Genomic DNA, 56,933 nt, shown 5'->3' on the forward strand with positions numbered 1-56,933 from the left:
GCCGTCTCCGCCGCCTGACTGCAGCGTTGCGACAGGCGCACGTCGAGCACGACGGGCACGGGTGACCGCGCGGCGAGCGCTGAAAGCGCGGCATCCAGTCCTCGATCGTCGAGGACGGACGTGTGGATGCCACGGGCGAGCTGCCGCAGCTCGGTGATCGCCGCTTTCGTCGACGTGTGCGCTTCGGCGATGAGCGCCTTCGCCGCCTCGGGGTCGTCGTCGATCTTCTGCTGTGCCATGCCGAGCGTCATCCCCACCGAGACGAGCCGGGGCTGGACGCCGTCGTGAAGGTCGCGCTCGATACGGGTGCGCTCGACATCGGCAGCACGGACGGCTCCGGCGCGCTGCACGTTGGACGTCCGGGCACGCTCGGCCAGGAGCGCTTCGCGCGACGGGACGAGGATCGCGCGGGTGAGGACGCCGTGAAGGAGCGCGAGTCCGACGATGGCGGCAGCGGATGCCAGGGCGACGATGAGTCCCACGGGGATCGCCCACGCGGCGGGAACGCCGAAGCCGAGACGCGCGAAGCTGACGGCCTCGCCGCCCGCGAAGAGGGACGCGATGGCGCCGGTCAGGCCGCCCGTGAAGACACCGACGAAGGTCAGGACTGCCATGCCGAGGATCGTCGAGATGGCTGCGCTCGCAACGCCGCGCCACATCGGCGGGTCGATCGCCTGCTGCCAGAACGTGCGGAGCAGGCCACCGAAACCCGGGCGCCCGCTCGTGCGGATGCGCCGCGGCGGAAGCCCGAACCCGTAGAGCCCGTCGACGCGCGCCGCTTCGAGCCACGACGTCGCGAACAGGGCGTAGGCGAGGGCGACGAGGAACACGGCGCCGATGAGGAAGACGAGGAGGAGACTCACCCCGACACTGAAGAGGCCGATGAGGATCGTGAAGACGATCGGGCCCACGAGGCCGAGGGCCGCGAGCTGGAGGATCGCTCCGGCGACGACGCGAGGACGCGAGATGCTCACGGCGCGGGGCGTGCTCTCGACGGCTCCGATGTCAGCGGCGAGCGGGGCGGATGCTGTGGTCATGCCTCCACGGTAGGGCGCACCTCGCTCGCGCGCCCGGGTGCTCTCCGGACGCTTCTCTTCCGGTTATCCCCCAGGAACGTCAGCGTCCGCTGACGTTCCCGAACAGTTTGGCGATGGGGGCGAGGACGAGGGGGCGGGCGGCGACCCATCCGGCGGCGATCACGACGAGCGACGCCGTGAAGATCCAGAACCCCGCCCAGTTGTCGACGTAGGCGTTCGGATCGACCGATCCCTGCATCGCGTACATGTGGTTGAGGTTCCGCAGCGCCCCCGTCGCGAAGACGAGCGCGACGTGGACGATGATGAAGAACACGAAGTACAGCATCACGGGGAAGTGCACCTTGCGCGCCCACTCGACAGGGTAGATCCGGTTGAGGGTCGCGGCCTTCTTGGGCCACACGCCGCTCATGCGGACGCCCGTGATGATCGCGAGAGGTGCCGCGACGAACACGGTAGTGAAGTACGCGAGTTGCTGGAGCGCGTTGTAGTTGACCCAGCCGTTCTCGGTCGGCCAGTCGAGCGAGACATACTGCAGCGCGGCCGAGACGGCGTTGGGGAAGACCTCCCACGACGTCGGCACGATCCGCATCCACTGCCCCGTGACGAACAGCAGCACGACGAAGATGAGCCCGTTGATGATCCACAGCAGGTCGAGCGACTGGTGGAACCACAGCGTGAGGCTGATCTTGCCCTTGGGCTTGTTGCGGGGCGTCCAGAACGCGGTCGGGCGTTTCTCGGAGCGCACGCGGAGTCCCGAGCGGATGATCAGGACGATGAGGAAGACGTTGAAGAAGTGCTGCCACCCGAGCCAGGCCGGGAAGCCGACCGGCGCGCCCTCGGGCAGGTGGTACTCGCCCGGGTAGGTCTGCACGAAGCTCGAGAGCGGCTCGATCGACAGCAGCCATCGCACGGCGAAGACCGCCATGGCGGCCGCGACGAGGAGGCCGCCCCCTCCGACGATCGCGGCGCCGACCCACTGGAGCCGCGTGAACGGACCGATGCGCTTCGGCTCAGGAGTCGTCAGGGGTTTGCCGGCGAGGCGATCACGCTCGAACGCGAGGGCAGCGGCACCCTGGCGGACGGTCGGCGTGAAGGGGAGCGGAACGGAAACGTCGATGGGAGTGGGCGCAAGTGCCACGACGGCCGCCTCGGTGCTGTCGGGCGTCGTCGCCTCGACCACGATGTCGCGCGCGGGCGCCTCCGGCTCGACCAGGGTCGGTCGCGCGCTCGGGGCGTAGTCCGCGGGCGGCCAGGGCTCTCCCCCCGGCGTACGCGGAAGCCCGCGTCGCACGCTGAGTGCTCCCGCGACGGCTGCGGCGGGCACGAGGCCTGCGGATTGACTCTGGGCTGCGGCATCCGGCTGCGGCGCCTCCGCCTCACGGCTCTCCGGCACGTCGGCCGCCACTGCTCCGGCTGCGACGACATCCTCCTGAGCAGGCGCCTCCGCTTGACGGGGCCCGGAGTTCGCGACGGCGGATGCCGGGGGCCAAGGCTCCCCGCCCGGCACGCGCGGCAACCCGCGTCGCACCGCGCGCGTCGCGGCTCCCCCACCCGCAGCTTCACTTGTCGCAAACGGCGACCCCGCGGCATCCGCACCCGCCATTTGAGACAAGTGAGCGGAAGAAGGCGCCGCGGCAGAGCCCGCGGGTTCACTTGTCGCAAATGGCGACTCCGCGGCATCCGTACCCGCACTTTGAGACAAGTGAGCAGGAGGAGAACCAGCTTCACTTGTCACAGATGGCGACTTCGCGGCATCCGTACCCGCACTTTGGGACAAGTGAGCGGATGCCGCGGGAGCATCGCCGGGAGGGGGCCACGGCTCGCCGCCGGGTCGCCGGGGGAGGCCGCGGCGGAGAGTCGGCCCGAAGGTCGCCATGCGCCTACGCCTTCTTCGCCTCGAGGGCGGCGATGAGCTGCGGCACGACCGTGAAGAGGTCGCCCACAACCCCGAAGTCCGCGATGTCGAAGATGGGGGCGTCGGCGTCTTTGTTGATCGCGACGATCGTCTTCGCGGTCTGCATCCCGGCCTTGTGCTGGATGGCGCCCGAGATCCCGAGCGCGACGTACAGCTGCGGCGAGACCGAGACACCCGTCTGCCCGACCTGGTACGAGTAGGGGACGTAGCCCGCGTCGACGGCCGCACGCGACGCGCCGACGGCGGCGCCCAGCGCATCCGCGAGCTGGTCGACGAGCGCGAAGCCCTCACTCGACCCGAGACCGCGGCCTCCCGAAACGACCTTGCCGGCACCGCGCAGTTCAGGACGCGTCGAGGTGGATGCCGCGGCTTCGACGGCACCGAAGGTCGCCGCCTTGCGCCCCGATGCCTCGACGGCGAGCGTCTCGACGGTCGGCGAGGCGACCGCCTCGGCACGGGCGTCGATCGATCCCTGACGCACCGTGATGACCGGCGCACCGAACGTCGCCGCGGCGTCGACGTTGTAAGCACCGCCGTAGACGGAGTGGTGGGCGACGACACCCTCATCGTCGCGCGAGACACCGACGACATCGACGGCGAGCGCCGAGCGCGTGCGGGCGGCGAACCGCGCCGCCGTCTCGCGGCCTTCGATCGAGTGCGACGCCAGCACGGCGTCGGGCTGCACGAGCGCGGCCGCGGCGGAGAGGGCATCGACGCGGTCGCCGCTCGCGACGAGGACGGTCGGCGCTCCGAGAGCGGCCGCGTCGGCCGCGAGCTTCTCGTCGCCGACGATGAGCGCGACGGGAGTGCCGACACCGGATGCCGCGCCGAGAAGCCCCGCGCTGGACTTGGCGAGCGCGCCCTCCGTCGTGACGTCGAGCAGGACGAGGATCGAATCCGCAGCGAAAGCCATGTCCGTCATTCCTTACGCGAGTCGGTTCTGGATGAGGAACTCCGCGAGCTTCTCGCCCGCGTCGCCCTCGTCGACGATCTTGACGCCCGCTTCTCGCGGCGGCTTCTCGACGAGGCCGATGACGATCGAGCGCGCGGCGTCGGCGGGGAGCGCCTCAACGCCGAGGTCTGCCAGCGACAGCGTCTCGAACGGCTTCTTCTTCGCGGCCATGATGCCCTTGAAGTTGGGGAAGCGCGCGTCGGGGAGAGCATCGGTGATCGAGATGATCGCCGGGAGTTCCGCGGACACCTCGACCGTGCCGTCATCCGTCGCCCGCACGCCCTTGACGGAGGCCTCGGCGATCTCGACGGATGCGAGGTTGAGGGCCGCGGGAACGTCGAGGAGTTCGGAGAGCATGGCCGGCATGACGCCGCCCGTGCCGTCGGTGGAGAGGTTGCCCGTGATCGCGAGGTCGAACCCGACGTGGCGCAGAGTCGCAGCGAGCACCTCGGCGGTCAGCCCGAGATCCGCCCCGGCAAGCTCGTCGTCGATGACCTGCACGGCCGACGCGGCACCCATCGCGAGACCCTTGCGAACGGTCGACTGCGCCGACTCGGGAGCCATCGAGACCACGACGACCTCGGTGCCGGGGTTCGCGTCGGCGTACGACAGCGCGACCTCGAGCGAACGCTCACCGATTTCATCGAGCACCGATTCGGAGGCGGCACGATCTGCCAGCCCCGTCTCGAGGTTCAGCTTGCGGTCCCCATAGGTATCCGGGACTTCCTTGACCAGGACGACGATCTTCACGGGTATCACTCCTCACGCCTCGTCGAGTCTATCGAGATTCCGCTGGTGGTATCCAATCACGCCGGAACATCCCAGCTTTCACCCCTTGCATCGCCGCTTTTGTATACATTCGCGACAAAGTGCCGTCGCTCGGAGCGCGTCCCGCCCGGTCCCGGATACCGTGGATCCACACGTGCAGAGGAGTCGATCATGGTCAAGCGTCGTCCCCTTCCGGTTGATCCGATCGCCGAGGCGAAGCGCCAGTGGGTCGCCCACGGCTGGACGGACGCCGCTTCGGGCATGTCGGCCGTCACGAGCATCATCCGCGCCCAGCAGATCATGCTCGCCCGCATCGACTCCGCGCTCCGACCCTTCGGCCTGTCCTTCGCGCGCTACGAGATGCTGCGCCTCCTCGCCTTCACGCGCGAGGGACGGATGCCGATGGCCAGCGCCATCGCGCGCCTCCAAGTGCACCCGACGAGCGTCACGAACACCGTGGACCGACTCGTCCGCGACGACCTGGTCGAACGCGAACCCCATCCGGAGGACGGACGCGCTGCGATGCTCGTCCTCCTCGAGCCCGGACGCGAACTCGTCGAGCGCGCGACGGCCGCCCTCAACACGACGGTCTTCGAGAACCCCGGGCTCGGCGACGACGACACGGCGGAGCTCGTGCGCATCATCGCGCGGCTGCGCAAAGCATCCGGCGACTTCACCGACCCGCGCCCGCTCCCCGAGCCGCTCTAGCCGCGACCCGCTCTCGCCTCGACTCAGGCGCCGGGATCAGGCGTTGCGGAACTCGGGCGGACGCTTCTCGCGGAACGCCGCCATCCCCTCCTTCTGGTCGGCCGTGTCGAAGAGGCTCGCGAAGACGTGCTTCTCGAGGCGCAGTCCCTCCGCGAGCGGGGTCTCGAGTGCGGCATCCAGAACAGCCTTCGCGGCGTAGACCGATGGAAGCGACTTGGCCGCGATCCCCTCGGCGAGCTTGGCCGCCTCATCGAGCAGATCGGATGCCGCGACGACGCGCGAGACGAGACCCGACCGCTCCGCCTCCTCGGCGCCCATCATGCGCCCCGAGAGGATGAGGTCGGCGGCTTTGTAGTAGCCGACGGCGCGGATGAGCCGCTGCGAGCCCCCCATGCCGGGGATGACGCCGAGGTTGATCTCGGGCTGCCCGAACTTGGCGGTGTCGGAGGCCAGGATGATGTCGCACATCATCGCCAGCTCGCATCCACCGCCGAGCGCGTATCCCGAGACGGCCGCGATGACCGGCGTCCGCACGGCCGCGAAGTCCGCCCAGCCGCCGAAGTGGTCGTCCATCAGCATGTCGAGGCCCGACTTCGCCTCCATCTCCTTGATGTCGGCACCCGCCGCGAACGCACGCTCGGACCCCGTCACGACGATCGCGCCGATCCCGGGGTCGCGGTCGAAGACGGATGCCGCGTGCACGAGATCACGGCACACCTGGCTGTTGAGGGCGTTGAGCGCCTCGGGGCGGTTGAGGGTGATCCACCCGACGCGTCCGCGCGTCTCGACCAGGATCGTCTCGTACTCGGTCATGCGTCCTCCATCGGATTGCTTCCCTCGATCATCCCGCTTCCGACCGACATGGGTAATCCTCCCCATCGTGTTCGTCGCGAGGGTCGGGTTAGCCTGATGCCCGGCCGGGGAACTCGGCCTCAACGAATCGATAGGGGTGGATCATGGCGGATTTCAAGGCGTCTTACGGCGAGATGGAGTCGATGGCGGGCAAGCTCGAGACGGGGCGCGAGGAGATCGGCGATGTTCTGCGCCGCCTCAAGAGCGACGTCGACCGCCTGCTCGGCGATGACTTCAAGACGCAGCACGCGTCGGGCAAGTTCGGCGAGGGCTACAACGAGCTCACGACGGGACTCGAGAAGGCCATCGAGGGCATCAGCGACATGGGCGACTCCCTGCGCAAGATGATGCAGGCCATCAAGGACACCGACCAGGCACTCGCCGGCAACTGACCGACCTTCCCCTTCCGCCCTCCCCTCTCTCCGCTTCCCAATCGACTTGTCGTAGATGTCGGCGACGCGGTGCGTCCCGACGACATATACGACGAGTCGATGAGGGGGACGGAGAAGGGGGGAGGCGGGGGCGGCGCGCGATGACTGGAGGGGATCATGGCGGATGACATCGATGTCGATCTCGACGACCTGCGGCTGATGACGGCGCGACTGCACCGCTTCATCACCGAGTTCGAGGAGATCGCCGCGCACACCGACGACGTCGAAGAGGCCGTCGGACGGCCGACCGGCGACGGGCGGCTGCGCAGTCGCGTCGCCGAGTTCGAGTCGGGCTGGAACGGCAACCGCGAAGTGATCCAGGAATCGCTCACCAACGTGCACGACCATCTGCGCGACTTCATCGACACGATCGAGGAACTCGACGTCAACCTGTCTCGGAGTGACGAGGAATGACTTACGGATACGGCTACGGCGGCGAGCTGCGTTCACCCGAGCGGGGATACCGACTCGAAGAGATCGCCGGCCGCCCGGGTGAGATCGAAGCAGCCGGCGAACGCTATTCGCGTCTCGGATGGCGGATGGACTGGACCGCCGAGGAGCTCGAGAAGCTCGCGGCATCCACGAAGTACAAGGCGGAGGGGCTCGACGCGATCCGCGAGTCGGCGGGAGAGCTGGCCGCGGAGCTGCGCAAACTCGCGATCCGCTACAACGGCACGGGTCCCGTGCTCGTCACCTACGCCGAGGCACTCCGCGACGCACAGCAGACGGGGGTCGACCCGCACGTCGAGCCCATTCGCACGGCTCACCAGCGGGCACAGGAGGCCGAAGCCGAGCTGCGCGCGGCCCAGTCCGCGCAGAACGACCTCGACACGACCTGGATCTGGGAGGACGAGCCGACGCAGGCCGACCGCACCGCCGCGGCATCCGATGTCCGCGACGCGCAGGGCACGCTCACCACGGCCGAAGGCTCGCTGAGCGAGCTGTGGGTCTCGTTCGAGAGCGGCTACTCCGCGTGGGACAGCGCGTACGAAGACGCCGTCACGGGCGTCCGTGACGCGTGCGACGCGTCGGGCGTCAACGACACGTGGTGGGAAGACCTGCTCGACGGTCTCGCGGCCGTCGCGACCATCGTCGGAACGATCGCCGTCATCGCGGCACTCATCGTGACGGGGCCGCTCGCCGGCATCCTGCTCGCGATCGCGGCCGTCGCGAGCATCATCGCTCTCGCCGCCCACCTCACGATGATGATCGCCGGCTCGAAACGCGTCTCGATGACCGACATCGTCTTCGACCTCATCGGCGTGCTCCCCTTCGTCGGAGCTCTCGGGAAGGGCGTGCTCGCGGGCCGCGGCTTCTTCGCGTCACTCCGCGGCGCGGCGGGACTCGGAGGAGCATCGCGCACGACGCTCCAGGCCGGCCGCAACGCCGTCTTCGCCGATGTGCGCTCGATCTCGGGAGCCGGAGGAAGCTTCGGCGGGCAGGCGAACCGCCTCATTCGAGCCTCCGGAGTCGCCGACGACTTCCTCGCGGGGGTCCGCGGCAGCTGGGCCTCAAGCACGTGGAACGCCATCCGGCACGGCGGCACGCGGCTCGACGGTCAGGCGCTCCTCATGTCGCAGCGGATGACGACGGCGTGGCCGGGTGGCCGTATCGGTCAGGCATCGCAGGCATGGCTCCAGGGTGTCGACTCCGCAGGCTCCGTCCTCCAGGTCACGAACGTGTGGAACCTCGGCTACGGCGGCTACCAGTCCGCGCAGGAGTTCGGCGTCCCGCTCCCCGACATTCCCGACTTCGTGCCGAATCCGTTCGGCGGTCGCTAGGCTGTGGGCCGCGACCCCGACCCGGAACGACGTATGACAGCCACTTCTCTCAGCATCGATTACGACCCCGACCGCTGGATCCACATCCCGCTGGACTACGTCGACTCCCCGTGGGCGGATGCCGCGGAGTGGGCCGACGATCTCGCGGACCGTGCGACGCGGGACCGCGAGCTCGGCGAGGCCTATCGCGACGCCGTGCGCGCCGAAGCGCTCGCGACGGCGCTCTTCCCCGCCGAGCACGTGTCGTTCCGGTTCTGGCACTACCCGCTCGACGGCACGCCGACGGGATTCGCGGACATCTACGTCCAGCGGCGCGACGACGACGGCGCGTCGCCGGAGGAGCTCCTTCCTCCGCTCGGCTTCACGGCGCTCGAGCCCGTTGTGGACGCTGTCGAGGCGCCCGGGATGACGCGCGGCATCCGTCGCCTCTCGCTCGGGATCGCCCTGGCGTCCGAAGACGACGAGCCGAGCCTCCTTCCGCGCGCGGAGTGGCTCGGGCTCGTGCCCGGGTGGGTCTGCTACGTCGTCTCGAACGACCACGATGCCGGCCAGCTGACGGCGCGCCTCGACGACCTCGACGCGCTGTTCGCGCACCTCGACCTCGGAGCGCTGAACCCGCGATGACGACCGTGACCCCCAAGGTGCTGAACCGCATCGACCTTCTCGTCGCGGATGCCGATTACCCCGACTCCGCGACGGCGATCGCCGATGCATCGCGCGTCGCGCTCCTGGCATCCCGTCCCGAGGCTGCGGCGGAGCGGGAACGCGTCCGCGTCGCCGCCGTGCGCGAGGCCAACGAGCGCCGTGCGCCCGGTGGAGCCGCCGTGCGCACCGCGGGAACCGTGCACCGCGTGCTGTTCGTCGCCGCCATCGTGCTCGGCGCGGTGGCGATCGGGCTCGTCGCGCTGTCCCCGCGGACGGGGAGCGCCGCCTTCACGCTGCAGGAAGGCGCGCTGCTCGCGGGCATCATCGCGCTCGTATCTGCCGCCCTGCTCGTGTGGCTCGAGCCCGTCCGTGCGAGCGGTGAACTCTGGGGCTCCCACGCCCCCGCGGGTCTCTCTCTCCTCTTCGCCGTCCTGTGGATCGGGTTCGCGGCCTCCGTCGTGATCTTCCGCGGAGACGAGATCAACTCCTACGAGCCGTGGCCCGTCATCGCGGGGCTCGTGCTCTTCGTCGCTGCCGGGATCACCGCCTTCGTGCTGTGGCTGCGGGGGCGCTCCGCCGACCTCGGCGGCGGCCGGCAGACGGGCGTCGCGCACACCCTGCGCGGCCTCTCGGACACCGCCGACGCGCCGGCCGTGTTCACGGCGCTCGATGCCTGGTGGGCGCAGGCCGGGCCGGCCGCGGAGGCCGAGGATCGCGAAGGACTCAGTTCTGCCCGCGGCGCGGTGCTGGCGCACCTGCGTGGCGCGATGATGATCGACGCCCGCGAGGAGAAGAAGGCGGCGACGGTGACGTCGTTCGGCGAGTGGAAGGAGCGCCGACGGTGACGTCGCTACGCGATGAACTCGGGGGGAACCGCGCAGCGCCCACCCCGTACACGATCCTGTGCCCGCCCGGGTGGCGGCGGGTGCCCCCGTCGGCGATCCTCGACGATGCGATGACGGAGCGGGCCGCGGCATCCTTCGAGAGCGCCGGCCGCGCGGATCTCGTGACGGGCCTCCGGGCGCTCATGTCCCGCTTCCGCGGCGCCGTGCGCGAGTCGAAGGTGTTCGAGGTGTATCTGCCACCGGCCGCGGAGGGCGTCATGCTCCCCGCGACGATGCTCGTCTCGCCCTTCGTACTGCCGAGCGGGGTCGCGTGGGAGACGGCGCTCTCGCGGCTCGGACGCGGCGCCGCCGTGGAGAGCGCCGAGTTCACGGAGGTTCCGCTGTGGCGCTGGGAGCGCGCCGAGCAGATGTCCGACGACGATGCGCGTCTCGTCGGCCGGTCGATCCACTACCTTGTTCCCGTGCCCGAAGACGACACGCGTCGCGCGCTGCACTTCCACTTGACCGTCATGACCGCCGACGACCCCGCGGCCACAGAGCTGATCGATCCGCTCGTGACGATCGGCGACCTCATGATGTCGACCTTCCGCTGGCTCGCCCCCACCCCCGCCGCCTAGCTCGCGCGGCCGCCCGCTCGCGTCGCCGCCTGCGCGCGTCGCGGCCTGCTCGCGTCGCGGCCTGCTCGCGTCGCGGCCTGCTCGCGTCGCGGCCTGTTGTCGAGACTCCGGGTTGTCGCCGAGCCACCCCGATAATGCGCGCATACAACGGGGTGTTTCGTCGACAACCCGGTTTCTCGACGAGGAAGGCGCGGGGTGGGGCGGAGGGGTCAGCGGAGGGTGGTGATGATGGCGGAGAAGTCGCGGGTTGCGCCGGGGCCGGAGGCGAAGGACGCGTAGAGCTCGCGGGCGAGGAGACCCATGCGGGCGTCGACGCCGGTCGACTCGATCGCCTGCTCCGCCAGTCCGAGGTCCTTGTTCATGAGGGCGGTGGCGAAGCCCGGCTCGTAGTCACGGTTGGCGGGGCTCGTCGGAACGGGACCCGGGACGGGACAGTTCGTCGTGAGCGCCCAGCACTGGCCCGACGCGTTCGAGGCGACGTCGAAGAGCGCCTGGTGCGTGAGCCCCAGCCGCTCACCCAGCACGAAGGCCTCGGCGACCGCGATCTGCGAGACGGCGAGGATCATGTTGTTGCACACCTTCGCCGCCTGACCGAGTCCCGGACCGCCGCAGTGGACGACCCGCCGCCCCATCGCCTCGAGGAGCGGGCGCGCTGCAGCGACGTCCGCGTCGCCACCCCCGACCATGAAGGCGAGCGTCGCGTTCTCCGCCCCCACGACGCCTCCGGAGACGGGCGCGTCGAGCGCGCGGTGGCCCGCGATCCCGGCGATGCGATGGGCCTCCCGCGACTCTTCGACCGAGATCGTGGAGCAGTCGATGAAGAGGGTGTGGGGGGATGCCACGTCGACGAGCCCGTCGACACCGTCGCCTCCGAGGTACGCGCCGACGACCTGCGCTCCGGACTGGAGCATCGTGATGACGACGTCGGCCGAGGCCGCGGCATCCGGACCCGACTCGGCAACCGCGAGCCCCGCCGCACGGGCCGCATCGAGAGCTGCGGGGAAGACGTCGAAGCCGACGACGTCGTATCCCGCCGAGGCGAGGTTCTTCGCCATCGGGAGACCCATGTGGCCGAGCCCGAGGAAGGCGACCCGCTGGCCGGTCATCGGCCCGACCCCAGCACGTCGCGGCCGATGATGATGCGCATGATCTCGTTCGTGCCCTCGAGGATTTGATGCACGCGCAAGTCGCGCACGATCTTCTCGATCCCGTAGTCCTGCAGGTAGCCGTACCCGCCGTGCAGCTGGAGCGCGCGGTTGGCGACGTCGAAGCCGGCATCCGTCGCGAACCTCTTCGCCATCGCGCACTGCGTCGCCGCGTCGGGATCCTTCGCATCGACGGCGGCCGCGGCATCCCGCACGAGAGCGCGTGCCGCGCGCAGTTCCGTCGCCATGTCGGCGAGGGTGAACACGACGCTCTGCTTCTCGGCGAGCGCCTCGCCGAACGTGAACCGCTCGTGCACGTAGCGGACGGCACGATCGAGGGCGAACTGCGCGCCACCGAGCGAGCACGCCGCAATGTTCAGCCGGCCGCCGTTGAGCGCCGACATCGCGATCTTGAACCCCTGCCCTTCGGCGCCGAGGAGGTTCGCCGCGGGGATCCGCACTTCGTCGAGGATGACCTGGCGCGTGGGCTGCGCCTTCCACCCCATCTTCTTCTCGTTCGCCCCGAATGACAGGCCCGGCGCGTCGGCGGGCACGAGGAACGCGGAGATCCCGCGCGCACCCGGCTCGCCCGTCCGCGCCATGACGATGTAGACGGATGCCGCGCCGGCACCCGAGATGAACTGCTTGACGCCCGTCAAGACGTACTCGTCACCCGAGCGGATCGCGCTCGTCGCGATCGCCGCGGCGTCCGATCCCGCACCAGGCTCCGTCAGGCAGTAGCTGCCGAGGTGCTCCATGGATGCCACGCGCGGGAGCCACTCGCGACGCTGCTCGTCGGACCCGTAGGTGTCGATCATCCACGCGACCATGTTGTGGATCGTGATGTAGGCGGCGATCGCGGGGTCGCCCTTCGCGAGCTCTTCGAAGATCGCCACCGCTTCCCTGCGACCGAGCCCCGTGCCCCCGGCATCCTCTCGCACGTAGATCCCCCCGAGGCCCAGATCGCCCGCGCGGCGGACCGTGTCGACCGGGAAGTGCGACGTCTCGTCCCACTCGAGGGCGTGGGGAGCGAGCTCGGTCTCGGCGAACTCGCGGACGGCGTCGAGGATGGCGGCGAGCTCGTCGTCGGTGACGCTCGGTTCGAGGGCGATGGTCGACATCGGTGTCTCCTTCATGCACGGCACGAGCCGCCCTCGTGAGGCGATTCGTGCTCCTGATGCGTGCCATCGTCGGCACGCTGCTCATTTTACATGGATGTCCTACTATCTCCACGGTCGTCCACGCGGGCTCCCGCATAGCCCCCGGCGCCGGGCTCAGTACACGAGCACGGGGAGGGGGAGGAAGGTCCTCGAGTCTTCGTAGTCGCCCGCGCCCGTGAACGACGTGCGGATGAGATGGATGCCACGGCCGAGCCTCGGCAGCGCGATGTCGATCTTGCCGCGATCCTTCGCCGCGAGGGTCGCTGTCGCGATCACTCGGCCGTTGTCGGTGACCGTCACGGTTCCCACGGGGGCCGACCCGTCGGCGGCCAGCACGCGACCCTTCACCGCGACGGGGGTGCCGTGCTTCGCGAGCAGGCGGTCGGGGGCGGCGAGGACCGTCGTCGCGATCGGCTCGGCGTCGACGAGCACCGCGACGGAGCGGGCGGGCACCGTGACCGTGCCGGTCGCGGCATCCCACGTCGTCGTCTTCACGACGGGGTCGGCCCCCTCCGCCTGCGCCGACGTCAGTGCGAAACCTCGGCCCGCGAGGTCGGGGATCGCCTGGGAGACGGGATCCGGCGACGCGTTGAACACGACGAGCGCGCCGTCGAGAGTCGCGTCGACGTCGGCGCCGACGAGGTCGTCGATGAGCATCGCGATGACGCCGGGAGCGGCATCCGGACCACTCCCCGGGAACGAGACCTTCTGCTGGATGAGATCGGCAGACCCGAGACGCAGGAGATCCACGTCGGACCGGACCCGCAGGAGATCGAGAGCCGACGCCTCGGCCGCCGCGATATCCGCCGGTCCGGGCTTCAGCGCGGGGTCGGCGAGGAGCGGCGCCATGATCGGCCACTTCTCCTCGTTGTCGGCCGCGGGCGGCAGACCCGACCCGAACGTCGACTCCTGTCCCGTCCAGTCGATCCGGTTGAACCAGTCGCCCGAGTTGTAGCTGTTGCGATCGAGCGACTTCGACCGCAGGAGCTCTGTCCCGGCGTGCCAGAACGACGGCGTCTGCGAGAGCGTCGCGGTCGCGAGCGACAGCGTGTTCATGCGGACCCGGTCAGCCATCGACGTGTCGGCGGGGAGCTTCAGCACCGAGAGGTCGTAGAGCGTCTCGTTGTCGTGCGCATCGACGTAGGAGATGATCTCGTCGGGCTGGTCGGCGTACCCCGCGGGCGATCCGCGGTAGTCGAGCTCGTCGCCCGCGCGCTCCGCGCCCGTGTGGTCGATGAGCCGGTAGTCGCGCAGGTTCCCCGCGAGGCCGAGCTTGACGAGATCGGTCTGGTGGGCGAGATCGGCGAGCGCCTGCTCCGGCGTGCCGTTGATCGGCGCACCGTTGGGGTCGGTGCCGAGTCCCGTACCGAAGCCCTGCTGCTGAACGGTCTCGGATGCCACGGGGCTCCCGCCGTGGACGGCGTCGCGGAGCCGGTCGCTGAACGTGCCGATCCCGGTGCCGCCGAGCTGACCCTGCGTCGCCTGCTCGAAGAGCCGGTTGTCGGCGACCTCACCGAAGTTCCATCCCTCGCCGTAGAGGGAGATCTTCGACCCGTCGACCCCGTCCTTCTTCAGCGTGAGCGCGTCGAGAGCCTCGCGGACGGCGAGCATGTTCGCCTTCGAGTGGTGCCCCATGAGGTCGAAGCGGAACCCGTCGACCTTGTAGTCGCGCGCCCACGTGACGAGGGAGTCGACCATGAGCTTCTCCGCCGCGGCGTGTTCGGTCGCGACGTTCTGGCAGCACGTCGAGGTCTCGACCGCGCCGACCGCGTTGAGCCGGTGGTAGTAGCCGGGAACGATCCGATCGAGCACCGACTTCTCGCCCTGGCCCGACTGCGCCGTGTGGTTGAACACCTCGTCGAGGACGACCTGGAGACCCATCCCGTGAAGCGCGCCGACCATCTCGCGGAACTCGGAGACGCGCGCTCCGCCCTGCGGGTCGACGGCGTAGGAACCCTCGGGAACCGTGAAGTGGTAGGGGTCGTAGCCCCAGTTGAAGCCGTCCTCATCGGCGATCGACTGGATGCAGGCCTGCTGCTCCGGCGATGCGGGTCCGAACGATGCGAGGTCGCACGGCGGCTGCGCCTGCGCTCCGCGTTCCTCCTCGATCGTCGCGATGTCGAACGACGGCAGGAGATGGACGGTGTTGATCCCGGCATCCGCCAGTTGCTTCAGCTGCGTCGTGCCGGCGCTCGTCCGCGTGAAGGCGCGGTACGTGCCGCGCTCGGCTTCGGGAACCGATGTGTCGCCGATCGAGAAGTCGCGGATGTGGAGCTCGTAGATGGCGCGGTCCACGGGGCGGTCGATGACCGGCGGCTTCGCCTTCTCCCACTTCTTCGGCCGGTACTCCTTGTCGGCGAGGTCGATGGCGACCGAGCGGGTCGAGTTGATCGTGAGCGCGACCGAGTACGGATCGGTGACGGTGTTCGTCTCGATCGCGGCCGTCGACGGGGCGTAGACGACGACCTCCCAGAGGTACTCGTCGCCCGCCAGGCGCTTCGACCCTTCGACGGAGAAGGTTCCGGATGCCGCGTCCCACACGCCTTCATGGCGCTGCGGCTCGCCGTCGGCCCCTTCGTCCCATGTCAGGAGCGTCGCCGACTGCGCGGTCGGCGCCCACACGCGGAAGGTCGGCTTGCCGGACTTCCATGCGATGCCGAGCGTCTTCTCCGCGAGCGGTTCCGCGTACAGGTCGTCGAGGACGCCGGGGAGCTGGACCCCCGTGAGCGCCGACAACTCTCCGTCGGCGTTGCGCTGCGCGACCAGGAGCTGCGTCGTGAGGAGGTCTGCCGTGTCATCGGAAGCCACCCGCAGCGCCGCGTACCCCGCGAGCGCCGGGAACCGCTCCTTCTGCTCGGCCGTGAGACCGCCGTCGATGAGCGCGAGGTCGATCGCCTCTCCCCCCGCGACGTCGCCGTCCACGACAGCGAGCGCCGCGTCGGACGACGAGTAAAGCTCCCACGTGGCATCCGTCGCGTCGCCGAGGTCAGCGGGCCACGCGATCGTGCCGGCGTCGATCCAGTGCGCCTGCAGCTGCCCCGTCCCCGGCAGCGGCGGATCGGCGAGCTCGATGGCCAGGAGGTGGGTTTCGGGATCGTACCGGAAGGCGATGAGCTTCCCCTCCGTCGCCTGGAACGCGTAGTTCGAACCGTCGGGCGCGCCCCCCACGCCGTAGTTCTCACCCCAGCTGAGGCCGTGGGCGACCTTCGTCTCGTACGCTCCCGTCGGGAGCGCGTTCGTCGCGAACTCGTATACGCCGTCGCGATCCTTGTCGAACATGAGCGTGCGGAGGCAGTCCGGTGCCCAGTCGCCGGGGCATCCCATTTCGCTCTGCCACGAGCCCGGCAGCGTCACGAGGGGGCCCTCCGCCGTCGACTGCACCGCCTTCGTGCGCGGATCGAAGTAGAACGCGATGGGACCACCCGCGTGCGTGATCGTGATGTTCGTCCCGCCCGGCACGCCGTTCGCGCCGAAGTTGACGTCCCACGACTTCTCGGTCGCGACCTTGTACTCGTACGTGCCGGCGGCGAGGTCGGCGATCTGGAGGCGCCAGACCCCGTCGACGAGCGTCATCTGCGCTTCGTCGCAGTCGGGCGCCCAGTCCGCCGCGCATCCGAACTCGGAGTTGAGGTTGCCAGGGATGCTGACGGCGCCGAACTCCGACGGACCCTCGGGTTCCTCGGGCTCTTCCGGCACGTCGGCGAGGCTCACGCGGTTGCCGACCGAGGCGTACGTCGACGACGCGGAGCGGTTGCCCGCGGCATCCGTCGACACGGCGCGGTATTCGACGAGCGTTCCCGTCGCGAGCCCGTCGATGTCGTGGAAGACCCGCGGCGTCGTGTCCTCGGCCGTGCCGAGCGGCTGCCATTCGTCGGAGCCGACGACACGCCACGAGAAGCTCGTCTCGCGCCACGACGCATCGGCCGTCGCGCTGACGGGCGTGGATCCCGTGAGCCCGGCACCCGGCTCGGGCACCGTGACGACGACGTCGGCCGCGGACTCGGGAGCCGACACGGGGCGGTCGGCCTTCCAGACGACGGTCGAGAGCGCCGGGATCGTCACGGATGCCGCCGCTCCAGCATCCGTCGTGAGCGGACCGCCGTCGCCGTAGACCGCCGTGTAGGAGGCGCCCCGCGTCAGCGTCGCGAGATCGACGGTCTGCGCCGTCGCGGCGTTGTTGAGAGCGACGACGTACTCGACCTTGTCGTCGCGGTCGACGCGCGAGAAGGCGTACACACCGGCGCCGTCCGACGCGTGCAGTTCGATCTGGGCGCCGTCGACGAGGGCCGGATGCTCCGCGCGCACGGCCGCGAGGCCGGCGATGTGCTGGTACACCGGCACATCCGTTCCGAAACGGTCGACCTGGCCGACCGTCTCCCCCGTGATGAGGGTCTGGTCCCGGTACTCGGCGACCTGCGTCGCGAACATCGACTGGCGAGCGCTCTTGTCGTTGCCCGGCGCGACACCCGTGAAGCCCTGCTCATCGCCGTAGTAGACGACCGGCTGGCCGCGGCCGAGGAACATGAGGTCGTGGGCGAGGAGATCGCGCTCGAGCGGATTCGCGGCATCCTTCACGAAGTAGCCGACGCGACCCATGTCGTGATTGCCGAGGAAGGTCGGCAGCGCCGTCGACGACGACGATGCCGTCGTGTAGTGGTCGTCGCCCGCGTACAGGTTCTGGAGGGTCTTCGCCGACCCGCCCTTCGCGAAGCTCGTCGCGGCAGACTGGAACGTGAAGTCGAGGACCGAGTTCATGTCGGTCTTGCGCACGTACGGCGAGAGCTTGACCGGATCGGCGTCGTAGACCTCGCCGAACATGAAGAAGTCGGGCTTGCCGTTCGCGTGGGCGTAGTCGAGGACGCTCGTGGACCACTGCTCCCAGAACTCGAAGTTCACGTGCTTCGCCGTGTCGATGCGGAAGCCGTCGATGCCGAGGTCGATCCAGTCCTGGTAGACCTCGACGAATCCGTTGACGACGGTCGGATGCTCCGTCATGAGGTCGTCGAGTCCGTCGAAGTCGCCGTACGTGACCGACTCGCCCTCCCACGTCGAGTTGCCGCGGTTGTGATAGAGCGTGGGGTCGTTGAGCCACGCGGGGGTCTTGACGGCTTCCTCGGCCTCGGCGATCACGGGGGTGTAGGGGAAGCTCGTCGCGGGATCGAGAGCGGGGAACGGCTCGCCGTTCGCGGCCAGTGCCGACGGATCGAAGACGGTTCCCTCGGCGTCGCGGTACGGTTCGGTCGCCTTGTCGATGTAGGAGTACTGGCCCTCGGCGTAGTCGATGACGTCGGCGGTGTGGTTCGTGATGATGTCGAAGTAGACCGAGATGCCCTGGGCGTGGGCGTCGTCGATGAACGCCTCGAGCTCGGCGTTCGTGCCGAGATGCGGATCGATCTTCGTGAAGTCGGTCACCCAATAGCCGTGGTAGCCGGCGCTCGCGTTCGCGCCCGTGCCCTGGACGGGCTTGTTCGCGAAGCTCGGAGTGAGCCAGATGGCATCCGTCCCGAGACCCGCGATGTAGTCGAGCTTCGCGTGCAGCCCCGCGATGTCGCCGCCGTTGAAGAAGCCCTTGTCTGTCGGATCGAAGCCCGTCGCGAGGCGGTCTCCCGTGTAGCCGCCCGTGTCGTTCGCAGGGTCGCCGTTGGCGAACCGATCGGTCATGACGAAGTAGAACTGCTTGCCGTCCCCGGGCTGCCGGACGGGCTCGGCCACCAGCGCGTCGTCGGCGGTCGAGTAGTCCTCGGCGAGCCCGACGACCTCGAGGCCGACGCGGTGCGTCGTGTCGTCGAACAGGAATCGGAGCGTCGCGGGGCCCGCGACGGTCAGCGGGATGTTCGCCTCGCCGCCGTCGAGGCCGTAGGACTCCGTCCAGGAGTCGTCGACGGCGACCTTGTACTCGTAGCTGCCCGCGGGGACCTCGAACTCGGCCGCGTAGACACCGTCGGCCTCGGTCGGGGCGAGCTCCGTCTCGGCGCAGTCGGGCGCCCAGTCGGCGGGACAGCCGAGTTCGGACTGGAGGCTCCCGACGATGGCGAACGAGCGGGGCTCGACCGTTTCTGCGGTCGCTGCGGGCGCCGTGACGACGACTCCCGAGAAGAGCAGGGCCGCCGCGGAAACGACGGCGAGGGATCGGCGGACACGTACGGAGGTCGTCTTCGACACGGAGACTCCAGTGTGAGGGGGCACGTCGACGTGCCCGGTGGTGCGGTGCGGCCGACGGTAGCAGGGCGGCCGGACATCCTGCAAGCGCTTACAGGATGAGAGTGTTTTCATGTCGGGCGATGTCCGCCGAATGGGGGACTCCCGCACAGAGAGGGAGGACACTCTGCGCAAGCGCTTGCATCCGCGCTTGAGAACAGGGCTGATAGCGTCGGGGGATGCCGCTCGCTCTCGTGACAGGCGCCGCGCGCGCCGACAGCATCGCCGCGGGAATCGTGCCCCGATTGACCCGTGACGGGTGGACCGTCGTGACGAGCGACCTCGCTGGCGCCGACTACCCCGCCGACCTCTCGACGCCGTCCGGACCCGATGACCTCATCGCGGCGGTCCTTCGCGACCACGGTCCGATCACGGCGCTCGTGCTGAGCCATGCGCATGATGTGGAGTCCGGCATCCTCGACACGACGGTCGAGAGCTTCGACATGCACGTCGCCGTCAATGCCCGCGCGACCCTCCTGCTCATCGCGGCATTCGCCCGGCAGGTTCCCACGGACGGCGGAGCGGTCGTCGCACTGACGAGCGACCACACGACGGGGAACCTCCCCTACGGGGCGTCGAAGGGGGCGCTGGACCGCATCGTGATCTCGGCGGCGCGGGAGCTCGGTCCGCGGGGGATCTCGGCCAACGCGCTCAATCCCGGACCCATCGACACGGGCTGGATGGACGACGGGATCCGTTCGACGCTCGAGCCGATGCATCCGCTCGGGCGACTCGGAACCCCGACCGACATCGCCGCGATCGTGTCGTTCCTCGTCTCACCCGAAGGTCGATGGGTCTCGGGGCAGCTCCTCCACACCGACGGCGGGTTCTCGGCGCGCTTCTGAGTTGCATCGAAGGCTTATCCACAAGGAACCGTGGAGTGTCGGTGGTTGGTCGTAGATTCGTTCTATGCAGCTCACCGCCACACCCTCACCCGCCGTCGCGGCGCGGCTGACGCGTGCGGCGGTTCGGGCGGCCGTCGCGTTCGGAGCGGAGCGCGTCGAGGCGATGTCCGACGATGCGCTGCTGCAGCTTCTGGCGGATGCCACCGAAGCCCGGAATGCGCTCGAGGTGATGCTTGCGTCGGCGTCTGCAGAGGTATCCCGGCGGTCGGCGCGAGAGCTCGGCTACCAGGGCCTCGCACAGCGCAAAGGGCACCGCAACAGCACCTCACTCGTGCAGAACATCACGGGGCAGTCGACCGGCGACGTGCGTCGTGCCGTGCAGGTCGGCGAGGATCTGCTCTCCCCGAGTGGGCGCGATGGCGGTGCCGGGGATGCGGCGGATGCGGCGGTTCGGGTCGATGCGCGGTGGCTGACACTGCTGCGCGACGCGCTGGCGATCGGACGACTCGGGCAAGCGCAGTTCCAGGCGATCCGGACGGGGCTGGGCGAACCTCCCGTGGAGCGGTATCCCGACCTCGACGATGACTTCCTCCCCGATGCGTGGGCCGTCGCGGTGGAGCGTCTCGTCGAGGAGGCCGCGGTCGTTCCCGTCGAGGCACTCCGCGCGGCGGCGCGCGTCGCGCGCGACCGGCTCGACCCGATCGGAGTGACGCTGCGGTTCGAAGAACGCTTCGCCGCACGGTCGTTCCGCACGTGGATCGACGAGCACGGTCAGCACCACGGGCGATTCGTGTTCGACGACGACGCCGCGGTCTGGGTCCACACGATCCTCAGCGCCGCCCTCCGCCCGCGTCGCGGGCCGCGGTTCGTGCCGAGCGATGGAGACACGGACGCGCACGTCGGCGGGACAGACGCGAACCCCGGCGCAGACGACCGGACGAACGAGCAGCTGCAGTACGACACCGTCCTGGCGATCCTCCGCACGGGCGCCAACGCCGACCCGACGCAGGCGTTCGGCGACCGGCAGCCCGGCGTGCGGATCGTCGTCGAGGCCACCGCCCTCACCGTGGGGCACGATGGCGGTCCGACACGCGTGACGGGGGTCGGTCACGACGAGGAGCTCGGAGCAGCGCTTCCGGGCGGAGTCGTCGAGACGTACCTCTGCGATGCCGGCGCGAGCGTGCTGAGCGTCGACGCGACGGGGCGACCGCTGGATCTCGGACGCGAGCAGCGCCTGTTCTCCCGCGCGCAACGCATCGCGATCGCGGTCCGCGATGGCGGATGCATCTGGCCCTCCTGCACGGCGAGCCCTTCGAGGTGCGAATACCACCACATCGATCACTGGGCGGAGCATCGCGGCAGAACGAACGTCGACGACGGTGTTCCCCTGTGCCGGAACTGCCACATGCGGCTGCACAATCAGAACTGGCGGATCACCCGCGTGCGCGAACCCGAGACGGGGATCGACACGTACTGGCTGCACCCGCCTCCTGATACGACGTCGACTGGTGGCCCCGGGGCGGGGGCAGGACTAGGTGCCGGTGCAGGTCCGGGTACAGATGTGCGTACAGGTGCGGGTGCCGTCGGCGAAGGCAGAGGCACGCCGACTCGACTCACAACGAAGTCGCCGCGACGATTCCAGACTGCGTGATGAGCGCGCGGGTTGGAGAGTGGGTTGGCGGGTGGGTTGGCGGGCGACGGGATCGCTGCTCAGTCGGACGCGTCAGAGGCCGCGACAGGAGAGCTCGAAAGTCGCGCGGCACGACGGCCGATCGCGAGCCAGGCGATGGGGCCCAGCATCGGGACGAAGATCGCGACGAGTGTCCAGGTGAGAGCCTGCGTCGAGGTCAAGAGCTTCGCGGAACGGGAGATCGATACGAGAGCCACGACCACGAGCGCCAGGATCGCGAAGCTCACCACCGACCAGACGATGTCGTAACCGGCCGGGAGGAGCGGATTCGGACCCATGCTTCGAGCCTAAGTGTCGCGTCCGAGATCACACACCCGCGATCACCCGTCCGAAGTCGTCACCGCGGGGGCGGGATCGCGGGGCTCATCAGACTCGTCTCCGAAGACGTCACAGCACCCCGATCGTCGCCGCGGCGAGATCTCCTCACGTCCGCCGCATCACAGTCGCTCGATGATCGTCGCGTTCGCAAGGCCGCCACCCTCGCACATCGTCTGCAGACCGTACCTTCCACCCGTGGCCTCGAGGTACGCCACGAGCGTGCCGAGCAGCCGAGTGCCGGACGCACCGACCGCGTGACCGAGTGCGATCGCACCACCCCACGGGTTGAGCTTCGACGGGTCGGCGTCCAGCTCCCGCTGCCACGCCAAGGGCACCGAGGCGAACGCCTCATTCACCTCATAGGCATCGAGGTCGTCCATCGACAGACCGCTGCGCTCGAGGATCCGACGCGTCGCGGGGATCGGGCCCGTGAGCATGAGGAGCGGGTCGTCACCGACCACCGAGAAGGCGTGGAAACGCGCGCGGGGGGTCAACCCCAGCGCGGCGGCACGCTCGGCGCTCATGATGAGTGCGGCCGATGCAGCATCCGTCAACGGGGAGGAGTTGCCCGCCGTGATCGACCAGACGACATCGGGGAACCTCGCCGCGAGGTCGTCCGTTCGAAAGACGGGCGACAAACCGGCCAGACCCTCCACGGTCGTCGACGAACGGATCGTCTCGTCGACGGTCACCGCGCCCGATGCCGTGGGAACAGCGATCAGCTGCGAATCGAACATCCCGCGCGACGCCGCGTCGGCGGCACGCCGATGCGACTCCGCCGCGAAGGCGTCCAACTCACCGCGCCCCACACCCCACTTCGCCGCGATCAGCTCCGCCGATACCCCCTGATTCACGAGGCCATCGGGATACCGCTCGGCGATGCCCCGCGAGAGGGAACCGCCCCGAGCCGACGACCCGAGCGGCACGCGGCTCATCGACTCGACACCGGCAGCGATCACAATGTCGTACGCCCCCGCCATGACGCCCTGCGCGGCGAAGTGCGCAGCCTGCTGACTCGACCCGCACTGGCGATCGATCGTCGTGGCCGGCACCGACTCGTCGAACCCCGCCGCGAGGACCGCCTGCCGAGCGATGTTCATCGACTGGTCGCCGATCTGGCTGACGCATCCGAGGATGACGTCGTCGATCTGCCGCGACTCCAGTCCGTTGCGCTCCAGAACCGCCGTCAACACCCCCGCGGCGAGATCCACGGGATGCACGTCGCTCAGCGCACCGCCCGGCTTCCCGCGCCCCGAAGGCGTACGGACGACATCGACGATCACGGCATCCTGCATCATGGCCTTCCCCGCTCCCCCGCCGTCGAATAGGAGCTCCGCTGCTCGATCACCGCGAGCGTGCACCGCGAGATGCACACGAGTCTGCCCTCGTCGTCCACGATCCGCACCTCCCAGACGTGGGCACGACGACCGATCGCCGCGGGCGTGGCCGTCGCCGTGACCCACCCCTTCGCGATCGGACGCACGTGATTCGCGTTGATCTCCTGGCCCACGACGTGGAAGCGCTCGCGGTCGACCGCCAGGTACCCCGCCCACGACGCGAGGGTCTCGGCGAGCGCGACCGACGCGCCGCCGTGCAGGACTCCCGCCGGCTGCACCGTACGCGCATCCACCGGCATCCGCGCGACGAGGGCGTCGTCACGGAGTTCGACCATCTCGATCCCGAGGTTCGCAATGAGGCTCTCGCCCGCCATCGCGTCCAGATCGATCCCGACGACGTCACCGAACCAGAGGCTCACTCCGCGGCCTCCTCCGCCCGGTCGACGGCGGCGAGGATCGCGGCATCCGGAACATACCCGTCGATGTGGCGCTCGTCCGGGCCGTTGTACTCGGAGAGCGGGCGGATGAGCGCGTTCGACGCGAGCTGCTCCATGATGTGCGCCGTCCACCCCGTGACGCGCGCCGCGACGAACAGCGGCGTGAAGGTCAGCGTGTCGAACCCGATGAGGTTGTACGCGGGGCCCGACGGGTAGTCGAGGTTCGGGTAGATGCCCTTGCGTCCCACGAACTCGGACTCGAGCGTGTCATAGAGCGCGAGCACATCGGGACGGTCGTAGTGCTCGACGAGGGTGTCGAGGGCCGCCTTCATCGTCGGTACGCGCGAATCCCCCCGCTTGTAGACGCGGTGCCCGAAGCCCATGATCTTGCGCTTCTCAGCGAGCGCCGTGTCGAGCCACGGCGTCACGTTCGCGGCGTCGCCGATCTCGTCGAAGATGTGCAGGACGGCCTCGTTGGCGCCTCCGTGCAGGGGCCCCTTGAGCGCGCCGATCGCTCCGACGACCGCCGAATACAGGTCGGACAGCGTCGATGCGATGACGCGACCCGTGAACGTCGAGGCGTTGAACGAGTGCTCCGCATAGAGGATCATCGAGCGGTTGAACGCGTCCACGACCACGTCGTCGGCCTCCTCGCCGAATGTCATCCAGAGGAAGTTCGCGGAGTAGTCGAGGTCGTCACGGGGCGCAACGGGCTCCTGTCCGCGGCGGCGACGCTGACCGTACGCGACGATCGCGGGGAGCGCCGAGAAGAGTCGGACGCTGCGGGCGAGGTTCTCGTCGGCCGAACCGCTCGCGTCGAGCACCGACCCCGTACCCGCGAGGTCGCGGGCACCGATGAGCGACACCGCGGTGCGCACTTCGTCCATCGGGTGGGCATCGAGCGGCACGCGGTCGATGACGGCGCGCACGTCGGGGTGGAGGGCACGGTACTCGCGTTCGACGGCACGCAGCTGCGCGAGCTCGACGTCGGTCGGCAGCTCCCCGTTCCACAGGAGGTAGGCGACGGCCTCGAACGGCTGGGTCGCGGCGAGCTCCTGCACGGGATACCCCCGGTACAGCAGCGAGTTCGTCTCGGGATTGACCTTCGAGACGGCCGTGTAGTCGACGACGACCCCGGCGAGTCCCTTCTTGATGTCTGTCATGCGGTTCTCCTAGCGAGCGATCCGGAAGTTGAAGACGGAGGTGTCGAAGTGGTTGTAGGCCTCGTAGTCCACCAGGTCGTAGAGGTCTGCGCGATGCTGCATCTCGCCGAGCCGCGACGTGAGGTGCCCTTCGTCCTCGAGGGTGTCGAGAGCACGGGACGCCGCGCCCATCGCCATCCGGAGGAGCGAGACGGGCCAGATCACGATGTTGACGCCGACGTCGCGCAGCTGATCGCTCGAGAAGAGCTCCGACTTCCCGAACTCCGTCATATTGGCGAGGATCGGCACGTCGATCGCGGCGCGGACGGCGGCGAACTCCTCGAGCGAGCGCATCGCCTCGGGGAAGATCGCATCGGCGCCCGCGTCGACGAGCGCCTTCGCGCGATCCACGGCGGCATCCAGTCCGTCTACGGCGGCGATGTCGGTGCGCGCCATGATGAGGAAGTTCGGATCGCGTCGCGCGTCGGCGGCGGCCCGGATGCGCTTGACGGCGGTGTCCTGATCGACGACCGCCTTGCCGTCGAGGTGCCCGCAGCGCTTCGGATTGATCTGGTCCTCGATGTGCGTGCCGGCAAGCCCCGCGTCTTCGAGGGTCTGGATCGTCCGGGCGACGTTCATCGGCTCACCGAAGCCCGTGTCGGCGTCGATGATCGCGGGGAGATCGGTCATGCGAGCGATCTGCTGTCCGCGACCGGCGACCTCGGTCAGCGTCGTGAGCCCGATGTCGGGGAGCCCGAGGTCGGCCGACAGCACGGCGCCCGAGATGTAGACGCCGTCGAAGCCCGTCCGTTCGATGAGCCGTGCCGACAGCGGGTTGAACGCACCCGGAAAGCGCAGGAGCTCCCCCGAGGCGAGCTGCTCGCGCAGCATCCGACGCTTCTCCGCCGGCGAGACCGTCGAGTACAGCATCAGAAGAGGCCCTTGGGGGCCGGGGCGGATGCCAGTGTGCCGGGCTTCGCGACGATCGTGAGCTGCCGCACCTCGTCGGGCGTGAGCTCGGGCAGCCGCTCCGCGAGGGCGAGGAAGCGCTCGATCTCGGCGGGCTCCAGCACGGGCTCCGCGAGCGTCCGGAACTTCCGCACGTAGTCCTCCCGGGCGAAGGGCCGCGCGCCGAGCGGGTGGGCATCCGCGACGGCGATCTCGTCCTCGATGACCGTGCCGTCGGTGAGCATGATGACGACGCGTCCGCCGAACGCCTTCTCGTTCGGGTCGTCCGAGTGATAGCGCCGCGTCCACTCGGCATCCTCTGCCGTCGTGATCTTGTGCCACAGGGCCACCGTGTCCTCGCGGCCCGCGCGCTCGGGCGTGTACGAGTCGACGTGGTGCCATCCGCCGTCCTGCAGGGCGACGGCGAAGATGTAAGGAATGGAGTGGTCGAGCGTCTCGCGCGATGCCGTCGGGTCGTACTTCTGCGGGTCGTTCGCCCCCGAGCCGATGACGTAGTGCGTGTGGTGCGACGTGTGCAGGACGATCGACACGACGTTGGCGGGGTCGATCGCCTGAGGTGCCGTGCCGTGGAGCTTCCGGGCGAGGTCGATCCACGCCTGCGCCTGGTACTCGGCGGAGTGCTCCTTCGTGTACGAGTCGAGGATGCCGCGCTTGGACTCGCCCGCGGCGGGGAGCGGCACATCGTACGACGCGTCGGGTCCGTCGAGCATCCATGCGACGACACCGTCCTCGCCTTCGTAGATCGGCGACGGCGACGTCTCGCCCCGCATGGCACGGTCGACGGCCTCGACCGCCATCTTGCCGGCGAAGGCGGGGGCGTGCGCCTTCCACGTCGAGATCTCGCCCTTGCGCGACTGGCGCGTCGCGGTCGTCGTGTGGAGCGCCTGACCGACGGCCTGGTAGATCGTCTCGACGGGAAGATCGAGGAGCGTCCCGATCCCGGCGGCGGCGGAGGGCCCGAGGTGAGCGACGTGGTCGATCTTGTGCTTGTGGAGGCAGATGGCCCGCACGAGGTCGATCTGGATCTCGTAGCCGGTCGCGATGCCGCGGACGAGCGCCGCGCCATCCGCTCCCACGTGCTGGGCGACGGCGAGGATCGGCGGGATGTTGTCGCCCGGGTGCGAGTAGTCGGCGGCGAGGAACGTGTCGTGGTAGTCGAGTTCGCGCACGGCGACGCCGTTCGCCCACGCGGCCCACTCGGGAGACGTCCGGCGCTCGAGCGTGCAGCCGAAGACCGTCGCACCGTCGCCCGAAACCGACACGGGGTGGTCGAGCGCCTGCTGCCGCGCAGCGCTCACGGGCGCGCGGGTGAGGGATGCCGCGGCGACGGCCGCGTTGTCGATGACGCGGTTGATGATCATGTCGACGACATCGGCGTCGACCTCGACGGAGTCTGCCGCGATCTCGGCGATGTGCCACGCGAGCTGTCCCTCGCGAGCGAGGTGCTCGTCGCTGCGGTGGACACGGAGGTGGTGCATGACGGTCATGGTGTGGAGCCCTTCACGGATTCGAGGATGTTGACGAGCGCGTTGTGCAGGTGCACGTGCGTCGCGTGGGCGGCGAGTTCGGCATCCCCCGCCGCGATGGCGGAGGCGATGAGCCGGTGCTCGGAGGTCGACGCGGCGAGCCGCGCGGGATTGTCCCGCGCGAGACGCCGCACACGCACGAGATGCGTGCGGACGCCCCGCAGTGCGGAGGTCAGGTAGTCGTTGGCGACTGAGGCGTCGATCGCGAGATCGAACCGCGCGATGAGCGCGTAGTAAGCGTCGATTCCGTCGGTCGTGTCGCCGCGGCGCGGGGTCGCCTCCGCGAATTCGTCGGCGAGCGCCGCGAACGTCGCGGCATCCCCGCGGACAGCTGCGAGGCGGGCAGCCGACTCTTCGAGAGCCCGGCGCACTTCGAACAGCTCGCGGATGTCGTCGGCGTCGACGTCGGTCACGACGGTGACGCGCGGCGACTGCTGCGCGACGAGCCCGTCGGCCGCGAGCCGGCCCAGCGCCTCTCGGAGCGGCGTGCGGCTGACGCCGAGGCGGGCCGCCTGCTCGACTTCTCCGAGGACCGTGCCGGGAGCGAGTTCGCCCGTCTGGATCTCGGCGAGGAGGGTGCGGTACGCTCGGTCGCTCGCTCGCATCCTGCCTCCTTCGCCGCCCCCAGTGTATACATAAGCCGCACTCGTGTCGACCCTGCCGCCTTGAGCGCGGCCCTAGGTATACATAGAGCGAATCGCCGACCGGCCGGTAACCTTGCCCGAGTGACCGACCGCTACATCGTTGCCACCGACGGCGCCTGCAAGGGCAATCCCGGACCCACGGGCTGGGCGTGGGTCGGCGAGGACGGGCACTGGGCCGCGGGGTCGATCCCCGAAGGCACCAACAACATCGGCGAGCTCATGGGGCTGCTGAAGGCCATCGAGGATCACACCGACGTCGAGCACCTCGTCGTGCAGGCCGACTCGCGCTACGCGATCGACACCTACGAGAAATGGATGGACGGACACCGCCGCCGCGGCTGGAAGACGTCGACCGGCGCGCCGACGAAGAACGTCGACCTGCTCGAGCAGCTCATCGTGGCGCGTGACGCGCGACGCGCGACGGGGCTTCCCGATGTCGTCCTGGAGCACGTCCGCGGCCACTCCGGCCACGTCCTCAACGCGTGGGCGGACGAGCGCGCGGTGCGCGCGTCGGAGCATGCCGCCAAGGGGATCGCGAGCGCGTGGTCGTCGCTCGGGGCACAGGATCGGATCGACGTGTCGTCCGCCCCCAAGAACGGGCGCTGACGGGCCGACTCGCGACCCGCCAACGCCCGTGTCGAGGCATCCGGCGTCAGGCGGCGTCCTTCCGCGACGGACGGGCGCGGGGTGCGAGCATCCCCGGTCCGCTCTCGACGAACGGAGCGAACCCCCGCGCCGCGGCATCCTTCTCGTCATGGAGTGGGAGGTAGCGCGCGAAGTGGATCTCGTCGAGCCCGTCGAGGTCGCCCCGGACGACGCCCTCGATCGCGAGCACCGGCATCGAGTGGTGCTGGACGAGATGCGCGGGGGCGGCGAGCAGCCCGAAAGCGGCACCCGTCACGACGATCCGCGCGGCGCCCGGCTGCACGCCACGGCTGATCCACTCCTCCGCGAGAAGCGGCCCGAAGGATGCCTCGACGGGCGACGTCCGCAGTTCGCCGACCTCGCGGAGAGGCCGGTGGACGTGGAAGAAGCGCGCGAGCTCGGCCGTCCGGTCGCTCGGGTCGAAGTGCAGGTTGGTCTTGGCGCCTGCCCCGAGCAGCGGAACACCCTCGACGTCGTAGGACAGCGCGACCGTCGCACGACCGGGGCCGGCGTCGATCTCCTGTCCCTTCTCGTCGAGGAGCCCCCACCGCTCGAGGACCACTCGCGGGTCGCCGTGACCGCGCTCGATGCCGGCCTTCGCGAGGATCCGCAGACCCTGCGTCGTGAGGCTCTTGGCGGCATCGGCACCGAGCACGAAGTCGAGCCCGTCACGACCGTCGATCTTCTCGACGTCGGGCCAGTGCCGGCGCTCGTCCTCATAGCGGCCGAGGCGCTCCGTGTGGCGTCCGCGGATCGCCCCACTCGCGGAGAAGACCTCGATCTGGCCGTCTTCCGCGGCGGCCAGGATGCCGTGCGGGACGGCGACGCTCGTGCGGATGCGGATGCCGAGCGCGTCCGCGAAGGCGTCGACCTTCTCGCGAGCGTCGCGCAGGCAGGGATACTCGAGCACCGCGACAGGCGCCGTGTCGGGGATCTTGGGCAGGTCGACCTCGAAGGCGAGGTCGTCGAAGGAAAGCGGCATGATGTGCTCCGTTCTCTCGCGCTCAGCAGGTGCCGCGCGCGGTCCAGTAGGTGCGGCCGGTGACGGGATCGCTCGGCTCCGATGCCCGCAGCCGCTCGTTGTACGTCGGGACGCCGGGTGACGTGGCGCGCAGATAGGCCCACTGCGCCTGGCTCCCCTCGACGATCTCGTTCGCCTCGGCCCAGGCCTCGCGGACGGGGACGTCGATCCGGACAATCCAGCTGAGGGACCAGTAGTAGAAGTACGCCGCGTAGCGCGCGAACCACACGCCGCGGTCGTTCTGCCCTCCCCCGGACCAGGAGTTGGTGTGGAATCCGAACATGTAGTGGAGCCGCTCGAAGGCGGGGATCCAGCGCCCCACGGGATTGCCCGACGTGTGCTCGAGCAGCTTGCACGCGTGCGTCGCGAAGATCTCGAGATCGTTCCGACCGAAGTCGACGGCGTCACCTGTCGTGACCGATCCGCCCCAGACGCTGAATCCGTTCGGACTTCCGTGCGACGACATCTGGAGCGCGTCGACCTGATCGGAGCGGAGCGTGGAGCCCGACGTCGGCACGAAGTCCGACGTGACGACGTTGGCGTCGCCGCGATTGACGGTCCAGTCGAATTCGGAGAGGGACCCGAGCGTCGAGGCGAAACCCTCCGCTTCGAGACGCCTCCCGTCGATGCCGTCTTTGATCCACCAGGATCCGATGGCTTTTGCCATGATCTTCCCCTTACCGCGCCACATCGGCGCATTCGGGGGAGAAGAGCGAAGGCTGCGGCCGCCTGATACGGGTGCGACGGGCGCCGCGTGATCAGCTCACGGCGTCGAGGCGGGTCTGGAGCGCGTCGATCGCGGCACGCTGACCTTTCACGAGGCGGTCGCGCGCGACATCCGGCGTGACCCACTCCACGCGGTCGACCTCGGGGAACGACTGCGTGCGTCCTGACCGCGGGGGCCACTCCATCTCGAACTCGCCGAACACGAGCCCGTCGAGCGCGAATCCCGCCGCGTCGGCGATGAACACCGTGACGCGCTTCCCCGACGAGTACGCGAACGTCCCGAGCTCGGCGTAGGGGCCGTCGGGCGCCCGGATCCCGAGCTCCTCTCGGAACTCCCGCCGCGCGGCATCCAGCGCGCTCTCGTCGGCGGGGTCGAACTCGCCTTTCGGGATCGACCAGGCCGCCGCGTCCTTCGACGCCCAGAACGGCCCGCCCATGTGCGCGATGAGCACTTCGGTCCGCGGCTGCAGCCGATAGAGCAGGATGCCGGCACTCGTCGCGACCATGTCGTGAGCCTAAGCCCGACGGCGTCGGTCGTCAGCCGAGGAGACCGTCGAGTTCCGTGTCGAGCTGCTCCTGCGATGCGCCGCCCGGCCACATGCGGACGATCCCCCCGCCCGCGTCGATGACGGCGGTCACGGGAGGCTCGGCGACGGCGTAGCGCTGGAAGATGCTCCCGTCGGGGTCGATCACGACGGGGACACCGGAGGCGTTGTCGCGGAGGAACGCCTGCAGATCGTCGGGGTCGTCCGAGTCGGAGCCGACGAAGACGACCTGCACGTCGTCGCCGTAGCGTTCCGCCGTCTCGACGACGAGGCGCGACTGCTCCTCGCACTGCGTGCACCAGCTCGCCATGAACTGCACGAGCGAGACGCGACCCGTGAAGAGCTCCTCCGACGCGACGACCGTGCCGTCCGTCAGCGCCGCCGTGAACTTCGGTGCGGGAACGGACTCCGACACGACGGCGTCGGAAGCGCCCGCGCCGTCGGAGAGCGCATCGGGGAGAGCATCGGCTCCGCCGAGCGTTCCCGTGCAGCCCGTGAGAAGGAGCCCGAGAGCGGCGGTGAGGGCGATCGTCGACAGGCGTTTCATCGGGTTCCTCCGGGGGCTGCCTCGGGAATGAGGATCGTGGGGATGCCGTCGGCATCGGGCGAGTACGTGAACGCGCCGTGGGCGCGCTCCCCCACGACGACGTCGTAGGGTCCGCCGGCGGGGAGCCCTCCGGCATCCACCGTGAAGACGCAGTAGGTCGGAACGCGCGGAGTCGCCTCGAAGTCGATGTCGGTCGCCTCGACGGCGGCCCCCGGCTCGAGCGTCCGGCGCAGCACCTCGTCGCCGGCGGCATCCGTCAGGACGACCTCGACGCCGGCGTGGATGTGGCGATAGGGTCCCGTGCCGGCGCAGTCGTCGCCGACGCTCCGCAGCGACCCGTCTCCGACGGCGATCTGGAGGGGATCGGACGGTTCTCCCGCGGCCGCGCAGCCTGCGAGGAGGAGGACGGACATCGCGATGGCGGCAGCGGCGGCGCGCGCCCTCGCGGTCGTTGTGCGGGACATCCGAGCGCTTTCCTCTCCGGTGCGGGGTCGCACCTGCGGGCTGTGGGCACCGACGCGGATAGGCCGCACCCGAGGGATGCGGCCTATCCGGTCCGTGCGGCTACTGGAGCGTGAACTCCAGCGTCGTCGTATTGCCGGCGACGTCGTACACGACAAGGGTATTGGCCCCTGCCACGCCTCCGAACGTGCCCGGCTTGACGAAGTTGACGTCGGACCACGCGTTGTTGCTGAGATCCTTGACGACCCCGTTCAGCGTGACCTTGTCGATCTTGCCCGCGTCGTAGAGCTTGAAGCTCACGAGCGAGTAGACCCCGTCGGCACCGGCCGTCTCATTCGGCCCCGTCTTGATCGTCACCGTCGGCTTCGTTCCGTCGATCGTGAAATCGAAGGTCTTCGTCGCCGAGATGTTGCCCGCGATGTCCTGCGAGTTGTAGCGCAGCGTGTACGCGCCATCGGGGAGCGTCACGTTGGCCGTGTGCGTCGCCGACGTGGCGCCGTTCGCGGCGGTCTGCGTGCTCTTGACGAGCGTGCTGCCCTTGTAGACGTTCGCGACGATGCGGGCGAGACCCGTGTCGTCGGTCGAGTCGACCTGGACCGCGAGCGTCGAGAACGGACCCACCGCGGTCGGCGAGACGAGGGTCGTCTCAGGACGCTTCGTGTCCAGGACGCACTCGACCGTCGAGGTCGCTGCCGCGTTGTTCTCCGACGTGGCAGTCACGGTGATGCGGGCGCCGTTGTCGCCCGTCCCCTCGCGGTAGGCGTACACAGGAACCTGGATCGTCTCGCCGGCTGCCGCTGTCACGATGGCGCTCGGCGTGTGAACGGCCCATCCTTCGCCCGCGACCGAGGTCGAGAGGCGGTAGATGTCGCTGTTCGCCGAGGCGTCCTCCACCGCGGTACCGGTGTTGGTGAGCGGAACCGTGCAGCTGGCGATCTGACCGCTCTTGATGGCTTCCGCCTCAGCGGTGATCGTCGGCTCGGCGAGGCTCACGCCACGCGTCTGCGGACCGGGGTTGCCGATCGAGCGGACCGCGACGTCGTACTCGAGCAGGCCCGTGTCGTCACGGCGCATCTCTTCGATGTAGAAGTGCACACCGTTGAGCTCGTCGACGTACTCGTACTCCGAACCCGAGTCGACACCCGCGTGGAACAGCGCGTCGTTGAGCTGGCGCTGGTCACCGCGCGTGATCGGGATGGGCGTGCCGTCGCCGCGGATGTAGTCGAGCGTGTCGATGTCCTGCGGGTTGGCGTCGATCGTCCAGATGAACGGGTTCGAGTCGCGCACCTTCGTCTTGGCGATCATGACACCGTGGTCGGGCTGGAACGAGTCCGTGCCCATGCGGTCGATCACTTCGAGCGTGTAGTGGTTGAAGTTGCCGCCGTCGCAGTCCCACTGCGCGCGCCGCGTGCAGGTGCCCGTCGACTTGTCGCCGCCGCTGAGCTCGAGGTTGATGCCCGTGAGGCGCCCGTCCTTCATGACCGCACGGCTCAGGAGGTTCGCCGAGACGGAGCCCTTCGCGGCGAGGTCGGCCGTCGAGAGCTGCAGCACGTTGTCCTCGCCGATGACGCCGAGGTTGAGGCGGTTGCGGAGCGCGATGCCCGCGGGTCCCGAGCCACCCTGCACGGAGGGGATGTTCCACCGCGTGTGGGTTCCGCCGGGGCCGTTGAACGAACCACGCGCGAGGATGTCGAAGGGTCCCGACGTGTCGCGCAGCGGACCGCCGTCAGCGGCATCCGTGCCATACGGGTTTCCGTAGTTGTCGGAGATCTCGAGGATGTGCGCGAACTCGTGCGCGAACGTTCCCATTCCGGACGACTCGGCCTGCGTCGAGTTGCCCGCGCGGGTCGACGTGGGGAAGTTGGCGTTGGGCCAGTGGTTGATCGCGGCCTTCCACGACGTCCACGGGATGTAGCGCGTCTTGGCCCAGTTCGCCATCGGCTGGCCGTTCTGGTCGAGGGCGACGCCCTCGGCGTTCCGCGGCGGACCGAAGGCGTCCGGCACGTCCTGCGGCGTGGCGAACATCATCTGCCCGAACTCTTCCCACGTGGCCGACTCGTCGTGACCGGCGGTGATGTAGAAGACCTGGTCGAACTCGGTCAGCGGGTCGGCGATGCCGAGGTCGGTCGACCACAGACGGTTCGCGTCGGTGCGGATGACCTTGTTGCAGCTGTCGCCCTGGGGGCAGAACGCCGCGTTGGGGCGGTTGAAGCTGTCGTTCAGGCCGTACTCGTGGATCTTGCCGGGCAGCTGATAGGGGCCGAAGGCCTCCATCTGGACGCTGATGCGGCCACCCGTCTGCTCCATCCAGTACTGGTTCAACGTCATGCCGTTGTTGAGGTCGCTGGGGGTGTTGAGCAGGTCGAGGTAGTGCTGGGGAACCTCGGCGCGCTCGATCGGGTCGAAGCCCGCCGTGGGGTTCTTGAAGGGGTGCGACTCGGGCGCCTGCGTCACGACGAAGGGCTGGTCGGTGAAGTCGAGGAGGACGATGGCGCCGTTGAAGGTGCGGTCGGTCCCCTCGGAGTCGTTCGCCCAGTCGGTCCCGGGGACCGGAACGTAGTCCTCGGGCACCATGTCGTCCATGTTGACCCAGTTCTGCTCGTCCACCGGCTGGAGGACGGACGGGTCGATGACGGGATCACCGGGGGCGGCGGTCGCCTGACCGGCGACGGCGCCGGTCAGCACGACGCTGAGGCTCGCCGCAGCTGCGAGGCCGGCGCGCCACCTGGGGGAGCGCGTGCGGCGTGACGTGTGTGTCAAGGGGCTTCTCCTGTTCTCGGGGATTCGCGCCACGCCGTCCGGGAGAACGGCAACGAGCACACACGGCGCGAGGGAGGGATCTTGTTTTGTACCATGTCACAACTCACCGCCGGAGGCGACCCCGAAAAGTGGTCAGTACTGTTCAGGATTCCTGAACGTTCCGCTCAGCTCCCCCGCGAGGGCGCCGCCAATTCGCGGCGCGATGCGGTCGGGGCATCCTCGGCCCCCACTCGCGTGCGTTACACAGTCGTTACGGCTGCGCCCGATTGCGTCGGCGTACCAGGACGATCGTGACGACACCCGCCGCCACGACGACGGCGCCCACGATGACCCACACCCAGACGGCTGGGAACCCGCCGTCCTCCCCCGCGTCCGCCGCGCTCGTCGCGCTCGTCGCGCTCGGGGACGGAGTCGCCGTCGACGTCGACGTCGCGCTCGGCTGAGCGCTGTCGGTCACCGTGACGGTGACGACGGCGTACACCGTCTCACCGTCGCCGACCGCGACCGTGAAGATGCCCGTCTCGGTCGAGGCGAAGGTCACGCTCGCCTCGCCACCGCTGACGTCGGCGGCGACCGACGTCGATGTTCCATCGCTTCCCGTGAGGGATCCTCCCGGCGTCGCGTCGAGACCGAATCGGGCCGTCGTCAGCTCGCCGAGTCCCGTCGCCGTGATGGTCGACTCCTCACCGACGGCGACCGCCTCGGGGTTCGCGACGAGCGTCGTCTGCGTCGTCGGAGGGGCCGGCGACGTCACGACGATGTTCGTGATCGCGAGCACCGCCTCGCCGTCGACCACCTCGATCGTGAACGTTCCGCCCTGACTCGCCGAGAACGTCGTCGTCGCGGTCCCGTCGGTGACCGGCACTTCGGCGGACGTACCGCCGCCGGCCAGAGCCCCTCCGGGGGCGCCTGTGACATCGAAACGGATGCTGTCGATGCCGCCGAAGCCCGTCGCGGTGATCGTCGACGAGCCCCCGACCGCGATGGTCTCAGGGCTCGCCGTCACATCGACGAGCGGTGAGGCTGCGGCGGGTGCGGCGAACGCTGCGACGGCGGCCAGCGCCGCGATCATCCCCGCGATGAGTCGGACACGCATGTCGTGCTCCCTTCCCGGGGCGCGATCATCCCGGCGCTGGCCACTCTGTCAGACCAGACGGCCCTTCGGCGACACCGTGTACGTGTCGTCGGCATCGTCGTACACTGCCCCGGCGAGCGCGCCGTCGATCGCGGAGAGGGTGTCCGCGTCGAGCGTCACGCCCGATGCCTTGACCGTGTCCGCGAGCTGTTCGGGACGCGATGCCCCCACGAGCGCGGCGGCGACGTTCGGGTTCTGGAGGACCCACGCGATCGCGAGCTGCGGCATCGTGAGGCCCGCCTCGGCGGCGATGGGCTTGAGCCGCTGGACGGCCTCGAGCACCTCGTCGCGGAGGAAGCTCTTGATGAAGTTCGCGCCGCTCTTCTCGTCGGTCGCCCGCGACCCGTCGGGCACCGGCTGACCGGGCAGGTACTTCCCCGACAGAACGCCCTGGGCCATCGGCGACCAGACGATCTGCGAGATCCCGAGCTCCTCCGACGCGGGCACGACCTTGCCCTCGATGACGCGCCACAGCATCGAGTACTGGGGCTGGTTGGAGATCAGCTGGATGCCGAGATCCTTCGCCAGCGCGTGACCGTCGCGCAGCTGCTCGGCCGTCCACTCGGAGACGCCGATGTAGAGAGCCTTCCCTTGGCGGACGACGTCGGCGAACGCCTGGAACGTCTCCTCGAGCGGCGTCTCGTGGTCGAAGCGGTGGGCCTGGTACAGGTCGACGTAGTCCGTGCCCAAGCGCGTGAGCGACCCGTTGATCGAGTCCATGATGTGCTTGCGGCTGAGCCCCGTGTCGTTGGGTCCGCCGGGACCGGTGGGGAAGTACACCTTCGTGAAGATCTCGAGCGACTCGCGTCGCCGCCCCTCGAGCGCCTTTCCGAGGACCGACTCGGCGAGCGTGTTCGCGTAGACGTCGGCGGTGTCGAACGTCGTGATCCCCGCGTCGAGGGCGGCGTGGACCGTCGCGATCGCGGCGGAGTCATCGACCTGCGATCCGTGCGTCACCCAGTTTCCGTAGGTGATCTCCGAGATCTTGAAGCCGCTGTTACCGAGGTAGCGATAGTTGACCATCGTCCTACGCTAGCCGCGGTTCGGGATGCCGCGGGTCGACGCTCGTCGCCGCCGCGGGCGGTCAGTCCTCCAGTGGCGTCGCCGCGGCGACCGCGACGTCGTCCTCCGTCGCGACGAGCTGGCCGCACGCCCCGTCGATCTCCTTGCCACGGGTGTCGCGGAGCGTCGTGGGCACGCCCTTGGCCTCGAGGCGACGCACGAACTCGTTCTGCGCAGCGCGGGTCGAGGCCGTCCAGATGGAGCCAGGGGTCGGATTGAGGGGGATGGGGTTGACGTGCACCCAGCCACGGCCGCGCTCGTTGAGCTTGTCGCCGAGCAGATCTGCGCGCCAGGCGTGGTCGTTCATGTCCTTGATCAGGGCGTATTCGATCGAGACGCGGCGTCCGGTCTTGTCGAAGTACTCGCGGGCGGCGTCGAGCGCTTCGTCGACTTTCCACCGCGAGTTGACGGGGATCAGCTCGTCGCGGAGCTCGTCGTCGGGGGCGTGGAGCGACAGCGCGAACGTGACGGGGATGTCCTCGTTCGAGAGCTTGCGGATCGCCGGCACGAGCCCGACCGTCGAGACCGTGATGCCGCGGGCGCTCATTCCGAGGCCGCGCGTCTTGTCGGTCATGACGCGGACGGCCTGCATGACGCGGGCGTAGTTGGCGAGAGGTTCGCCCATTCCCATGAAGACGATGTTCGACACTCGCTCGGCGGAGTGGTCGTCGCTCTTCTTGCCGCCGAGCGCACCCTCGGCGATGACGCGGTTCGCGCGCACGATCTGCTCGATGATCTCGGCAGCCGACATGTTGCGCGTGAGACCCGCCTGTCCCGTCGCGCAGAAGGGGCAGTTCATGCCGCATCCGGCCTGCGACGAGACGCACAGCGTGATGCGCCCGGGGTATCGCATGAGCACCGACTCGACGAGCGCACCGTCGTGGAGCTTCCAGAGGAACTTGATCGTGTCGCCGCGGTCGGTCTCGAGGCGGCGGACCTCGGTCAGCAGCGGCGGGAGCATCCCGTGCACGAACTCCTCGCGACCCTCCGCGGGGAGGTCGGTCATGTCGGCGGGGTCGTGGGTCCAGTGCGTGAAGTAGTGCTTCTCGAGCTGCTTCGCACGGAAGCCGGGCAGACCCAGTTCCTTCACCTTCTCGACGCGCTGCTCGGGCGTCAGATCGGCGAGGTGCACGGGGGGCTTCCCGCGCTTGGGGGAGGCGAACTGCAGGAGCGGCCGGCCCTCGGCATCCTTCTTCTGCGACCACCCCTCGGTCGCCGGGCGCACTTGACGCGGTTTCGTGGCGCGCACGGGAGTGGACTCGATCATGCTGACCAGGGTACCGACCCACCCTGCGCGCGGGCCGGGTGCAGGTTCTAGACTGCCGTCCATGGCCGCTTCTCCAGGCGCCGCGCGAGGCGGCACGGTGGTCCACCGGGTCCTCAACAACAACGTGGTCGTGTCGATCGACGACTCGGGGCGCGAGCGGATCCTGATGGGCCGCGGTCTCGGGTTCCAGCTCAAGCCGACCGACACGATCGATCCCGACCGCGTCGAGAAGACGTTCATCCTCGACGATGGCGCCGAGGGTGAGCGTGAGCGGCAACTGCTCACCGATGTTCCCTACGCCGTCGTCGAGGCCGTGACGAGGGCCGTCGACGAGGCCGAGCGCATGCTCGCGCGAGACCTCGGTCGCCGCGTGAGCATCGGCGTTCTCGACCACGTGCAATACCTGCTCGAACGGCTCGACAAGGGCCTGCGCATCCCCTCGACGTCGATGCCCGAACTGCGCGTGCTGCACCCGCAGGAGTTCGCCGCCGCTCAGCACATGACCGCCTCCATCGGGGCTTCGCTGGGACGGGAGCTTCCCCCCGAAGAGGCCGTCTTCCTGACCATGCACGTGCTCAATGCGACCCGCGACGAGCCGAACGGCACGGCCGCGCTGCTCTTCCGCCGCGTGCAGCACGTCGTCGCGACGGTCGAGCGCTCGATCGGCGTCCGCCTCGACGTCGACAGCCCCGACTACGCGCGCTTCATCCTGCACGTCCAGTTCCTCTTGCAGCGCCTCGTGACCCGCTCGATGCTGCACAGCTCGGACACGTCCTTCTACGAATTCGCGAGGCACTCCTACCCGCGTTCGCACGCGATCGCGGAGGAGGTCAAGGCCTACGTCCGCGAAGCGACGGGGTCGGAGCTGACGGACGAGGAGCTGCTTTATCTCGTCGTCCACGTCGAACGGCTCGCTTCGCAGATTCCTCCTGGCGCAGCCGCGGATACCGTGCTACCGTGATCGCCGCAGGGTCCCGACCCTGCCGAAGTCTCTGGATTGTTACCGCGATTGCGGGCAAAACCTGAACTCACATCGTCGAAAGACGGTGAACGAGTTCAGGTTTTTTTGTTGCCCGGATACCGGTGGCAGACCGACTTCGACCCCACCAGGCGGCCGCAGGGAAGCGGCGAAAGGAAGGCGGATCACGATGGCGGATTACGCGAAAACCGCTCAAGGCGTCCTCGCGGGCGTCGGCGGCGAAGAGAACGTGCAGTCGCTCGTGCACTGCGCGACGAGGCTGCGGTTCGTCCTGAAGGACGAGTCGAAAGCGGATGCCGCGGCGCTGCGCGCGACCCCGGGCGTCATCACGACGACACAGGCGGGCGGTCAGTACCAGGTCGTCATCGGCAACGACGTCCCCGAGGTGTACAGCGCGATCGGCCGGATCTCGTCGTTCGGCGGATCCGGTGAATCGACTCCCGCCGAGGATGCCCCGAAGGGCAACCTCTTCAACCGGTTCATCAAGATGATCGCCGCCGTCTTCACGCCGCTCCTCTGGGCGCTCGCGGGAACCGGTCTGCTCAAGGCGTTCCTCGCCGCGGCGGCGACCTTCGGCTGGATCGACACCGCGACCACGACCTACGTCGTCCTCAACGCGCTGTCGGACGCCTTCATCAACTTCCTCCCGCTCGCACTCGCGATCACGGCCGCGCGGTACTTCAAGGCATCCGAGTTCACGTCCTTCGCGATCGCAGGGGCGCTCGTCTACCCGACCATCACGGGGCTCGTCGGCGCCCCCGACCTGACCTTCTTCGGCATCCCGTTCACCATGGTCAGCTACGTTTCCAGCGTCATCCCGATCATCATCATCGTGTGGCTGCAGAGCTACGCCGAGAAGTTCCTCTACGCCGTGCTGCCGGGCGCGATCCGGCGCTTCGTGACGCCCATGATCGTCGTGCTCATCGGCGTCCCCCTCGTCTTCGTCGTCGTGGGCCCCATCTCGGCCATCCTCAGCGGATGGGTCGGAACAGGGGTCGGCTGGGTCTTCGAGACCGTGCCGTGGCTCGGCGGCGCCATCATGGGCGGCCTGTGGCAGGTCTTCGTCATCTTCGGCCTGCACTGGGGTCTCGTGCCGGTCTTCAACCTCGAGTACCAGACCACGGGACAGATCCTCCTCATCGCGCCCGTCTTCGCCGCCGTGCTCGCGCAGGCCGCCGCCGTCGCCGGCGTGTGGGTGCGCACACGGAACAAGGATCTGCGCTCCCTCGCCGCCCCCGCCACCCTGTCCGGGTTCCTCGCGGGGATCACGGAACCGGCGATCTACGGCATCAACCTCCCGCTCAAGCGGCCCTTCGCCTTCGGCATCGTCGGCGGTGTCGTCGGCGGGGCGATCATGGCGATGGGCGGCATCTTCTCGACGGCGTTCGTCGTCCCCTCGGGACTCGCACTGCCCGCGCTCCTCGGGAACGGCAACATGATCATGCTCGCCGTCGGACTGGCCGCCTCGATCGTGATCCCGTTCCTCCTCGTGGTGCTCGTCGGCTTCAAGGATCCCGCCCAGAACGCCACCGCCCCGGCGCAGGCGAGCGACATCGACGTGCGGAGCCCGCTCGACGGCACGGTCGTGCCGCTCAGCGAGGTCGGCGATGCCGCCTTCGCCGACGGCTCGCTCGGCGACGGCGTCGCCATCCGCCCACGCTCCGGAGCCGTGTACGCACCCTTCGACGCGACGGTCGTCGCCGCGTTCCCCACGGGCCACGCGATCGGTCTGCGCAGCGGCGAGGGGGTCGAGCTGCTGATCCACATCGGGATCGACACCGTCCGGCTGGGCGGGACGCACTTCGATCTCAAGGTGACATCGGGCCAGACGGTCCGAGCGGGCGACCTTCTCGTCGAGTTCGACGGCGATGCGATCGAACGGGCGGGCTACGACCTGACGACGCCCGTCGTCGTGACGAACCCCGACCAGTTCCCCGAGGTCGGCAGCGCGGCATCGGGCCCCATCGCCCACGGCGAGTCCCTGTTCTTCGCCCGTGCCATCGAAGCCGCCCCCGTCGCGCAGTGAATGACCCGGGTGGGGTGCGACCAGGTCCACCCCACCCGGACCTCCAGAAGAGAGACGAACACCATGAACACAACCCCCACGACCCCCTTCCCCGACCGCTTCCTGTGGGGTGGCGCGACCGCCGCCAACCAGATCGAAGGTGCGTATGACGCGGGCGGCAAGGGCCTCTCGGTGCAGGACGTGATGCCGCGCGGCATCTCGGGGCCCCGCACTCCTGCCCCCACGCCCGACAACCTCAAGCTCGAAGCGATCGACTTCTACCACCGCTACGCCGAGGACATCGCGCTCTTCGCCGAGATGGGCTTCACGGTCTATCGCTTCTCGATCGCGTGGAGCAGGATCTTCCCGCGCGGCGACGAAGACGAGCCCAACGAAGAAGGACTCGCGTTCTACGACCGCATCCTCGACGAACTCGAGAAGCACGGCATCGAGCCGCTCGTGACGATCTCGCACTACGAGACTCCCCTCCACCTCGCCGAGACCTACGACGGCTGGGTCAGCCGCGACCTCATCGGCTTCTACGAGCGCTACGTCCGCGTGCTGTTCACCCGCTACGGCGCTCGCGTGAAGTACTGGCTCACGTTCAACGAGATCAACTCGCTCCTGCATGCCCCCTTCATGTCGGGCGGCATCAACACACCGAAGGAGCAGCTCGCCGAGCAGGACCTCTACCAGGCGATGCACCACGAGCTCGTTGCATCCGGCCTCGCGACGAAGATCGCTCGCGACCTCGCACCGAACGCGCAGATCGGCTGCATGGTGCTCTCGATGCCGATCTACCCGCTCACCCCGTCGCCCGCGGACGCGCTCGCCGTCATGGAGGCGGATCACGCGAACCTCGTCTACGGCGACGTGCACACGCGGGGTGTCTATCCGGGCTACTTCCTGCGGACGCTCCGTGAGAAGGGCATCAAGCTGCAGATCACGGATGAGGATCGCGAAGTGCTCAGCCACACGGTGGACTTCGTGTCCTTCAGCTACTACATGTCGATCGCCGAGACGGCGTCGCCCGAGCGCTCCGGCGGCGAGGGCAACATCATGGGCGGCGTTCCCAATCCCACGCTGGAAACGAGCGAATGGGGATGGGCGATCGATCCCACGGGTCTGCGGCTCGTCCTCAATCAGTTCTGGGACCGCTGGCAGAAGCCGCTGTTCATCGTCGAGAACGGTCTCGGCGCGAAGGATGAGCTCGTCGAGGTGGATGGCGTCAAGACGGTCGTCGACGACTACCGCATCGCCTACCTCAACGATCACCTCGTGCAGGTCGGGGAAGCGATCCTCGACGGCGTCGAGGTGCTCGGCTACACGTCGTGGGGCTGCATCGACATCGTGAGCGCCTCCACCGCGCAGCTCAGCAAGAGGTACGGCTTCATCTACGTCGACCGCAACGACGACGGAAGCGGAACCCTCGCGCGCTACAAGAAGAAGTCGTTCGACTGGTACGCCGAGGTGATCCGAACCAACGGAGCGAACCTGACCGCCTGACCGGAGACGACTCGGCCCGGGGTGCGCGGCATCCCGGGCCTGCGGAGCATCCCATGACACACCCCCGTATCGTCTTCCTCGACGTCGACGGAACGCTCATCGATCATCGGCAGCACCTCGCCCCGTCGGCCGTCGCCGCCGTGCGGGAGGCGCGTGCCGCGGGACACCTCGTGTACCTGGCGACGGGGCGTTCCCGCGCCGAGATTCCGGCCGCCGTCGCCGCCGTCGGCTTCGACGGCGTCGTGTCTGCCGGCGGAGGATTCATCGAACGCGGCGAAGAGCTGCTCGCGGCTCGGACGATGCCCGACGCATCCGTCGTCGGCATCGTGGAGTTCTTCCAGCGCCACGGGATCGAATACACGCTGCAGGCCTACGAGTCGGCCTATCCGAGCCCTGGGCTGCTCGCACGCCTGGCACCGCTGTTCGCCGAGAGCGACGACCGTCGCGAGCGCGGCGAGCGGCTCGCCGACACGATGGCCTATCGCGGGCCGGCGCCGATGACCGGCATCGCGAAGGCGACGTTCTTCGGAACCGACCCCGGCACGTTCGCGACCGTGCGCGACGGGCTCGGCGACCACTTCCACGTCATCACGGGGACGATCCCGTATCTCGGCGAGGCGGGTGGCGAAGTGAGCCTGGTCGGCATGAACAAGGGCACCGCGATCACGTGGCTCGTCGAGGTCCTCGGGCTCGACATCGCCGACTCCATCGCGATCGGCGACAGCGTCAACGACCTCGAGATGCTCGAGGTCGCGGGTCTCGGGATCGCGATGGGCGACGCACCCGCGCACGTGATCTCGCGGGCCGATGACGTCACGACGTCATGCGAGGAGGACGGCGTCTGGAATGCCCTCGTCCGGCATGGGCTCATCGATCACGGTTCGTCGATCCCGGTTCTCGGTCCCGCCGCGAGGAGCTGAGCGACGCACTACTGTTCAGGTGATGCCGCGACGATCCCGTAGCTGCGGCGCGGATCGCCCGAGAGGACGTCGACGACGTGGTGCCCCCCGACAACCTGCTCGCGTTCACGCTCGCGGCGCTCGTGCTGATCGCGATTCCCGGCCCGGCCGTCCTGTTCTCGGTCGGGCGCACGCTCGCGCTCGGTCGCGTGGGAGGGTTTCTGAGCGTCGCGGGGGTCACGCTCGCCCTCATCCCCATCGTGGGTCTCGTCGCCCTCGGCGTCGGCGGCATCGTGGCGCGATCGGTTCCCCTGTTCACGGCGCTCAAGATCGTCGGCGCCCTGTATCTCGTGTACCTCGGCGTCCAGGCGATCCGGCACCGGAAGCGCGCCGCCTCGGCCGCGATCGATCCGGCCGCCCTTCCCCGATCGCACGGGCGCCAGCTCTGGCAGGGGTTCGTCGTCGGCATCACCAACCCGAAGACCATCGCGTTCTTCGTCGCGGTCCTTCCGCAGTTCGTCGACCTGAGCGCCGGCGCCGTCGCCTTCCAGATGCTCGAGCTCGGCGTCGTCTTCGCCGTCATCGCGCTCCTCTGCGATTCGGTGTGGGTCATCGCTGCCGCGGCGGCGCGGACCTGGTTCGCGCGGTCACCGCGACGCATCGAGGCGCTGACCGCCACCGGCGGCGGCATGATGATCGGGCTGGGCGGACTTCTCGCGGTCACCGGGGGCGCGAAGGCCTGACGCGCACCGCGACAATGGAGCCATGAGTTCCGCACCGCGCACCGTGTTCATCGACGTCGACGGAACGATCCTCGAGCATGGTGCCGGCGTGGCTCCCTCGACGGTCGTCGCGATCCGCGCGGCGCGCGCGAACGGGCACCGCGTGCTCCTGTGCACGGGGCGCGCTCGCGGTGACATCCACCCGTCGGTCGTCGAGATCGGGTTCGACGGCGGCATCACGAACGGCGGCGTGACGGCTGAGATCGACGGCGAGACGGTGGTGTCGCGGCTCATGCCCGCGGCATCCGTCGACCGCATGGTGTCGGCGTTCGAGCGCCACGGAACCCACTACTTCCTGCAGACCGACGACGAGGTGTTCGCGAGCGCGGGGATGACGGCACTCGTCCGTGCGCACGTGCGCGAGTTGCAGGAGAAGGATGCCGCCGACGGCGTCGTCCGGGCGGAGGACTCCCTCGCGGGTCTCGCGAACCGCACGTACCGCGACGTCGCCGCTGCGCCGGCCGATGAGATCGCCAAGTCGGTGTTCGTGAGCCTCGAGGGCGACGGGCTCGAGACGCTCGCGAGCGACCTCGGCGACGAGTTCCACGTCGTGCCCGGCAGCATCCCGCTCCCCGGCGGATCGAACGGCGAGATCTGCCTGCGCGGCACCAACAAGGGCTCGGCGATCGCACTCGTCCTGGATCACCTGGGGGTGGATGCCGCCGAAGCGATCGGGATCGGCGACAGCTGGAACGACGTCGAGATGTTCGAGGTGTGCGGCACGAGCGTCGCGATGGGCAACGCCCTGCCCGAGCTCAAGGCGATGGCGGACCACGTCACGACGAGCATCGCCGAGGACGGCGTCTGGAACGCGTTCCGCCACCTCGGCCTGCTGACGCCGCGCTGACGGTTCCTTCGGGCGGCGCGGACGTCTCGGCGAGCCCGGGGACCTCGCCGAAGCAGGACGGTACGCACCCCGGTCTCGGCGAAACCCCCGGTCTCGGCGCCTGGGCCGGCCCGCGCGCATCACGTCGGGCATGTCGCAGTGCACAGCGGCATCCGTCACGGAGACCGGGAATCTCGCCGAAGCAGGACGGCACGCACCCCGGTCTCGGCGACACCCCCGGTCTCGGGGAACCCGTCGCCGGGCTACAGGAAGATGTCGGGGAAGAGCTCGGCGTTGGGCGTGCCGGGGACGGCGGCGTACCGCGCGAAGTCGGTGACACCGGCATCCGTCAGCACGTCCTCGACGATGAGCGAGCGTCCCGTGTAGTCGCGGGACGACTGCAGGAAGACCTCGTACGCGGCATCGGCGTAGATCTCGGGCGTACGGCTGGCCTTCATCATGGCGTCACCGCCGAGCGCGAACTGCACGGCCGCCGTCGCGATCGTCGTCGCGGGCCACAGCGTGTTGGCCGCGATCCCGAAGCGTCCGAACTCCGCCGCCATGCCGAGTGTCGCCATCGTCATGCCGTACTTCGCGAGCGTGTATCCCGTGTGGGCACCGAGCCACTTCGGGTCGAGGTTGAGCGGCGGTGACAGCGACAGGATGTGCGGGTTCTCGGCATCCTTCAGGATGGGCGCCGCGGCGCGCGAGAGCATGAAAGTGCCGCGCACGTTGACGTCCTGCATGAGGTCGTACTTCTTCGCGGGCAGGTCGAGCGACCGCGACAGGTCGATGACGGACGCGTTGTTCACGACGATGTCGATGCCGCCGAACTCGCCTTGCGTCGTGAGCACGGCCCCCGTGACGTCGTCGTCGTTGCGCACGTCGCCGACGATCGGGAGGGCGTTGCCGCCCGCTTCGCGGATCTGCTCGGCGGCCGAGTGCACGGTCCCCTCGAGCTTGGGGTGGGGCGTGTCGGTCTTCGCCAGCAGGGCGATGTTCGCCCCGTCACGCGCCGCGCGGAGGGCGATCGCGAGCCCGATGCCGCGACTCCCGCCCGACATGAGGATGGTCTTTCCTGCGAGGCTCTGCGTTGTCATCTCTGGGTCTCCTGGTCCGCAGTCAGTGTCGACACCCCGCGATATCGACGAGACACCCCGTAAATGCGCGCGCACGACGGGGTGGCTCGGCGAGAACCCGGGGTCTCGGCGAGGAGGGGGGTGGGGGCTGGTCAGGCATCGGGGGTGGCCCGCTTCCGGGCGGATGCCGCGAAGGCCGCGATCCTCGCGCGCGAGGCTTCCGTATCGAACGCCGCGCCGATCGTGGCGGCCTCGTCGTCCAGGTTCTCGGCGAAGGAGCGGTGCGCTCCTGTCCGCACGAGGCGCTTGGCCTGGCCGAACGCGGCCGTCGCTCCGTCGAGCCAGGAGCGCGCGATCTCGAGCGCACGCACGCCGGGGTCGGCGGCGACCTCGGTCACCAGCCCCCAGTCGAGCGCGGTCTCGGCGTCGATCGTGAGGTCCTGCAGGAGGAGCTGGAGCGCGCGGCGCTGCCCGACCGCGGCGGGGAGCAGCGTCGAGACGCCGAGGTCGGGAGTGAGGCCGATGTTGGCGTACTTGCTGACGAACTTCGCCGATCCGGATGCCACGACGTAGTCGGCCGTCAGCATGAGGCCGAGACCACCGCCGGCGACGGCACCCTGTACGGCGGCGACGATGGGCGTGTCCGACTCGACGAGCGTGCGGATGCCGTCGTGGATGACGTGCGCCGCCTCGGTCACCTGCGGTCCTGCCGCGCCCGACGTCGCCATCGCGACGACGTCGCCTCCCGCGCAGAAGGCGGGGCCCGCGGCATCCAGGAGAATCGCTCCCACCGACGGGTCGTTCGTCACCTCGTGCGCGACGTCACGCCACCGCGCGCCCATATCGAAGTCCATCGCGTTGAGGAACGCCGGTCGGTTGAAGGTGACGCGGGCGAGCCCCGCATCGATGTCAACGAGAATCGTGTCGCTCACTTGGGTGCCATCCTTATCGCTCCGTCGAGACGGATCGTCTCGCCGTTGAGATAGCCGTTGTCGACGATCGACATGACGAGCCGCGCGTACTCGTCGGGCCGGCCGAGGCGAGCGGGGTAGGGGACCTGTTGACCGAGGGAGTCCTGCGCCGCCTGCGGGAGACCCATGAGCATCGGCGTCTCCATGATCCCGGGGGCGACCGTCACGACGCGGATGCCGTGGCGTGCGAGTTCTCGCGCGATCGGGAGCGTCATCGCGTGGACGCCGCCCTTGCTGGCAGCGTACGCGGGCTGACCGATCTGTCCGTCGAAGGCGGCGACGGAGGCCGTGTTGACGATGACGCCGTGGTCACCGTCGGGGGTCGGATCGGTCGTGGCCATGGCGGCGGCGGCCTGGGCGATGACGTTGTAGGTGCCGACGAGGTTGACGCGGACGACCTTCTCGAAGAGTGCGAGGGGTGTCGGCGCCCCGTCGCGGTCGAGGACCTTCGCGGGTGGCGCGATGCCGGCGCAGTTGACGACGACACGGAGCGGACCGGTGGACGCCGCCGTCTCGACGGCCGCCGCGACCTCCGCGGGGTCGGTGACGTCGGCGGGGGCGAAGCGGGCACCGAGCTCTGCGGCGATCTCCTCGCCCGGCGACGTCGGAAGGTCGACGATCGTGACCGTCGCACCCGCTGCCGCGAGGCGACGGGCCGTGGCGAGGCCGAGCCCGCTCGCACCGCCCGTCACGAGGGCCGAGGCATCCGTCAGATCCATGCGTTCTCCTTCGAACAGGCGGGCCGACCGCGGACGTCGGTGGCATTGCATCCCAGTTTACCTGGGACTGGGTGTCACGCGATGACCTATGGATGTCCGCATCCGGTCGCGTGCGGACTTCAGTCTGCCGCGAGCGCCGTCCGAGCGCGAGCGCGGGACCGCCCGCGTGGGGCGCGGCTCGCCTGCCTGGGGCGCTGCCCCTGGCTGGCTGGGGCGCACTCCGCCCCCGTGGGGCGCGACTTGTCTGCGCAGGGCCGCCCGCCTGGCTGCGGCGCACTCCGCCTGCGCGGGGCGCACTCCACCTGAGCGGGGCGCGACATGTGCGCCACACGGGACAAACCACGCCCCGCAGCACGAACCACGCCCCAAGCGCGCGAGCCGTCCGCCCGGCTGGGGCGCACTCCGCCCGCTTAGGGCGCGACTCGCCTGCGCGGGGCCGCTCCCCTGGCTGGGGCCGCTCCCCTGGCTGGGGCGCACTCCGTCTGCGCGGGGCGCACTCCGCCTGGCTGGGGCGCGACATGTGCGCCCCACGGGACGAACCGCGCCCCGCAGGCCAAACCGCGCCCCAACTGCGCGCGTCGTCGGCCTGGCTGGGGGGGCTCCGCCTGCGTAGGCCCCACTCCGCCCGCTCGGGGCGCGATTCGACTGCGCGGGGCGCACTGCACCTGCGCGGGGCGCGACAGATGCGCCCCACGGGACGAACCGCGCCCCGTAGGACGTACCACGCCCCAAGCGCGCGAGCCGCCGGCCTGGCCGGGGCGCACTCCACCCCCGCGGGGCGCACTCCACCCGCGCGGGGCGCACTCCGCGCCCGTGGGGCGCGACATGTGCGCCCCACGGGACGAACCACGCCCCACCGGGACGAACCACGCCCCACCCGACGAACCACGCCCCGCCGCACAACCCACGCCCCGCGGGACGGACCACGCCCCAGCCGCGTGAGCCGTCCGCCGTGGCGACCCGCCGTCAGGACGGGCCGAGGATGAAGTTCCAGGTTCCGGCGACGACGGATGCCGCGACGGCGAGGCCCGCGATGCCCGCTCCGATCGCGATCAGAGCCCACTCCCGCGCCCCGAAGCGCGATTCGCGCGCCCACGTGCGAGCGACGGGAGCGCCGAACCCGCGTGCTTCCATCGCCGTGGCGAGCTTGGCTCCGCGACGGATCGAGAGGACGAGCAGCGCGAACGCCATACCGAGGAAGCGGCGGAGGCGCCCCCGGTCGGCGACGCCGCGAGCGCGCCGGGCGAGCTCCAGCGCCCGCCAATCGTCGAGGAACAGCCCGATCATGCGGAGCCCCGCGAGCGCGCCGAGGACGAAGCGCGCGGGCAGACGCAGGATCTGGCCGAGCCCATCGGCGAGGTCGGTCGGGTCGACCGTGACGAAGAGGACGACCGAGGGGAGCGCGATCGCGAGGACCCGCAACAGCGTCGCGACGGCGAGCTCGAGAGAGCCCTCGCTGATCCGCACGACGAACCACTCGACGTAGACCGTGCCGCTCGACTGACCGTAGAGCGCGATCGTGAGCGCCGTCAGGGGAGCGGCGAGCCAGACGGGCCACGTCCGCACCCAGAACTCCCGCCACCGCAAGCCGGCGAACGGCAGCAGCAGGCACTCCAGCAGAAGGGCGACGGCAGCGGACACCCAGTCGAGCGTGAAGACGAGCGGGATCGCGATGAGCGCGCTCGCGCCGAGCTTCGCGACGGGGTTGATCCGCGCCACGGCACCGGTGCGCGCGGTCGCGTCGAGGAGGGTCACGTCCCGGCCCCCGGCATCCGGAACTCGTCGGCGTGCAAGGCTGTCACGACATCGCGGTCGTGCGTGATCGCGACGATCGCCGACCCGTCGTCGCGGAGGCGCGCGAGGATCGCGACGAGCTCCGCCCACGTGCGCGCGTCCTGCCCGAACGTCGGTTCGTCGAGGACGAGGACGCGCGGCGCCGTCGCGAGGGCGGCCGCGACCGTCAAGCGCCGCTTCTCACCCCCGGAGAGCGTGTACGGGTTGGCGCGCGCGAGCCTGTCCAAGCGCAGCCGCACGAGGAGCTCGTCGACCCGGCGCTCGATCTCGGGCTCGTCGAGACCCAGGGCACGGGGTCCGACCTCGAGCTCACCGCGCACCGTTCGCCCGAGCAGCTGATGCTCGGGGTCTTGGAAGACCGTGCCGATGCGCGTCAGGAGCTGCCGCGACGTCCAGCGGATGGGTGTGTGTCCGGCTCCCGCGGCCAGCTCCTCACTCGCCTCGATCGTGCCGCCGGCGGGGGCTGCGAGCCCCGCGAGGGCGAGCCCGAGCGTCGACTTGCCCGCACCGTTCGGTCCCGTGAGCGCGAGGGCGGCTCCGGCCCGCACGTCGAGATCGATCCCCGCCGCGACGGGTGAGCCCTTGACGCGCGCGACGGCGAGATCGCGTGTGGAGAGGAGGGTCGCCCCCGGCGGTGACGACGGTGGTGACGGATGCCGCGGCGGAACCCCCGGGACCCACACGCCGCCCGCCGCGAGCTCGGCGCCCCGATACCGCAGCACGGCGTCGGGAGAGCCGTCGGCGAGGACACCGCCCTCTCCGAGCACGATGACGCGTGTCACGAGAGGGAGCCACACCTCGACGCGGTGCTCGACGACGACGAGGGTCGTGCCGTACGCATCGAGCATCGCCGCGACGGCCGCACGCACCTCCGCGACGCCGTCGGGGTCGAGGTTGGCGGTGGGCTCGTCGAGCAGCACGAGTCCCGGGCGCATCGCGATCGCGCCGGCGAGCGCGAGCCGCTGCTTCTGTCCGCCCGAGAGCGCCTTGGTCGGGCGATCGAGGGGCACATCGAGGCCGACGCGGTCGAGGGCCTCTCCCACGCGGGGCCAGATCTCCTCGCGCGGGACGCCGAGGTTCTCGCATCCGAAGGCGACGTCGTCTCCGACGCGAGCGAGGATGACCTGCGAGTCGGGATCCTGCAGCACGAGACCCGACAGCCCCCGACGGGATGCCGCGACGGCGCCGTCCACGAGGAGTTCCCCCTCGGACTCGCCCTCCTCGTCGCCGCCGAGCACGCCCGCGAGTCCGTGGAGGAGCGTCGACTTCCCCGAGCCGGACGCCCCGAGCAGGAGCACCCGCTCGCCCGGCGCGATCCGGAACGACACGTCGCGCACGGCCCATGCCTCGCGCGAGGCGTGCCGCCAGCCCCACCCGGACGCCTCGACGGCCGCGGGACGCGGGGACGCAATCGACACGCGGCTAGACGCGCGCTCGGGCCTCACGGCCCGATGCGAAGCGGTCGAGCGCCCCCGTCGCCGCGAGACCGCGCGCGAGCACCCACGAGAGAGCACCGGCGATGACGGCCCCCGAGAGGATCGTGCTCGCGAGGTAGATGACGACGAAGGTCGCGTCGGCGCCCGCGAACCAGAGGATGAGGTTGTTGATGCCCCCGAAGAGAGCGGCACCCGCGCCCGCGAGGATCGCGACGGGCAGCGACCACCGGCGGTAGAAGAAGAGGAGGAAGATCACCTCGGCGCCGAGGCCTTGTACGAGGCCCGCTTCGATCGTGAGGAAGCCGCCCCACGTGTTGCCGACGAGCGCGGACACGACAGCCGCGAGGGTCTCGGTGTAGATCGCGGCACCGGGCTTGCGGATGATGAGGGCGCCGAGCACCCCGGCGAAGAGCCACGGCCCGTCGAGGAGCCCCTGGAGTCCTGGGGCGAGCGGCTCGAGCAGGGTCTTGGGCCCGAGGTATCCGATGTTCCACAGCAGGAAGATGAGGCCGGACGCGACACCGATGACGCTGGCGACGACGATGTCGACGATCCTCCAGCGGAAGGTTCCGACGCGCTTCTTCGTGGCGGATGCGGGCGTGGACGTGTGCATCTGATGCTCCTCCCTGCGCCGGCATGATCCGGATCAGGTTCGACGGTCGAAGCGTGGATCGCTTCCTCTCAGCCCGGCTCACCGGACTCCCGTGGTTGTGGCGTTGAGTATAACGCGGCGACCGGCGTTGTACCGTAGGCGAATGGTCCCCGACGATCCCCCGGAGCTCACGCGCCGCGCACTGCGGGACGGGACCGACGGTGCATCCGGAACGACCCTCACGCGCGACGATCCTCCTGCCGGTGCCGTGCCGAGCACCACCACGATGACGCTCGCCGAACCGGCATCCGCGCACGTCGCGCTCACGTGGGTCGACGACACCCGCGTCGCCCCACGCCCGGCGGCCCAGCCCGACGCGAACTCGACGCCCGACCTCATCGGACGACCCCCGCGCCGGTCGCCCTTCCGGGCCGCCGTCGTCGTGCCCTTCTCGCTCGTCGCGCTCGTCCTCGGGGCTTATGCGGCGACGACTCTCCTATGGCCGCTGCACTCCGTGCCGCCCACCGTCGAGGCCGTCGGACTCCAGCCCGCGGTCGCCCCCGCCGCCGCACCGGCGTGGCCGGGTGTCGGCAGCGCGGGCGTCGAAGTCGTGGGCATCGGATCCCTCGCCTCGTCGCCCGACGCCGCGAGCATCGCGAGCATCACGAAGGTCGTCACGGCACTCGTCGTGCTCGAGGAGATGCCGCTGGATGTCGGCGAGCAGGGGCCCGAATTCCGCTTCACATCCGCCGACCGCTCGGCCTACTGGCGCTACCGGGGCAATGGCGAATCCGCCTTGGACGTCCCCGTCGGGGGATCCCTCACGCAGTACCAGATGCTCGAGGGGATGCTCGTGGGCTCAGCCAACAACTACGCCGACCGCCTCGCGACGACCCTCTGGCCGACCGATGCCGTCTTCGCGGCGGCAGCCAACTCGTGGCTGCAGACCCACGGCGTCGCCGGTGTGACCGTCGCCGAGCCGACCGGGTTGGACGCCCGCAACGTCGCGACGCCCGAGGCCCTCCTCGTGCTCGCCGAGAAGGCGCTCGCGAATCCCGTCATCGCGGAGATCGTCCGCAAGCCCTCTGTGGAGCTTCCCGGAGTCGGGGTCGTCGAGAACACGAACGGCCTCCTCGCCGATCCCGGTGCGCTCGGCATCAAGACGGGCACGCTCGACTCGTGGAACCTCCTCGCGGCGAAGGATGCTGTGATCGGCGATGTGACCGTGCGGCTCTACGCGTCGGTGCTCGGCCAGCCGGGGAGCGAAGAGCGACTCGCGGCGACGCGCGCGCTGTTCGCTCAGCTCGAGGCGGAGTTGCAGCCGCAGACGGCGATCCCGGCGGGAACGATGGTGGGGCGTGTCACGACGGCCTGGGGCGACGACGTCCCGATCGACACCGCCGCCGACGCCTCCGTCATCCTCTGGAACGGCGGGACGGCGACGACGGCTCCCGAGTTCACCCTGGGGGATGCTCGTGCAGCGGGCGCCGAGGTCGGGTCGCTCGTCGTGACCGGCCCTCTCAATGGCGCGACGGTGGCGCTCGAGCTCGACGGCGAGATCACGGAACCCAGTCCGTGGTGGCGGATGACGCACCCCCTCGAACTCTGGGGCCTCACCGACTGACCCCTCCCAGCGGGGGCGGCGCTCCGCAGGGAACGCGCCGGGTGGTCAGGCGAAGCGGATGGTCTGCTGCAGGCGCGTGCGGACGTCGAAGACCTCGTTGCCGCCGATCGACCGCGTTCCCGTGATTCCTCGGCGCAGGACCGTCGACAGCGCACTGCGCGAGACGACGGCGACCTGCGTCCCCTTGACGCGTCCGATCTCGTCGATCGGCTGCTCCACGTCGTCGTCGGGCAGCACCACGATCGCGCCCCCGAACCGCACTCCCGCCGCGCGCGCCACGACCCGCATCCGCGCGAGCAGCTCGGCGATCGGTGCCCCCGCGACGCCGTCGCCCACGAGTTCGCTCCGCCGCACGCGGACGGGCCCGCCGAAGTCCTCCGACAGGACCCCGTAGAGGCCGCTCGGACCGAGGACGATGTGGTCGATCTTCGCGTCGGATTCCATTCCCCGCCCGACGGCGAGCACGTCATGCCAGATCGTGTACCCCATGCCGAGGTCGGCGACGATGCGGGCCGTCGCCTCCTCGGCGAGCGCATCGGCGAGCATCCGCCGGAGTTCGCGCGGCGCCGTCCGCACGAGCGCGGGGTCGTAGGGGTCGTCGAGCTCGACGCCGCGTCCCACCCACTCGCGCATGAGATCGAGATACCGTTCGCGGCGCCACCCGCCCGGCTGCCCGTGGGAGCGCGCGCGGGGTCGCGTGTCGGCCGCCGCGCGCGGTGGACGCCACACCGGTGCATCCGGCGAGAACGACGCGGCCCCGAAGCCGTGCCCGCGGTCGTAGGCGGCGCGGGCGGCCGGCTCGCCGACGAGCTCCCATGCGCGCTGGACCTGGATGAACACCGCCGCATCCCCGCCCGTGTCGGGGTGGGTCTGCCGCAGCCGGAGCCGGTACGCGCGTCGGAGCGCGTCGTCGTCGGCCGTGGGCTCGACGCCCAGGACGTCGTAGGCGGATGCCGAGAGGGGACTGTCGAACATCCCGTCACCGCCTCTCGTTGCGGCGCGCGTAGGCTGCGGCGCTGCGACTGGACAGGGCGAGCAGGATCAGGATGTCGAGGCTCAGCGAGACGAAGGTCGTCTGCAGCGTGATGTCCTGGCCCTGCACCCACCACGCGACGAACGACGTCGCGATGGAGGCGACCGCGAAGAACATCACGATGACGCGGGCGATGTTGCTGCCCCGGAAGACGAAGAAGGCGAAGAGCGCATCGAGCACCACGAAGACGGCGCCCACGCCGACGATGATGCCGCGCGTGAGCTGTTCGACGTCGGAATCGTCGAAGCCGTCGATGGACTCCAGGTCGATCACGACACCGTGCCACCCCAGCGCGATCCCCACGAGCATCACGATGCCGGCGACGACGCGCAGCATGACGAGCGCCACTCCCGCGTAGGTCGATGCGGGCCGCTTCATGTCGGGGTCGTAGCCCGTCGGCCGCAGCAGTCGCGTGGGGGGTTCGTAGGCGGGCCGCTTCTCGGGTGTCCTGCTCATGTGGATGCCACTTCCTCTAGCGCCCGCACATCGATGATCGGCAGATCGCCGTCGGTGCGGATCGAGTCGCCCCCGCCGTTTCGCGCGTGATAGCCCGTGGAGAAGTCCTTGATGACGTCGACGGCGACACGGGGATCGGCGGCCGTCACCGTCGCGACGATGTGGTCGCGCTCGACGTCGGTGTTCGCGTCGATGCGGTGGGTGACCTGGAGCGTGAAGAGGGACAGCCCCACGCTCGTGTCGAAAGTGCCGGCCGCGAGCCAGTCCACGCGGCGCCCACCGGGGAGCAGCCAATCGTCGGGGCACTTCCAGAACCGGACGTGGTGGCGTTGGGCGGGGTTCCCGTCGACCTCCTGCTGATAGGCGAAGTCCTGCTGCCGACCGAAGAGGAAGAGAGGGCTGACGGGGGCTTCGTGGTAGCTGCGGCGGCGGAGGGTCGACGTCACGATGCGCCACGACGACGCGAGCGTCACGGGATCGGCCTTCGTCCATCCGGCGGCCTGGAGTGCCCGCTCGATCTGGTCTCCCGTCCCCTGGAAGGCAAGATTCACGGGGTCGCCCAGCAGGCCGTCGCTCGTACGGGCGCGGCCGATGAAGTAGTCGGGAACGTAGACGGTCGTAAGGATGCGGTGCAGTCGCGGCAGCACGAGATAGGCGAGGAGCAACCAGAACAGCACGGCGACGGCCAGACCCCACCACCCCACGTGGAAGGCCTCGGTGAAGCTGAGATAGGCGAGCCAGATGGCGGCGAGTCCTGCGAAGACGAAGAAGAACCAGTCGATCGCGACGCCGACCGAGTACCGCCGCTTCACTGCCACAGCGGCACCCGTGGACGGTAGGCGAACGCGTCGTCGACGAGCCCCGCGGGCAGCTCCTCGAGACTCGCGGGTCGCCAGGCGGGTGTCCGGTCTTTGTCGATCACCTGCGCGCGGATGCCTTCGACGAGGTCGGGCTGCGTCTCGGCGAACCACATGACGAGGCCGTACTCCTGCGCGAGGACGGAACGGAGGTCGGGAAGGTCGCGCGCGCGACGGATGGCGGCGAGCGTCACAGCGAGACCCGTCGGGGAGAGCTCGCGCAGCACATCGGCCGTCGCGGATGCCGCGGCCTCGGGCCGTGCGCGCAGGCGCTCGATGATCTCGCCGACCGTGTCGCCCGCGAAGGCGTCGTCGATCCACTCGCGGGCCGCGTCGAGACCGGATGCCGCGGGGGTCTCGTCGAACAGCAGGACGAGCTCGTGGGGGGTCGAAGGATCGGCGCGTGTCGCGAGCGCGTCGCGCAGCCCGTCGAGGTGGGCTGCGGGCACGAGGGTGTCGGCGAATCCGGCGGCGATCGCGTCAGCGGCATCCATCGTCGCCCCCGTCAGCCCGAGGTACTCGCCGAGTCGGCCGGGGGCCTGCGCGAGGAGCCTGCTTCCGCCGACGTCGGGTGTGAAGCCGATGCGGGTCTCGGGCATCGCGAGCTTCGAGCGCTCCGTCACGATGCGGAGGGAGGCGTGGCCGGCGAGGCCGATACCACCGCCCATCGTGACGCCGTCGGCGAGCGCGACGAACGGCTTCGGATACTCCGCGATGCGCGCATTGAGCGCGTACTCGGCGCGGAAGAAGACACCCGCGTCCTCGGCGCGACCCGCGGCGACCTGCGTCGCGAGCCCGCGCACGTCACCGCCCGCGCACAGTCCCCGATCCCCCGCGCCGTCGAGGACGACGATCTCGATGTCGGTATCGGCCTCCCACGCATCGAGGGCCTCATCGATGAGCTGGACCATCCCGTGATCGAGCGCGTTGATCGCCCGCGGGCGATTGAGCGTGAGGCGTCCCACTCCCGCGGTTGTGCGGGCCAGAACGGTGGGCTCAGCGGCGTCGGTCACGGGAAAAGGCTACCCGTCCGGGTTCAGGCGAGGCGGGACCGGATGCCGCGGCATCCGCCCAATCCCGGCATGGGAACGCACTTTCGGCAAAGATGGGGTGAACATCCCACGACGACAAGGGGTCCCGGCATGCCCGAAGGACACGTGCTGGAGTTCGCGCACGTGACGAAGCGCTTCGGCGCCGTCACGGCGGTCTCCGACTTCTCGGCGCGCGTCGAGCCCGGAGTCGT

The 56,933-nt window shown here is 69.7% G+C and carries 52 protein-coding genes and 1 riboswitch (2 of these 53 cut by a window edge); of the genes, 18 read left to right on the forward strand and 34 right to left on the reverse strand.

Going from position 1 to position 56,933, the window contains the following annotated elements:
• The 4 genes from FBY39_RS02870 to FBY39_RS02885 form a co-directional block, all read right to left on the reverse strand.
• Positions 1 to 1,037, reverse strand: the 5' portion of a protein-coding gene (locus tag FBY39_RS02870) for a histidine kinase (protein WP_141930156.1). It extends 265 nt beyond the left edge of the window; only the first 1,037 of its 1,302 coding nucleotides appear in the window; it begins with the start codon at positions 1,035 to 1,037; its stop codon lies beyond the left edge, outside the window.
• Between the two features lie 79 nt (positions 1,038 to 1,116).
• On the reverse strand, positions 1,117 to 2,430 hold the full coding sequence (locus FBY39_RS02875; protein ID WP_260837413.1) for a cytochrome b/b6 domain-containing protein: 1,314 nt from the start codon (positions 2,428 to 2,430) through the stop codon (positions 1,117 to 1,119).
• A gap of 487 nt (positions 2,431 to 2,917) precedes the next feature.
• Complete coding sequence (locus tag FBY39_RS02880) at positions 2,918 to 3,874, reverse strand: electron transfer flavoprotein subunit alpha/FixB family protein (protein ID WP_141930158.1); 957 nt, start codon at positions 3,872 to 3,874, stop codon at positions 2,918 to 2,920.
• A gap of 3 nt (positions 3,875 to 3,877) precedes the next feature.
• The gene (locus tag FBY39_RS02885) at positions 3,878 to 4,654 is read right to left on the reverse strand and encodes an electron transfer flavoprotein subunit beta/FixA family protein (protein WP_141930159.1); all 777 of its coding nucleotides are present in this window, start codon (positions 4,652 to 4,654) and stop codon (positions 3,878 to 3,880) included.
• A 189-nt stretch (positions 4,655 to 4,843) separates the two neighbouring features.
• Here FBY39_RS02885 and FBY39_RS02890 point away from each other — a divergent pair, with 189 nt between their 5' ends.
• A complete protein-coding gene (locus FBY39_RS02890; protein WP_141930160.1) occupies positions 4,844 to 5,380 on the forward strand; it encodes a MarR family winged helix-turn-helix transcriptional regulator in 537 nt (178 codons plus the stop codon).
• 36 nt (positions 5,381 to 5,416) lie between these two features.
• Here the strand turns inward: FBY39_RS02890 and FBY39_RS02895 are convergent, their stop codons facing one another.
• Positions 5,417 to 6,193, reverse strand: a complete 777-nt coding sequence (locus FBY39_RS02895; protein ID WP_141930161.1) for an enoyl-CoA hydratase-related protein — start codon at positions 6,191 to 6,193, stop codon at positions 5,417 to 5,419.
• A gap of 143 nt (positions 6,194 to 6,336) precedes the next feature.
• Here FBY39_RS02895 and FBY39_RS02900 point away from each other — a divergent pair, with 143 nt between their 5' ends.
• The 6 genes from FBY39_RS02900 (at position 6,337) to FBY39_RS02925 (ending at position 10,551) form a co-directional block, all read left to right on the forward strand.
• Positions 6,337 to 6,624, forward strand: a complete 288-nt coding sequence (locus FBY39_RS02900; protein ID WP_141930162.1) for a WXG100 family type VII secretion target — start codon at positions 6,337 to 6,339, stop codon at positions 6,622 to 6,624.
• Positions 6,625 to 6,780: 156 nt separating this feature from the next.
• Positions 6,781 to 7,077: a hypothetical protein gene (locus FBY39_RS02905; protein WP_141930163.1), complete on the forward strand. Its 297-nt coding sequence runs from the start codon at positions 6,781 to 6,783 to the stop codon at positions 7,075 to 7,077.
• Positions 7,074 to 8,444, forward strand: a complete 1,371-nt coding sequence (locus FBY39_RS02910) for a hypothetical protein (protein ID WP_141930164.1) — start codon at positions 7,074 to 7,076, stop codon at positions 8,442 to 8,444. The genes FBY39_RS02905 and FBY39_RS02910 overlap by 4 nt, the downstream gene beginning before the upstream one ends.
• 33 nt (positions 8,445 to 8,477) lie before the next feature.
• Entirely contained in the window at positions 8,478 to 9,068 is a 591-nt protein-coding gene (locus FBY39_RS02915; RefSeq protein WP_141930165.1) for a hypothetical protein, read from the forward strand.
• Positions 9,065 to 9,934 carry a hypothetical protein gene (locus tag FBY39_RS02920; protein WP_141930166.1) on the forward strand — a complete coding sequence of 290 codons (870 nt, stop codon included), beginning with the start codon at positions 9,065 to 9,067 and terminating at the stop codon, positions 9,932 to 9,934. Before FBY39_RS02915 ends, FBY39_RS02920 begins: the two co-directional genes overlap by 4 nt.
• Positions 9,931 to 10,551, forward strand: a complete 621-nt coding sequence (locus FBY39_RS02925) for a hypothetical protein (RefSeq protein ID WP_141930167.1) — start codon at positions 9,931 to 9,933, stop codon at positions 10,549 to 10,551. Before FBY39_RS02920 ends, FBY39_RS02925 begins: the two co-directional genes overlap by 4 nt.
• A gap of 209 nt (positions 10,552 to 10,760) precedes the next feature.
• Here the strand turns inward: FBY39_RS02925 and mmsB are convergent, their stop codons facing one another.
• The 3 genes from mmsB to pulA all read right to left on the reverse strand — a co-directional run bounded on the left by mmsB (position 10,761) and on the right by pulA (position 19,018).
• Positions 10,761 to 11,657 carry a 3-hydroxyisobutyrate dehydrogenase gene (gene mmsB / locus FBY39_RS02930; protein WP_141930168.1) on the reverse strand — a complete coding sequence of 299 codons (897 nt, stop codon included), beginning with the start codon at positions 11,655 to 11,657 and terminating at the stop codon, positions 10,761 to 10,763.
• Positions 11,654 to 12,817, reverse strand: a complete 1,164-nt coding sequence (locus FBY39_RS02935) for an acyl-CoA dehydrogenase family protein (protein WP_141930169.1) — start codon at positions 12,815 to 12,817, stop codon at positions 11,654 to 11,656. Before FBY39_RS02935 ends, mmsB begins: the two co-directional genes overlap by 4 nt.
• Positions 12,818 to 12,970: 153 nt before the next feature.
• Positions 12,971 to 19,018, reverse strand: coding sequence for a pullulanase-type alpha-1,6-glucosidase (gene pulA / locus FBY39_RS02940; RefSeq protein ID WP_260837414.1), 6,048 nt, complete (start codon positions 19,016 to 19,018; stop codon positions 12,971 to 12,973).
• Positions 19,019 to 19,233: 215 nt separating this feature from the next.
• Between pulA and FBY39_RS02945 the strand changes: the two genes are divergently transcribed.
• The gene (locus FBY39_RS02945; protein WP_141930171.1) at positions 19,234 to 19,899 is read left to right on the forward strand and encodes an SDR family oxidoreductase; all 666 of its coding nucleotides are present in this window, start codon (positions 19,234 to 19,236) and stop codon (positions 19,897 to 19,899) included.
• A 64-nt stretch (positions 19,900 to 19,963) separates the two neighbouring features.
• Entirely contained in the window at positions 19,964 to 21,550 is a 1,587-nt protein-coding gene (locus FBY39_RS02950; protein ID WP_141930172.1) for an HNH endonuclease signature motif containing protein, read from the forward strand.
• Positions 21,551 to 21,609: 59 nt separating this feature from the next.
• Here the strand turns inward: FBY39_RS02950 and FBY39_RS02955 are convergent, their stop codons facing one another.
• The 7 genes from FBY39_RS02955 to FBY39_RS02985 all read right to left on the reverse strand — a co-directional run bounded on the left by FBY39_RS02955 (position 21,610) and on the right by FBY39_RS02985 (position 27,923).
• Entirely contained in the window at positions 21,610 to 21,867 is a 258-nt protein-coding gene (locus tag FBY39_RS02955; protein WP_141930173.1) for a PLDc N-terminal domain-containing protein, read from the reverse strand.
• A 159-nt stretch (positions 21,868 to 22,026) separates the two neighbouring features.
• The gene (locus FBY39_RS02960) at positions 22,027 to 23,202 is read right to left on the reverse strand and encodes a thiolase family protein (RefSeq protein WP_141933837.1); all 1,176 of its coding nucleotides are present in this window, start codon (positions 23,200 to 23,202) and stop codon (positions 22,027 to 22,029) included.
• Positions 23,202 to 23,663: a hotdog fold thioesterase gene (locus tag FBY39_RS02965; RefSeq protein ID WP_141930174.1), complete on the reverse strand. Its 462-nt coding sequence runs from the start codon at positions 23,661 to 23,663 to the stop codon at positions 23,202 to 23,204. Before FBY39_RS02965 ends, FBY39_RS02960 begins: the two co-directional genes overlap by 1 nt.
• The gene (locus tag FBY39_RS02970; protein ID WP_141930175.1) at positions 23,660 to 24,844 is read right to left on the reverse strand and encodes a bifunctional 2-methylcitrate synthase/citrate synthase; all 1,185 of its coding nucleotides are present in this window, start codon (positions 24,842 to 24,844) and stop codon (positions 23,660 to 23,662) included. The genes FBY39_RS02965 and FBY39_RS02970 overlap by 4 nt, the downstream gene beginning before the upstream one ends.
• Before the next feature lie 9 nt (positions 24,845 to 24,853).
• Complete coding sequence (prpB, locus tag FBY39_RS02975; RefSeq protein WP_141930176.1) at positions 24,854 to 25,753, reverse strand: methylisocitrate lyase; 900 nt, start codon at positions 25,751 to 25,753, stop codon at positions 24,854 to 24,856.
• Positions 25,753 to 27,279: an MmgE/PrpD family protein gene (locus FBY39_RS02980; RefSeq protein ID WP_141930177.1), complete on the reverse strand. Its 1,527-nt coding sequence runs from the start codon at positions 27,277 to 27,279 to the stop codon at positions 25,753 to 25,755. The genes prpB and FBY39_RS02980 overlap by 1 nt, the downstream gene beginning before the upstream one ends.
• Positions 27,276 to 27,923, reverse strand: coding sequence for a GntR family transcriptional regulator (locus FBY39_RS02985; RefSeq protein WP_141930178.1), 648 nt, complete (start codon positions 27,921 to 27,923; stop codon positions 27,276 to 27,278). Before FBY39_RS02985 ends, FBY39_RS02980 begins: the two co-directional genes overlap by 4 nt.
• Before the next feature lie 120 nt (positions 27,924 to 28,043).
• Between FBY39_RS02985 and FBY39_RS02990 the strand changes: the two genes are divergently transcribed.
• Positions 28,044 to 28,568: a ribonuclease H gene (locus tag FBY39_RS02990; RefSeq protein WP_141930179.1), complete on the forward strand. Its 525-nt coding sequence runs from the start codon at positions 28,044 to 28,046 to the stop codon at positions 28,566 to 28,568.
• A gap of 46 nt (positions 28,569 to 28,614) precedes the next feature.
• On the opposite strand, the gene FBY39_RS02995 is transcribed toward FBY39_RS02990, so the two are convergent.
• The 9 genes from FBY39_RS02995 to rlmN all read right to left on the reverse strand — a co-directional run bounded on the left by FBY39_RS02995 (position 28,615) and on the right by rlmN (position 38,132).
• Complete coding sequence (locus tag FBY39_RS02995) at positions 28,615 to 29,589, reverse strand: hypothetical protein (protein ID WP_141930180.1); 975 nt, start codon at positions 29,587 to 29,589, stop codon at positions 28,615 to 28,617.
• Positions 29,590 to 29,611: 22 nt separating this feature from the next.
• Positions 29,612 to 30,295 carry a DUF6345 domain-containing protein gene (locus FBY39_RS03000; RefSeq protein ID WP_141930181.1) on the reverse strand — a complete coding sequence of 228 codons (684 nt, stop codon included), beginning with the start codon at positions 30,293 to 30,295 and terminating at the stop codon, positions 29,612 to 29,614.
• Between the two features lie 91 nt (positions 30,296 to 30,386).
• Complete coding sequence (locus FBY39_RS03005) at positions 30,387 to 30,860, reverse strand: NUDIX domain-containing protein (RefSeq protein ID WP_141930182.1); 474 nt, start codon at positions 30,858 to 30,860, stop codon at positions 30,387 to 30,389.
• A gap of 31 nt (positions 30,861 to 30,891) precedes the next feature.
• Positions 30,892 to 31,446 carry a TlpA disulfide reductase family protein gene (locus FBY39_RS03010; protein WP_141930183.1) on the reverse strand — a complete coding sequence of 185 codons (555 nt, stop codon included), beginning with the start codon at positions 31,444 to 31,446 and terminating at the stop codon, positions 30,892 to 30,894.
• Positions 31,443 to 31,910: a hypothetical protein gene (locus tag FBY39_RS03015; protein ID WP_141930184.1), complete on the reverse strand. Its 468-nt coding sequence runs from the start codon at positions 31,908 to 31,910 to the stop codon at positions 31,443 to 31,445. Before FBY39_RS03015 ends, FBY39_RS03010 begins: the two co-directional genes overlap by 4 nt.
• A gap of 100 nt (positions 31,911 to 32,010) precedes the next feature.
• Positions 32,011 to 34,668, reverse strand: coding sequence for an Ig-like domain-containing protein (locus tag FBY39_RS03025; protein WP_222115653.1), 2,658 nt, complete (start codon positions 34,666 to 34,668; stop codon positions 32,011 to 32,013).
• A 250-nt stretch (positions 34,669 to 34,918) separates the two neighbouring features.
• Positions 34,919 to 35,764 (reverse strand): hypothetical protein, encoded by an 846-nt coding sequence (locus FBY39_RS03030; protein ID WP_141930185.1) that lies wholly within the window; start codon positions 35,762 to 35,764, stop codon positions 34,919 to 34,921.
• Between the two features lie 48 nt (positions 35,765 to 35,812).
• Positions 35,813 to 36,826 carry an aldo/keto reductase family protein gene (locus FBY39_RS03035; protein ID WP_141930186.1) on the reverse strand — a complete coding sequence of 338 codons (1,014 nt, stop codon included), beginning with the start codon at positions 36,824 to 36,826 and terminating at the stop codon, positions 35,813 to 35,815.
• Between the two features lie 61 nt (positions 36,827 to 36,887).
• Positions 36,888 to 38,132 carry a 23S rRNA (adenine(2503)-C(2))-methyltransferase RlmN gene (gene rlmN, locus FBY39_RS03040; RefSeq protein ID WP_141930187.1) on the reverse strand — a complete coding sequence of 415 codons (1,245 nt, stop codon included), beginning with the start codon at positions 38,130 to 38,132 and terminating at the stop codon, positions 36,888 to 36,890.
• A 61-nt stretch (positions 38,133 to 38,193) separates the two neighbouring features.
• Between rlmN and FBY39_RS03045 the strand changes: the two genes are divergently transcribed.
• The 6 genes from FBY39_RS03045 (at position 38,194) to FBY39_RS03070 (ending at position 45,150) form a co-directional block, all read left to right on the forward strand.
• Positions 38,194 to 39,093 carry a PRD domain-containing protein gene (locus FBY39_RS03045; protein ID WP_141930188.1) on the forward strand — a complete coding sequence of 300 codons (900 nt, stop codon included), beginning with the start codon at positions 38,194 to 38,196 and terminating at the stop codon, positions 39,091 to 39,093.
• Between the two features lie 187 nt (positions 39,094 to 39,280).
• Entirely contained in the window at positions 39,281 to 41,137 is a 1,857-nt protein-coding gene (locus tag FBY39_RS03050; RefSeq protein ID WP_141930189.1) for a beta-glucoside-specific PTS transporter subunit IIABC, read from the forward strand.
• Between the two features lie 63 nt (positions 41,138 to 41,200).
• Positions 41,201 to 42,622, forward strand: coding sequence for a glycoside hydrolase family 1 protein (locus tag FBY39_RS03055; protein WP_141930190.1), 1,422 nt, complete (start codon positions 41,201 to 41,203; stop codon positions 42,620 to 42,622).
• A gap of 53 nt (positions 42,623 to 42,675) precedes the next feature.
• The gene (locus FBY39_RS03060; RefSeq protein ID WP_141930191.1) at positions 42,676 to 43,542 is read left to right on the forward strand and encodes a Cof-type HAD-IIB family hydrolase; all 867 of its coding nucleotides are present in this window, start codon (positions 42,676 to 42,678) and stop codon (positions 43,540 to 43,542) included.
• Between the two features lie 77 nt (positions 43,543 to 43,619).
• Positions 43,620 to 44,264: a LysE family translocator gene (locus FBY39_RS03065; protein ID WP_141930192.1), complete on the forward strand. Its 645-nt coding sequence runs from the start codon at positions 43,620 to 43,622 to the stop codon at positions 44,262 to 44,264.
• 22 nt (positions 44,265 to 44,286) lie between these two features.
• Positions 44,287 to 45,150, forward strand: coding sequence for a Cof-type HAD-IIB family hydrolase (locus FBY39_RS03070; RefSeq protein WP_141930193.1), 864 nt, complete (start codon positions 44,287 to 44,289; stop codon positions 45,148 to 45,150).
• A gap of 242 nt (positions 45,151 to 45,392) precedes the next feature.
• Here the strand turns inward: FBY39_RS03070 and FBY39_RS03075 are convergent, their stop codons facing one another.
• From FBY39_RS03075 to FBY39_RS03100, 6 genes are all read right to left on the reverse strand, one after another.
• Positions 45,393 to 46,229 (reverse strand): NAD(P)-dependent oxidoreductase, encoded by an 837-nt coding sequence (locus FBY39_RS03075; protein WP_141930194.1) that lies wholly within the window; start codon positions 46,227 to 46,229, stop codon positions 45,393 to 45,395.
• Positions 46,230 to 46,360: 131 nt separating this feature from the next.
• Positions 46,361 to 47,140 (reverse strand): enoyl-CoA hydratase/isomerase family protein, encoded by a 780-nt coding sequence (locus FBY39_RS03080; RefSeq protein ID WP_141930195.1) that lies wholly within the window; start codon positions 47,138 to 47,140, stop codon positions 46,361 to 46,363.
• A complete protein-coding gene (locus FBY39_RS03085) occupies positions 47,137 to 47,898 on the reverse strand; it encodes an SDR family NAD(P)-dependent oxidoreductase (protein ID WP_141930196.1) in 762 nt (253 codons plus the stop codon). Before FBY39_RS03085 ends, FBY39_RS03080 begins: the two co-directional genes overlap by 4 nt.
• 966 nt (positions 47,899 to 48,864) lie before the next feature.
• Positions 48,865 to 49,653: an energy-coupling factor transporter transmembrane protein EcfT gene (locus FBY39_RS03090; protein ID WP_141930197.1), complete on the reverse strand. Its 789-nt coding sequence runs from the start codon at positions 49,651 to 49,653 to the stop codon at positions 48,865 to 48,867.
• Positions 49,650 to 51,029, reverse strand: a complete 1,380-nt coding sequence (locus FBY39_RS03095) for an ABC transporter ATP-binding protein (RefSeq protein ID WP_141933839.1) — start codon at positions 51,027 to 51,029, stop codon at positions 49,650 to 49,652. The genes FBY39_RS03090 and FBY39_RS03095 overlap by 4 nt, the downstream gene beginning before the upstream one ends.
• Before the next feature lie 85 nt (positions 51,030 to 51,114).
• Positions 51,115 to 51,741: an ECF transporter S component gene (locus FBY39_RS03100; protein WP_141930198.1), complete on the reverse strand. Its 627-nt coding sequence runs from the start codon at positions 51,739 to 51,741 to the stop codon at positions 51,115 to 51,117.
• Positions 51,735 to 51,844: riboswitch (TPP riboswitch) on the reverse strand. (Overlaps the previous gene by 7 nt.)
• 39 nt (positions 51,845 to 51,883) lie before the next feature.
• Here FBY39_RS03100 and FBY39_RS03105 point away from each other — a divergent pair.
• Entirely contained in the window at positions 51,884 to 53,344 is a 1,461-nt protein-coding gene (locus tag FBY39_RS03105; RefSeq protein ID WP_141930199.1) for a D-alanyl-D-alanine carboxypeptidase family protein, read from the forward strand.
• 45 nt (positions 53,345 to 53,389) lie between these two features.
• Here the strand turns inward: FBY39_RS03105 and FBY39_RS03110 are convergent, their stop codons facing one another.
• The 4 genes from FBY39_RS03110 to FBY39_RS03125 are packed head-to-tail and all read right to left on the reverse strand — an operon-like array spanning position 53,390 to position 56,703.
• Entirely contained in the window at positions 53,390 to 54,319 is a 930-nt protein-coding gene (locus FBY39_RS03110) for a DnaJ domain-containing protein (protein ID WP_141930200.1), read from the reverse strand.
• Between the two features lie 4 nt (positions 54,320 to 54,323).
• A complete protein-coding gene (locus FBY39_RS03115; protein WP_141930201.1) occupies positions 54,324 to 54,833 on the reverse strand; it encodes a hypothetical protein in 510 nt (169 codons plus the stop codon).
• Positions 54,830 to 55,651 carry an LssY C-terminal domain-containing protein gene (locus FBY39_RS03120; protein ID WP_141930202.1) on the reverse strand — a complete coding sequence of 274 codons (822 nt, stop codon included), beginning with the start codon at positions 55,649 to 55,651 and terminating at the stop codon, positions 54,830 to 54,832. The genes FBY39_RS03115 and FBY39_RS03120 overlap by 4 nt, the downstream gene beginning before the upstream one ends.
• Positions 55,642 to 56,703: an enoyl-CoA hydratase/isomerase family protein gene (locus tag FBY39_RS03125; RefSeq protein ID WP_141930203.1), complete on the reverse strand. Its 1,062-nt coding sequence runs from the start codon at positions 56,701 to 56,703 to the stop codon at positions 55,642 to 55,644. The genes FBY39_RS03120 and FBY39_RS03125 overlap by 10 nt, the downstream gene beginning before the upstream one ends.
• 129 nt (positions 56,704 to 56,832) lie before the next feature.
• Here FBY39_RS03125 and FBY39_RS03130 point away from each other — a divergent pair, with 129 nt between their 5' ends.
• Positions 56,833 to 56,933: the 5' portion of an ABC transporter ATP-binding protein gene (locus FBY39_RS03130; protein ID WP_141930204.1), read on the forward strand. It continues 1,273 nt past the right edge of the window; 101 of the gene's 1,374 nt are visible here — the first part of the coding sequence; it begins with the start codon at positions 56,833 to 56,835; the stop codon falls past the right edge of the window.

It is taken from the genome of Microbacterium sp. SLBN-146, assembly GCF_006715145.1.
Lineage (GTDB): Bacteria > Actinomycetota > Actinomycetes > Actinomycetales > Microbacteriaceae > Microbacterium.

Bases quoted from the DNA above. Each gene is read 5' to 3' on its own strand.
- FBY39_RS02895 (WP_141930161.1), bottom strand. From the start codon at position 6,193: ATGACCGAGTACGAGACGATCCTGGTCGAGACGCGCGGACGCGTCGGG.
- FBY39_RS02905 (WP_141930163.1), top strand. From the start codon at position 6,781: ATGGCGGATGACATCGATGTCGATCTCGACGACCTGCGGCTGATGACG.
- FBY39_RS03010 (WP_141930183.1), bottom strand. From the start codon at position 31,446: ATGAAACGCCTGTCGACGATCGCCCTCACCGCCGCTCTCGGGCTCCTT.
- FBY39_RS02955 (WP_141930173.1), bottom strand. From the start codon at position 21,867: ATGGGTCCGAATCCGCTCCTCCCGGCCGGTTACGACATCGTCTGGTCG.
- FBY39_RS02935 (WP_141930169.1), bottom strand. From the start codon at position 12,817: ATGTCGACCATCGCCCTCGAACCGAGCGTCACCGACGACGAGCTCGCC.
- FBY39_RS03005 (WP_141930182.1), bottom strand. From the start codon at position 30,860: ATGGTCGCGACGAGTGCCGGCATCCTGCTCTATCGGCTGCAGCCGCGG.
- FBY39_RS03045 (WP_141930188.1), top strand. From the start codon at position 38,194: ATGGCCGCTTCTCCAGGCGCCGCGCGAGGCGGCACGGTGGTCCACCGG.
- FBY39_RS03110 (WP_141930200.1), bottom strand. From the start codon at position 54,319: ATGTTCGACAGTCCCCTCTCGGCATCCGCCTACGACGTCCTGGGCGTC.
- FBY39_RS03105 (WP_141930199.1), top strand. From the start codon at position 51,884: ATGGTCCCCGACGATCCCCCGGAGCTCACGCGCCGCGCACTGCGGGAC.
- mmsB (WP_141930168.1), bottom strand. From the start codon at position 11,657: ATGACCGGCCAGCGGGTCGCCTTCCTCGGGCTCGGCCACATGGGTCTC.
- FBY39_RS02980 (WP_141930177.1), bottom strand. From the start codon at position 27,279: ATGACCGTCATGCACCACCTCCGTGTCCACCGCAGCGACGAGCACCTC.
- FBY39_RS02970 (WP_141930175.1), bottom strand. From the start codon at position 24,844: ATGACAGACATCAAGAAGGGACTCGCCGGGGTCGTCGTCGACTACACG.
- FBY39_RS02945 (WP_141930171.1), top strand. From the start codon at position 19,234: ATGCCGCTCGCTCTCGTGACAGGCGCCGCGCGCGCCGACAGCATCGCC.
- FBY39_RS02995 (WP_141930180.1), bottom strand. From the start codon at position 29,589: ATGCCGCTTTCCTTCGACGACCTCGCCTTCGAGGTCGACCTGCCCAAG.
- FBY39_RS02900 (WP_141930162.1), top strand. From the start codon at position 6,337: ATGGCGGATTTCAAGGCGTCTTACGGCGAGATGGAGTCGATGGCGGGC.
- FBY39_RS03000 (WP_141930181.1), bottom strand. From the start codon at position 30,295: ATGGCAAAAGCCATCGGATCCTGGTGGATCAAAGACGGCATCGACGGG.
- FBY39_RS02880 (WP_141930158.1), bottom strand. From the start codon at position 3,874: ATGACGGACATGGCTTTCGCTGCGGATTCGATCCTCGTCCTGCTCGAC.
- FBY39_RS03115 (WP_141930201.1), bottom strand. From the start codon at position 54,833: ATGAGCAGGACACCCGAGAAGCGGCCCGCCTACGAACCCCCCACGCGA.
- FBY39_RS02920 (WP_141930166.1), top strand. From the start codon at position 9,065: ATGACGACCGTGACCCCCAAGGTGCTGAACCGCATCGACCTTCTCGTC.
- prpB (WP_141930176.1), bottom strand. From the start codon at position 25,753: ATGCTGTACTCGACGGTCTCGCCGGCGGAGAAGCGTCGGATGCTGCGC.
- FBY39_RS03050 (WP_141930189.1), top strand. From the start codon at position 39,281: ATGGCGGATTACGCGAAAACCGCTCAAGGCGTCCTCGCGGGCGTCGGC.
- FBY39_RS02890 (WP_141930160.1), top strand. From the start codon at position 4,844: ATGGTCAAGCGTCGTCCCCTTCCGGTTGATCCGATCGCCGAGGCGAAG.
- FBY39_RS03055 (WP_141930190.1), top strand. From the start codon at position 41,201: ATGAACACAACCCCCACGACCCCCTTCCCCGACCGCTTCCTGTGGGGT.
- FBY39_RS02915 (WP_141930165.1), top strand. From the start codon at position 8,478: ATGACAGCCACTTCTCTCAGCATCGATTACGACCCCGACCGCTGGATC.
- FBY39_RS03085 (WP_141930196.1), bottom strand. From the start codon at position 47,898: ATGGATCTGACGGATGCCTCGGCCCTCGTGACGGGCGGTGCGAGCGGG.
- FBY39_RS02950 (WP_141930172.1), top strand. From the start codon at position 19,964: ATGCAGCTCACCGCCACACCCTCACCCGCCGTCGCGGCGCGGCTGACG.
- FBY39_RS03100 (WP_141930198.1), bottom strand. From the start codon at position 51,741: ATGCACACGTCCACGCCCGCATCCGCCACGAAGAAGCGCGTCGGAACC.
- FBY39_RS03015 (WP_141930184.1), bottom strand. From the start codon at position 31,910: ATGTCCCGCACAACGACCGCGAGGGCGCGCGCCGCCGCTGCCGCCATC.
- FBY39_RS02985 (WP_141930178.1), bottom strand. From the start codon at position 27,923: ATGCGAGCGAGCGACCGAGCGTACCGCACCCTCCTCGCCGAGATCCAG.
- rlmN (WP_141930187.1), bottom strand. From the start codon at position 38,132: ATGATCGAGTCCACTCCCGTGCGCGCCACGAAACCGCGTCAAGTGCGC.
- FBY39_RS03060 (WP_141930191.1), top strand. From the start codon at position 42,676: ATGACACACCCCCGTATCGTCTTCCTCGACGTCGACGGAACGCTCATC.
- FBY39_RS03070 (WP_141930193.1), top strand. From the start codon at position 44,287: ATGAGTTCCGCACCGCGCACCGTGTTCATCGACGTCGACGGAACGATC.
- FBY39_RS03075 (WP_141930194.1), bottom strand. From the start codon at position 46,229: ATGACAACGCAGAGCCTCGCAGGAAAGACCATCCTCATGTCGGGCGGG.
- FBY39_RS02910 (WP_141930164.1), top strand. From the start codon at position 7,074: ATGACTTACGGATACGGCTACGGCGGCGAGCTGCGTTCACCCGAGCGG.
- FBY39_RS03030 (WP_141930185.1), bottom strand. From the start codon at position 35,764: ATGCGTGTCCGACTCATCGCGGGGATGATCGCGGCGCTGGCCGCCGTC.
- FBY39_RS03035 (WP_141930186.1), bottom strand. From the start codon at position 36,826: ATGGTCAACTATCGCTACCTCGGTAACAGCGGCTTCAAGATCTCGGAG.
- FBY39_RS02960 (WP_141933837.1), bottom strand. From the start codon at position 23,202: ATGCAGGATGCCGTGATCGTCGATGTCGTCCGTACGCCTTCGGGGCGC.